This window comes from Castellaniella defragrans (assembly GCF_014203015.1).
In the GTDB taxonomy this organism is placed as follows: domain Bacteria; phylum Pseudomonadota; class Gammaproteobacteria; order Burkholderiales; family Burkholderiaceae_B; genus Castellaniella; species Castellaniella defragrans.
The window spans coordinates 1-55155 of record NZ_JACHIB010000017.1; the positions used below are offsets into that span (position 1 = coordinate 1).

Sequence of the window (55155 nt, forward strand, 5' to 3'; positions counted from 1 at the left end):
TGATCCGGTGGGCTGCCTGCCCTATCGAAATCCGTGGCCTCGGATCGCCGGAAATTCGGCCTGAAACAGGACAAATGAATTTTTCAGGGACGACTTATTAGTCAATGGATTACGGAACATTCAAGCGACTGAGTTTTATTTGTACGCACGCTGGACTTGCGGCGCCAACCGGCGCACACTTCCAAGTAGACGCGTTCAGCGCCGCGGAGGGACGCCATGTCGTTCATGCTGATCTGGGTCGTCATCGGATCGTTGGTCATGCTGGCCTACATCCTCTTCTTCGTCGACATCGACGACCGGTGGGCCGATGGATTCATCGGCTATCCCCTGGTCTACCTGTTCACGATCTTCCTGTGGCCGATCACGGTGCTTGCCGTGCTCTGGACCCGGCTCGCTGCACTCCGCGATGCGCGGCATCGATGACGCGCCCTTGACCGCTACCGGAGGCCGACGCCATGACAGAGAAAGACACCCGTCCGGATGCCGCACGCAAGACTCCCGAACGTCTTCGGGAATCGCAGCCGCTGTGCCCGCAGTGCGGCGAGCCGATCGAGGCCTGCGATTGCGCGCAGCGCTGGGAGAACGAAGGCGGAGCGCCGTACCCGCGGAAAAACGGGAAACCCGGCTGACTTTTCGCCGTTCGCGCCGGCAATTCAAGCGGTCTCGATCCGCACGGCGATCAGGCAGGCGTCGCGGGATTTCGGCGTCAGCCTCAGGATCGGGCGGTCGCCCGCCGCCACGCAAAGATGCAGCGTGTCGCCGGCTTCCAGCACGCCGCGGCTCAGGCGGCCGGGCATGTCCACCTCGTAGGCTCCGCGCCAGCCGTGCCACAGCCAATGTCCCGGGGCGAGGCGCCGGGCGAGCGCGCCGTGGAACGCCTGCGCGTGGCCCTGCGCCTTCGTGCGCCGCAGCATCAGGTTGAAATCCCGCACGGGACCGGCGAGCAGTTCGCAGCGGTAAGGCTCCTCGCCGGCGAAGCGGAAGCCCTGGCCGGCCGGCAGGATGATGGCGCGTTCCGTGCGCTCCTGGATCAGGCGGATCGGGCCGCCCCGGGTGACGAGCAGCACGCGGTCGACACCCTCCCAGTGCGAGAACGGCCCGGGCGCCGCGACGTCGGCGGCGCTGACGCGCCACAGGAAATCGTCCATGCCTGCTCCGGCGGGATGGACCGCGATCTCGCGCGTGACGCCGCCGCCGTTCTTCCAGGGACTCTTGCGCAGCTCGGCGGCGCGGATGAAGCGCAGCCAGGTCGCGGCCGATCCGCCGCGGGACATCGACATGACGGGGATGCCTTCGGAATCCGCTAGGGCCTCAGCAGATGCCAGGCCAGCCGGGCGGCGGCGCGGGCCGTGTGGTGATCGACGTCGTGGTCCGGGTTCATCTCCGCGATGTCGGCCAGGCGCACTTTGCCGCTCTTCTTGACCGCCAGCACGCAGGCCTCCACGACGCTCAGGGGCACGCCCAGGGCGGCGGGCGCCGACACGCCGGGCGCCACGCCGGCGGGCAGCACGTCCAGGTCGATCGTCAGGTAGACCAGATCGGCCTCGGCCAGCAGGCCGTCGATCTGCCGCAGGCGTTCGGGCAGGTGGCGCTCCTGCATGTCCATGTCTTCGACGTGAAAGACGTCCAGTGCCCGGGCGTGATCGTACAGCCCCCGGGTATTGCCCACGGGCGACACGCCAAGGCACGCGTAGCGGATGGGCAGCCCGTGGTCGCGGCCGTATTCCAGGATCTGGTCGAAAGGAGTCCCCGACGACCCCGGCCGGCTGGTGCGCAGGTCGAAATGCGCGTCCAGGTTGACGACCAGGATGCGCGGCGGCGCCCCGCCCTCTCCTTCCAGATGGGCGGCCAGCCCCTGGAAGCTGGCCCAGGCGACCTCGTGCCCGCCGCCGAGCGTGACGGGACGCGCGCCCGCGTCCAGCACGGCGGCGACCTTGCGCGCCAGCGCCCGCTGGGCTTCTTCCAGCGCGTCGCCCTCGCAGACCACGTCGCCCGCGTCCCAGAAACGTTCCAGGTCGTGCGCGGGCAGGTTCGCCAGCATGCGCCGGATCGCCCCGGGCCCTTTCGCGGCGCCCGGACGGCCGTGGTTGCGCCGCACGCCCGCGTCGCTGGCGAAGCCCAGCAGGACGGCGTCCCCCGCCCCGCAGCCGTCCAGCCCGGTGCGCACGATCTGGTGCAGCCGGCGGGTGTCCCCGCTTTCGGACGCGTCGTCGCGCCCCGTCCAGAGTGTGTCGCTCATGATGCGCCCGCCTCCATGGGACCCTTGCTGAGTACCGCCTGCAGGAACGAGCGGGTGCGCTCGTGCCTGGGCTGCTGGAAGATGACGTCCGGGCGGTCCGCCTCGATGACCCGGCCGTAGTCCATGACGACCACGGTGTCGGCCATTTCCCGGGCGAAGCCCATTTCATGGGTGACGACCATCATCGTCATGCCTTCCTTGGCCAGCAGCTTCATCACCTGCAGGACCTCGCCGACCAGTTCCGGATCCAGCGCCGAGGTGGGCTCGTCGAACAGCATGACCTCCGGCTCCATGGCCAGCGCCCGGGCGATGGCCACCCGCTGCTTCTGCCCGCCCGACAGGCTGTTGGGCATGGCCCGGGCCTTGGATGCGAGCCCGACCTTGGTCAGCAGCGCCAGCCCTTTTTCGTCGGCCTGCGCGGCCGAAGCGCCCCGCAGGGTGCGCGGGCCGATGGTGACGTTCTCCAGCACGGTCAGGTGCGGGAACAGGTTGAAGGACTGGAACACCATGCCCACGCGGGTGCGCAGGTGGTTCAGGGCCTTTTCGGGCATCAGCGCGCCCTCGTCGAGCAGGCGCTCGCCGCAGAGTTCGATGGTGCCCCGCTCGGCGACCTCCAGGCCGTTGCAGCAGCGCAGCAAGGTGCTCTTGCCCGAGCCGCTGGGGCCGATGACGACCACGACCTGGGACCGGTCGACCTCCAGGTCGACTCCTTTCAGGACCGCATTGTCGCCATACGACTTGTGGAGATCGCGGATCCTGATCATGACGTCGGACGTACTCATTGCACCATGCCTCCGGCCTGCAGACGCAGCTCGACGCGGCGCAGGATTTTCGATGTGGCGCTGGTGAGGATCCAGTAGATCAGCGCGATCACGAGATAGACCTCCAGCGAGCGGTAGGACACGCTGATGATCTTCTGGCCCTCGTGCATGACGTCGTGGATGGTGACCAGGGAAACCAGCGCCGAATTCTTGATCAGGGCGATGAACTCGTTGCCCAGCGGCGGGATCATGCGCACGACCGCCTGCGGCAGGATGATCTTGGCCATGGCCTGGGCCGAGGACATCCCCAGGGACCGGGCCGCCTCCATCTGCCCCTTGTCCACGGACTGGATCGCGCCGCGCACGACCTCAGAGACGTAGGAGGCCGAATACATGCCCATGCCCAGCACCCCGCAGACGAAGGCCGGCAGCAGGATGCCGAAGCGGGGCAGCCCGAAGAACCAGATGAAGAGCTGCACCAGCAGCGGCGTGCCGCGGAAGCAGGACAGGTAGACGCTGCATGCCTTGTAGACGATCCTGCGCCGGGGGTTCAGGCGGCCGATGCCGATCAGCAGGCCCAGGCAGCAGGAAAGCAGCAGCGCGCACACGGTGACCTCCACCGTCACCCAGGTGCCACGCAGCAGGTCTTCCCAGCCGGCGAGCGCGGGCGTGAAGTCCAGGTTCATTTCTTCCCCTCGAACCACTTGTCGACCAGGCGCTGGTACACGCCGTTGGCCTGGATGGTCTTGAGCGCCTGGTTCAGGTCCTTGGTCAGCCCGGGCTCGTTCTTGCTCACGGCGATGCCGTATTCCTCCGTCGTGATCTGCTCGTCCAACACCGTGAAGCCGGGATTCTGCTGCGCGAACAGCTTGGCGGCCGGCTTGCCGGTCACCGCCGCGTCCGCGCGGCCGATGTCCACCAGGTTGAACATTTCCTGGTTCTTCTCCACCTCGACCCGCTGCACCTTGGGATAGTGCTGCTGCATGTAGTTCACGGACTTGGTGCCGACCTGCACCGTGACGCGCCGGCCGTCCAGGTCCTTCAGCGTCTTGATCGGGCCGCCGCTCTTGGTCAGCACCACGAGCCCGCCGGCATAGTACGGATCCGTGAAGTCCACGGCCTGCTTGCGCGCGTCCGTGATGTAGATCGCCGACATGGCGGCGTCGGCCCGGCCGGACAGCACCGCGGGGATGAGCCCCTTGAAGTCGATGTCGGTCCAGGCGATCTTCTTGCCCATGGCCTGGGCCAGGGCCTCGGTCAGCTCGATGTCGAAGCCCGTCCGCTTGCCGTCCACGGTCATTTCCATGGGCGGGAACGTCGGGTCGGTCACCACGCGGATGGTGTCGGACGCCGCCTGGCTGGCGGCGGACGCGCCGCCCAGCGCCAGGGCCAACAGGGTGATTCGGAAGGTCTGGGAAAATTTCATGGAGAGTCTCCTCGGTGTGTGGGCTTGTCTCGGGTCAAAGGCTCTGCAGCCGCGATGAAATGTGCGCCGCCCCGCGCACGATCATCTCGATGAATCGTTCTTCCTGTCCTTGCGCCCGCAGCGAAGGCGCCATCAGGGTGATGACGGCTACGGCGGCATGGCCGTCATGCTGGAACAGGGGCGCGCTCGCCCCCCAGACGCCGGCGTCGACTTCGCCGTTGGTGACCGCGTATCCCTGGATGCGGATCCGCTCCAGCTGGTGTTCCAGGTCGGCCCGCGCGGCATCGTCGAGCAGTTGGTCGCGCTGCAATTGATCCAGCACGGCGCGCCGCCGCTCGACGTGCATGAACGTCAGCAGCGCCTTGGCCGAGGCGCCCTTGCACAGCGGCAGCATCCGTCCCTTGACGAAGGAGCAGCGCAGCGGATGCCGGCTTTCCACCATGTCGAGACAGACGATCTGGTGCTTGACGGCCATGAGCAGCCCGATCGATTCCCCGCTGAGGTTCGACAGGGCTTCCATTCTTTCGTGGGATTCGAGCGTGAGGAACGAGGACTGGTCGAATCCCCAGGCCAGGGGCACGCACATCGGTCCGGGCGAGAATTCGTTGTCCCGTCCGATCACGAAGCCCCAGCGCCGCAGCAGGGACAGCTGGCGGTACAGCGTGCTTTGCGCCAGGCCCGTCAGGTCCATCAATTCGGCGATCGTGGCGCCGCGTCCGAGCCGGGCCAGCGTCGCCAGGACGTGCAGGACCCGCTCTGCGCTGCCTTTGGCCACGGCGTGATCTTCTTGCATGCGGATGGGCCCTCGCGGAGGAAATGGCTGGCGGCGAAACCGTGGCGGCACGAGGCGGATCCTTGGCCGGCCCCCCCTGTCCCGCACGGAATGAAGCCCATCATAAATATTTTTTGATAATTTCTTGTCTTGTATTCTTATCCAGTGAGAATATAAGGGAAATCACTGAACCGCGCCAGGCTCGCGCAGCACGTGGCGGATGCAGTCCAGCGCCAGTTCCACCGCTTTCGGGCGGTATTCGTCCCGCCGCCAGTACATCGACACCGAGCCGAAGACCTGCAGCTTCAGCGGCAGGATGCGCAGCAGGTTCATGTCCGCCAGCGCGCTGGCCGAACGGTGCGAGGCGACGCCGATCGCGTCGCTGTTGCTCAGCAGCGCGATGTTGGCGATGACGGAGTTGGATTCGATGTAATTGGGCGGCAGACTCAGGCCCGCCGCGGCCAGCGCGGTCTCCAGCGCCTTGCGGATCGGCGATCCGCGCGGCCAGACGACCCAGCGGTACTGCCGGACGTCGTCCCAGCCGATCTCGGCGCGGCCGATCAGGGGGTGGTCGCGGCGCACCGCCAGATCGACCGGCTCGGTGTACAGGAGTTCGGCATCGAAGCCGGCCAGGCTCGCATCGTCTTCCATCGTGCGGCCGATGACGATGTCCAGGTCGCCCTGGCTCAGCAGATTGAGCAGCAGGTCCATGGTGCCTTCGACCAGGTCGATGCGCAGGGTGGGCATGCGCGCGGCCATTTCCAGCACGGCGAGCGGCCCGGCCTCGGTCGCCGCCACGCCGGAGGCCCCCAGGGCCACGCGCCCCGCCCCGCCCTCTCGCAGGATGTTCATGTCGGCCGCCGCCCGGTCGAGCTGGGCCTCGATGCGGCGCGCGTGCGCGATCAGCGCCTGGCCGTGCACCGTGGGTGTCAGCCCGCGGGCGTGGCGCTCGAACAGCGTCAGGCCGACGTCGCTTTCCAGGTCCTTGAGCCATTTCGACAGGCCGGGCTGCGTGGTGTGCAGCGCGGCCGCCGAGTGGCTGAGATTGCGCGTCTGGGCCAGGCTGAGCAGGAACCTGAGGTTGCGCAGGCGGATGCGGTCGGTCCAATCGCTACCCATGACGGGCTCCTGGAAGGCGGCGCGCCGCCGGCGCGGGGCACGCCGGCGGCACGGGACGGTCTCACGGCTACTTCTGCTTGCCCGGATCCTTCACGGCCTCGAAGGTGGCGAATTCGACGTTGCGCAGTTCGCCATCGACCCGCTCCAGCCTGCGGATGTATTCGTTCTGGATGATGTCGCGGGTGTCGGGATCGATCTGCACGGGGCCGCGCGGGCTTTCCCACTTCAGGCCCCGGGCGGCCGCGATGAAGGCGTCGCCGCTCGCGTCGCCGCCGGTCTTCTCCAGGACCTTGTAGATGAGCTGCATGCCGTCATAGCCGCCCACCGACATGAAGTTCGCACTGTCCCGATGGGCCTTGGCGTAGGCGGCGACGAAGGCCTTGTTCGCCGGCGAATCGTGCGCGGTCGAATAATGGAAGGCGGTGATCATGCCCAGCGCGTTGTCCCCCAGGGCCGGCAGGGAATTTTCGTCGGTCATGTCGCCGGGGCCCATTTCCTTGATGCCGAGCTTGTCCAGGCCCATCTCGCGGAAGTTCTTCGCCAGGGCCACCATCGAGCTGCCCGGCGGCACGAAGAAGAACAGCGCATCCGGCCGGCTGTCCTTCACGCGCTGCAGGAAGGGCGCGTAATCCGGCGTGTTGACCGGCGTGCGGACCTCGCCCACCACCTTGCCGCCCAGCCCGGTGAAAGTCTTCTTGAACTGCTCCTGGGCGTCGTGCCCGGGGCCGTAGTCCGCCACCAGGATGTAGGCCGAACGGATGTCGTTCTTGACGGCCCACTGGGCGATGGCCCAGGAGCTCTGCGGCAGCGTCATCGAAACGCGCACGATGTAGGGCGACTTCTCGGTGATCGAGGAGGTGGCGGCGTTCATCACGATCATGGGCACCTTGGCCTCGGTGGCCAGAGGGGCGACCGAGAAGGCGTTGGGCGTCAGGTCGAATCCGGCGAGGATGTCGACCTTGTCCTTGATGAGCAGTTCCTGGGCCTGGCGCTTGGCCACCGCCGGCGCGATGCCGGTGTCGTCCTTGACGATCAGCGTGACCTTGCGGCCGGCCACCGTGTCGCCATGCTGGGCGATGAAGGTCTCGATGCCGTTCTGGATCTGCTTGCCGTAGTCCGCATACGGCCCCGACACTGACAGGACCAGGCCGATCTTCAGATCCCTGGCCTGGACCGGCAGCGCGAGCGCCACCCCGCCGATGGACAGGGCCGCGACGCCCAGGATTGTGCGCAGTTTCATTGTCTCTCTCCTTGGTTGACGAAATTCGTTGCCGCCGTCATCGCTGCCGGATGGCGAAGGTCCGCAGGAAGCCCGCCAGTGCGTCGGTGTCCGTCAGTGCCAGCACGCCGGCGACGTACTGGTCGGGGCGCACGATCACGATAGCACCTTGCCGGTCGATGCCGCGCAGCTGGAAGATGTCCTGGTCGGGCAGCGCCGCGTAGACGTTTTCCAGATCGGTCAGCTGGTAGGGGCCGACGCGCGGCAGGAACGCCCGGGGGACTGCGCCGATGTCCACCGCGGTGTGGTCCTGCTGGTAGACGACCTTGACGTCGAACCAGGCGTTCTCGTCCAGGCCGGCCGGCGTGTAGCCCCGGATGGGCGAATCGGGGGACTCGTCCAGCCAGCGCCCCAGGGTCGCCAGCGGCGAGTCCTCGCCGGCGCGCGCCGCGTCGGCGAACACGTAGATCCGCCAGCGGCCGTCGGCGCGGGCCTCGTGCCCCAGGTGCAGGCGGTTGGCGTCGGCCACCCGCATCACCTCGGCGGAGCGGAAGCGCTTGCCGACCGGATAGCCCGTGGCCAGCGCCTGGCGGCTGTCCGCCAGCGTGATCATCGAAGGCTCGTACTGGGTCATGAAGCCCTGGGCGAATTCGGTGATGCGCAGGTAGGCCTGCTCGAACTCGGCATGCGAGGCGAAGGCTTCCGCGGACTTGGCCATCTGCGTCGCCCAGCGCAGGTCCTGGTCGATGAGCGACTGGCCGACCTTCTGGCGCTCGGCGGAATAGGTGTCGAGCAGGCCGGCGGGGCTGCGGCCCTCGAGGACGTGGCCGAGCTTCCAGCCCAGGTTGAAGCCGTCCTGCATCGAGGCGTTCGTGCCCTGCCCCGCCTTGGCGCTGTGGGTATGGCTCGCATCCCCGGCGATGAAGACGCGCGGCATGCGGCGGCCCACCTGCTCCGGCGGCACGTCGTCGAAGTGGTCGCACAGGCGGTGGCCCACTTCGTACACGCTGTGCCAGGCCACGTGGCGCACGTCCAGCCGGTAGGGATGGAAGATGCGCTGCGCCCGGGCGATGATCTGCTCGACCGGCGTGCGGCGGATGGCGCCGCCGTCGTCCGGCGCCACGTCGCCCAGATCGACGTAGACGCGGAACAGGAAGCCGCCCTCGCGCGGGATCAGCAGGATGTTGCCGTCGGATTCGGACTGGATCGCGCACTTGGTGCGGATGTCCGGGAAATCGGTGTCGGCCAGCAGGTCCATGACGCCCCAGGCGTGGTTCGACGACACGCCGCGCAGCGTCTGGCCGATGGCCTTGCGCACGCCGCTGTGGGCGCCGTCCGACCCGAGGACGTAGCGGGCGCGCACGACGCGCTCCTCGCCGGCCTGGTCGCCCGTGCTGCGCTTCAAGGTGACCGTCACGGGATGGTCGCCTTCATCGGCGACCGTCAGGCCCACGAACTCGTAGCCATAATCCGGCTTCATGCGCGTGGGGGCGTTTTCCATGAATTCGGCGAAGTAGTCCAGTACCCGGGCGTGATTGACCGTCAGGTGGGGATATTCGCTGACGTTCTGCGGGTCCTCGTCGACGCGGGACACGCGCACGATGTTTTCGGGCTGCGCGGGATCGGGCTTCCAGAATGCGGTTTCGGTGACCTGGCAGGCCTCGGCGATCAATTGCTGCGCGAAGCCGAACGCCTCGAAGGTCTCGATGCTGCGCTTCTGCATGCCGTCGGCCAGGCCGATTTCCAGGCGTCCCGCCCTGCGTTCGACGATGCGGGTGACGATGCCGGGAAACTGGGACAGCTGGGCCGCCGCGATCATGCCGGCCGGCCCCGCGCCGACGATGAGGACGTCCACCTGGTCGGGCAGATCCTCGGGGCGGTCGATGCCGACGCCGGCCGGCGGCTGGATGCGCGGGTCGGACGAAACGTAGCCGTGGTGATGGTATTTCAAAGCAGTCTCCTGAGGGATTTTGTGGAGATCTTTTCGCGAGAAGAACTGCTGAATATTCTAGGGTTGAATCACGTCTATGTCATATTTTTATGAATGAAATATTCCTATCATCCATATGGAAAAATATATACCTCGGGGCGGAATGGAGGAGCCCGGTGCGATGCCTCGCGGGGGGCATCCCGTCGGGACATTGCGTCATGTCAACGTCGAACGGCCGCCGCAGGCGTAGATTGGATTTCGAGATCCGATTGCTTCGCCGACAGGAGGCCGCCATGCTCGAACGTATTGCCCTCGACCTGACCAAGGACGCCAACCAGGCGCGCCGCGTGCAGCTGGCCATCCAGCTGGCGGCGCGCCACAAGGCCGAGCTGATCGGCATCTGCACCGATCCGCCCCTCCCGCGGTACATCTACGACGAGGGCGGCATTTCGCAGCAGATCCTGGCCAAGCTGCAGGAGCAATCCACGCAGGAAAAAATCGAGACCAAGACCCATTTCCTGCAGCAGGCCGCGCTGGCGGGCATCCAGGCCCAATGCCGGATGCCCCAGAGCCCCATCGAGGAAGCCCTGGCGGCGCATGCCCGTTCATGCGATCTGCTGATCATGAGCCAGACGGACACGGCGCAGGCGAACTGGGCCATACCGCCCAGCGTGGTCGATTCCGTGATCACGGCGGCCGGGCGGCCCGTGCTGGTCGCCCCCTACATCGGAGACGCACATCGGCCCATCGGCCGGAAGGTGCTTTTCTGCTGGGATTACGGCCGCCGGGCCGCGCGGGCGCTGGCCGATGCCGCTCCGCTGCTGCGCGAGGCATCCGAGCTCACCGTCCTGACGGTCGATCCGCAGCCGGACATGCTGCGGGCGCTGGACATCCAGCCGGGAGACCTGGCGGCCTACTGCGCCGCGCATGGCTATCCCGCGCCACGGACCGTGCACACGATGAGCGAAGGCGTCGGAGTCGGCAATGCCATCCTGAACGCGGCCACGGATTACGATTGCGACATGATCGTCATGGGCCTCTACAACCGCAGCCGCGTGCGCGAATGGATCCTGGGCGGCACGTCCAAGACCCTGCTGCAATCGATGACCGTTCCGATCCTGTTTTCGCACTAGCGCCCCGCCGCCCCGGGAATCCGCATTTTCCGGGCGCCGGCGGGCTTCAATGAGGAGCGGCAGCCATGACAGCGGAACGGCATCGCATGCAGGCGATGGTCCTGCATCGGACGGGGCGGGACCTGCGCTTCGAGGAACGGGACATTCCCTCTCCCGGGCCTGGAGAGGTGCGCGTGCGCGTCGAAGCCTGCGCCGTGTGCCGCACGGACCTGCACGTCGTGGATGGAGAACTGCCGGACCAGCGGGTGCCCATCGTGCCGGGGCACGAGATCGTCGGGATCGTCGAGGCAGCCGGGTCCGGCGTCGCCGGCATCGCGCCGGGCACGCAGGTCGGAGTGGCGTGGCTGGCGGGCACGTGCGGCGTCTGCGCGTACTGCCGGGAAGACCGCGAGAACCTCTGCGAATCGGCCGCGTTCACCGGCCATACGCGCGATGGCGGATTCGCGAGCCACGTGATCGCGGACGCCGCCTATGTGTTTCCCTTGCCTCCGGATGCCGACCCCGTCAAGCTGGCTCCCCTGATGTGCGCCGGCCTGATCGGCTGGCGCTGCCTGCGCGCGCTGGGCGCGGCGCGGAACGTCGGCCTGTACGGCTTCGGCGCGGCCGCGCATCTCGTCGCGCAGGTGCTCCGCTGGGAAGGCAGGGCGTTCCACGCCTTCACGCGTCCCGGGGACGAGCAGAGCCAGGCGCTGGCGCGATCCCTGGGCGCGGCCTGGGCCGGCGGCTCGGATGCCCTGCCGCCGGTGCCGCTGGACGGCGCCATCATTTTCGCGCCCGTCGGGTCGCTCGTGCCGGCGGCGCTGGGCGCCGTCCGCAAGGGCGGCCGGGTGGTGTGCGGCGGCATCCACATGTCGGACATCCCCTCGATGCCCTACCGCCTGCTCTGGGGGGAAAGGGAACTCGTCTCCGTGGCGAACCTCACCCGGCGCGATGGCCGGGAATTCCTCGAACTGGCCGGGCGGATCGGCATCGCGCCCAAGACGACCCCCTACGCCCTGCGGGACGCCAACCGCGCGCTGGACGATCTGCGGCAGGGACGGATCGACGGCGCGGCCGTCCTCGTTCCCTGACGGTCTTTTTCGCGCCGGCGGGCCGGCGTAGAATTGCAGCATGTCCGACCTGTGGCTCGCGGCGATGAATCCGCCTGCCCGATCCCTCGGGATCCAGCAGGATCGGGCGGTTCATGGGGGATGGTGCAATGGAGAATTTCGACGCAAGCCCTCCGGTTCCGCCGATGGCGCGCATGCCTCGTCCATCCGGACCCGGCCCCGCTTCTCCCGCTCCATGCAAACTGGCCGCCACGGGCGCCTGCCTGGTCCCCGGGCTATGCCGCAACCCGAAGACGGCGGTCGCCAGCCGTGCGAATGGCGGCCGGCCGCCCTCCCCGGCCGGCGGCGTCACGCGCCGCATCGTCCATCGGGGGCAGTCCCTGTACCGTGCCGGCGACGCCTTCGCCAATCTGTACCAGCTGTATGCGGGCTCGATGAAGCTGCGCATCACCAACAGCGCCGGCATGGAGCAGATCGCGTCGTTTCCCATCGCCGGCGCACTGCTGGGCCTCGATGGCATAGACACCGGACACTACGCGTGCGACGCCATTGCCCTGGAAGACTCCCTGACGTGCATCCTGCCGTTTGCCGACCTGGTGGCCCGCTCCAGGGCCGATGCGCCGTCGGCGCTGCAGCTCAGCAGAGCGATCGCGCAGGAGACGAACCATTACCGGCGCCTGATCATGGTGCTGGCCGGCATGAACAGCGAAGAGCGCGTCGCCCATTTCCTCCAGGACATCTCGGAGCGGATGGCCGCCGGCGGCTATTCCTCGCGGGAGTTCGTCCTGAAGATGACGCGCGCGGACATCGCCCGCTACCTGGGCATGAAGATCGAGACGGTCAGCCGCGCGTTCACCCGCCTGCACCTGGCGCGCATCCTGGACGTGCGCGGCCGGCACCTCCGCATACGCGACCCGGACGCCCTGCGCCGGCTGGGCGCCGGCCGCTGAGGGCGGCCCTCCGCTGGAGCGCTCCCCGCTCCGATGCGTCCTCGCGGCGCCAGGTCCGCCCCCCCGGCCGCCCGGCGCGGGAAGGGTGCCGGGCGCCGCCGCGCCCGCTCAGCCGATCCGCCAGGCCAGCGCCGCCAGCGCGGCGGCCAGCACCGGCAGCGTCAGCGCCAGCCCCATGCGGCAGTACTGCCCCCAGCCGATGCGGATGTCCCGGCCGCGCAGCACGTGCAGCCACAGCAGCGTGGCCAGGCTGCCGATGGGCGTGAGCTTGGGCCCCAGGTCGCAGCCGATCACGTGCGCGTAGACCATGGCCTCGCGCACCACGCCCTGCGCCTGGGACGCCTCGATCGAGAGGGCGCCGATCAGCACCGTGGGCAGGTTGTTCATCAGGGACGACAGGACCGCGCTCAGCAGGCCCGTGCCCAGGGTGGCCGTCCAGACGCCCTGCCCGGCCAGCCAGTCCAGCGCCTGCGTCAGGAATCCCGTCAGGCCCGCGTGGCGCAGGCCGTAGACCACCAGGTACATCCCCAGGGCGAACACGATGATCTGCCAGGGGGCGCCGCGCACCCGGCGCAGCACCGGGATGCGCCCGCCCCGGGCGGCGACCAGGGCCAGGGCCAGGGCGCCGGCCGCCGCCGTCGCGCTGACCGGGATGCCCAGGGGCTCCAGCACGAAAAAGCCCAGCAGCAGCCACGCCAGCACGCCCCACCCCGCCCGGAACGTCGGTCGGTCGCGCACGGCGGTCGCCGGCGCCGGCAGCCGCTGCACGTCGTAGCGCGCCGGGATGGCGCGGCGGAACACCCCGCCCAGGACCGCCAGCGAGGCGAGGATGGCGGCGAGATCGACCGGCGCCATGATGGCCGCGTAGCGGGCGAAGCCGATGCCGAAATAATCCGCCGTGACGATGTTGACCAGATTGGACACCACCAGCGGCAGGCTGGCCGTGTCGGCGATGAAGCCGGCCGCCATGACGAAGGCCAGCGTCGCGCGGGGCGAGAAGCGCAGCGCCGCCAGCATGGCGACGACGATCGGCGTCAGGATCAGCGCCGCGCCGTCGTTGTTGAACAGCGCGCTGACGCCGGCGCCCAGCAGCACCATCAGGACGAACAGGCGCCCGCCCCGGCCCCCGCCCCAGCGCGCCATGTGCAGGGCGGCCCACTCGAAGAAGCCGGCGGCCTCCAGCAGCAGGCTGATGATCACGACCGCGACGAAGGTGCCGGTGGCGTTCCAGACGATGCCCCAGACCACCGGGATGTCCGCCGGCCGGATGACGCCGGTGAGCAGCGCCAGCCCGGCGCCCAGACAGGCGCTCCAGCCGATGCCCAGGCCGCGCGGCTGCCAGACGACCAGCGCCAGCGTCAGGACGAACAGAGCCAGGGCGAGCATCAGGCCCCCAGCCCGCCGGCGGCGTGCAGCAGCGTCAGGCCGCCCAGGCCCGCGAACAGCACGGCGGCGATGCTGTGCACCAGGCGGACGGGCAGGCGGTCGGCGGCGCGGGCGCCGAAATACACGGCCGGGACGTTGGCCAGCATCATGCCCAGGGTGCTGCCGCCGACGACCGCGACGAGGCTGTCGTAGCGCGCCGCCAGGGCCACCGTGGCGATCTGGGTCTTGTCCCCCATTTCCGCCAGGAAAAACAGCACGAGGGTGGCCGTCAACACGCCCAGGCCGCGCATCGGCCTGGGCGCCTCGTCGAGCTTGTCGGGGATCAGCAGCCAGCCGGCCATGAGCAGAAAGGAGATCCCCAGCACCCACTGCAGGACGACGGGATCGAGCAGCTGGGCCACGAGCTGGCCGGCCAGGCCCGCCAGGGCGTGGTTGGCCAGGGTGGCGATCAGCACGCCCAGACAGATCAGGACGGGCCGGTGGTAGCGGGCGGCCAGCACCATGGCGAGCAGCTGGGTCTTGTCGCCGATTTCACCCAGGGCGACCACGCCGGTGGAAACGAGGAAGGCATCCATGAAGAGGAACATCCGGGGGCTGACGCGACTACGCCCCCGCCGGCCCCATGCGGCGGGAAACGCAGTCAGCGGTCTTGCCAGGCCCGGGTATGCGGATGCGGATACCGGCGGGCCGCGCGCGCCATGGCCGGACGGCCAAGCGTGTTGACGCATGCACCCGCGCATGGCGCGCCGTCCTGGACGGGCCTGTGCGCGAGTCGGCTACTCCCCGATGACGGGTGGCGCGAATTATACCGGGGATTTCCTTCTTCCCGATTCCCGCTTCGCGCGCAAGGGCGCGCCGGACGATGCGGGCGGCTTTGTCGTATGATGGTCTTCTACCCGTTTCTCCCCCTTCATACCATCATGCCCTCAGGTACCCGAATCGTCGAATTCGACCGCCCGGACATGGCCGTCGGCACCCATACGGTGGCCGAGGCCTGGGCCCGGGTGAATCCGCCGCTGTCCCCCCAGGAACGCGAATTCCAGAAGGACCGCGTCCGGCGCCTGCTGAAATCCCGCAACGCCGTCCTGGTCGCGCACTACTACGTGGACGCCGACATCCAGGACCTGGCCGAGGAAACCGGCGGCTGCGTCTCCGATTCCCTGGAAATGGCGCGCTTCGGGCGCGATCACGCGGCCGACACGCTGGTGGTCTCGGGCGTGCGCTTCATGGGCGAGACGGCCAAGATCCTCTCCCCCGAAAAACGCATCCTGATGCCCGACCTGGACGCCACCTGTTCCCTGGATCTGGGCTGCGACCCGGTGGCCTTCGCCGCGTTCCGGGCGCAGCACCCCGACCGCACCGTGGTGGTGTACGCCAACACCAGCGCCGCCGTGAAGGCCCAGGCCGACTGGATGGTGACCTCCTCCATCGGCCTGGACATCGTCGCCGAGCTGCACCGCCAGGGCAAAAAGATCCTCTGGGCGCCCGACCGCCACCTGGGCTCCTACATCCAGCGCGAGACCGGCGCGGACATGGTGCTGTGGCAGGGATCCTGCACCGTGCACGACGAATTCAAGGGCATCGAGCTGGACCTGATGCGCAAGGAGCACCCGGACGCCCTGGTGCTGGTGCACCCCGAATCGCCCGCCCCCGTCGTGGCCCAGGCCGACGTCGTGGGCTCGACCTCGCGGCTGCTGGCGGCCGTGACCGAATCGCCGGCCACGACCTTCATCGTCGCCACCGACCAGGGCCTGCTGCACAAGATGCGCCTGGCCGCGCCGGACAAGACTTTCATCGCCGCGCCCACGGCCGGCGAATCCGCCACGTGCAAGAGCTGTGCCCACTGCCCCTGGATGGCCATGAATTCCCTCAAGGGCGTGGCCGACGCGCTGGAATTCGGCAGCAACGAAGTCCACCTGGACCCGGCCCTGGGCCGCCGGGCCAAGGTCTGCATCGACCGCATGCTGGATTTCGCCGCCGCGCGCCGCCGCGACACGCGCCCCGGGCCCGACCTCGCCCAGGAGCAGGCCCTGTTTTCGGGGATCGGTCCGGCATGAGCACGCACAGCCGCTTTCCCTTCGGCCGCAACCCGGCGCGCCATGCCAGGGGGGCCGCATGAGCCCCGCGCCCTCCACGCTGCGCAATCCCTACGCCCCCTTCCCGCCCGCCCTGCAGACGTCCTTCGAGGCCAACATCGAGCGCGCCCTGGCCGAGGACGTCGGCACGGGCGACGTCACCGGCCTGCTGATCCCGGAAGACCAGGTCGAGGCCGCCCGCGTCATCGTGCGCGAACCCGCCGTGCTGTGCGGCGCGCCCTGGTTCGAGGCCGTGATGCACCGGGTGGACGAGCGCATCCTGCTCGACTGGGCCTACGCCGAGGGCGACCGGATGGAGGCCGACTCGGTGGTCTGCCGCCTGCACGGCCCGGCGCGCGCGCTGCTCACCGCCGAGCGCACCGCCCTGAATTTCCTGCAGCTGCTCTCCGGTGTGGCCACGGCCACCCGCCGCTACGTGGACCTGATCGCCGGCACGCGCGCGGCCATCCTGGACACGCGCAAGACGCTGCCCGGCCTGCGCCTGGCGGAAAAATACGCCGTGCGCGTGGGCGGCGGCCGCAACCAGCGCCTGGCCCTGTACGACGGCATCCTGATCAAGGAAAACCACATCATGGCGGCCGGCGGCATCGCCGCCGCCCTGCGGGCCGCGCGGCAGGTCTCGGGCGGCGTCCCGATCCAGATCGAGGTGGAATCCCTGGACGAACTGCGCCAGGCGCTGGACGCCGGGGCCGAGTCCGTCCTGCTGGACAACTTCAGCCTGGACGACCTGTCCGAGGCGGTCGCGCTCAATGCCGGCCGCGCCCTGCTGGAGGCATCCGGCGGCATCCGCCACGACACCGTGCGCGCGATCGCCCGCACGGGCGTGGACCGGATTTCCATCGGCAGCCTGACCAAGGACATCCGCGCCGTCGATTATTCCCTGCGGATCGTGTAGCCGGGGCCACCGCGGCCCCAGCCCGCGCGCCGGACGCGCCTGGCCACCGAAGCCGGCCGGATGCGCCGCAGCCGCGTCTCAGCGGAAGCCGTCTTCCGGCGTCATCACCGTGGGCAGCGCCCGCGGCAGCGTCCAGGGGAAGTCCTGGCAGTAGTGCAGGCCGCGGCTTTCCTTGCGCGACAGCGCGGCGGCCACCACCAGGGCGGCGACCTGGATCAGGTTGCGGCATTCCAGCAGATCGCTGGTGACCCGGTGCTCCTGGTAATACGCCTCGATTTCCTGGTCCAGCAGGCTGATGCGCTGGCGCGCGCGGCCCAGGCGCTTCTGCGTGCGCACGATGCCGACGTAGTTGGACATGAGGCGCCGGACCTCGTCCCAGGCGTGCGTGACCAGCACGGCCTCGGAACTGTCGCGCGCCCGGCTGTCGTCCCAGTCCGGCACCCGGCCGGCGAGGGGCTCCGCCGCGGGCTGGGCGTCGATGTCGTGCGCGGCGTTGCGGCCGATCACCAGGCATTCCAGCAGCGAATTGCTGGCCAGGCGGTTGGCGCCGTGCAGGCCGGTGTAGGCCGTTTCCCCCACCGCGTACAGGCCGGGGATGTCGGTGCGGCCGTTCATGTCGACCACCACCCCGCCGCAGGTGAAGTGCATCGCCGGCACCACCGGGATCGGCTCGCGGGTCATGTCGATGCCGAATTCCAGGCAGCGGGCGTGGATGGTGGGGAAGTGCTCGCGGATGAATTCGGCCGGCCGGTGGCTGATGTCCAGGTCCACGTGGGTCAGGCCGCGCTTCTTGATCTCGAAGTCGATGGCGCGGGCCACCACGTCGCGCGGCGCCAGTTCCAGCCGCTCGTCGTGCCACTGCATGAAGCGCTCGCCCGCCTGGGGGCCGGCCGAGGCCGGCAGGCGCAGCACCCCGCCCTCCCCGCGCACGGCCTCGGAGATCAGGAAGGACTTGGCCTGCGGGTGGTACATGCAGGTCGGGTGGAACTGCATGAATTCCATGTTGGCCACGCGGCAGCCCGCCCGCCAGGCCATGGCGATGCCGTCGCCGGTGGAGGTGTCGGGATTGCTGGTGTGCAGGTAGACCTTGCCCGCGCCACCCGTGGCCAGCACGACGCGGGGCGCCAGGATGGTGTGCACGCGGTCGGCGCGCTCGTCGTAGACGTAGGCGCCGAGGCAGCGGGCCGGCTGGTGGGCGGCACCCGGCGCCTCGCCGTCCAGGATGCGGCTGGTGATGAGCTCGACCCCGGAATGGTATTCCAGCAGGGTGATGTTGCGGTGGGCCCGCACCTGCTGCTCCAGGGTGAGCTGGACCAGGTGGCCGGTGGCGTCGGCGGCGTGGATGATGCGCCGCTGGCTGTGGCCGCCCTCGCGGGTCAGGTGGAAGCCCAGTTCGGCGCCCTGGTCGGGGGTGAAGGGCACGCCCAGTTCGATCAGCCAGTCGATGGCCGAGCGGCCCTGCTCGACGATGTGGCGCGTGGCGTCGGTGTCGCACAGCCCGGCGCCCGCGACCAGCGTGTCGGCGATGTGCTCGTCATGGCTGTCCTGGGAGTCCAGCACGGCGGCGATGCCGCCCTGGGCCCAGTTGCTGGATCCGTCCAGCAGGGCCTTTTTCGACAGCACGGCGACCTTCTTGTCGGCCGCCAGGTGCAATGCCACCGTCAGGCCGGACAGGCCGCTGCCGATGATCAGGACGTCGTATTGGTGATTCATGACACTTCTTGGTTGACGGGTTGCGAGCCCGGGCTTCCCGGGCCGGGGACCATTCTATATCCGTTTTTTACCCACATGCCCCTGTGTACCCGCAGTGGGTGCAGAACTGGCAGCCGTCCTTCTTGATGACGCTGTGCAGGTGGCATTCGGGGCACTCGGCGCCGTTGATGACGGGCGCCGGACCGGCCGGACGGGCGGGCGCGGCGGCGTCGGACTCGGCCTGCACCACCCCCATCTGCTCGACCGGCTCGCCGTGCTCGTCCAGGATGCCGAGCATCGCGTAGCGATGGATCAGCAGGCGGGCGATGTAGGCTTCGGTGGAGGGGAAGGAGCTGGACTTGTCGGCGCCGGGCACGCGGGCCAGGAAGTCGCCCTGGGGTTCGGCGTAGTTCATCAGCTTGCGCAGCTTCATGGCGATCCAGGCCGGATCGACGATGCGCATGTCCAGGCTCAGCAGCTTGAACAGGCCCTCGAAGGCGCGCGGGAACTTGCCGGCGCCCCAGACGGAATACGGCCGGGTGGAGCCGTCGGGCATGCGCAGTTCCTTGACCATCAGCACGAAATCGTCGCCCGTGACCGGATTGAGGACGTCGCAGATCCAGCCCATCGTCCCGTCCGGGCCGGTCTTGGGCTCGCGCGGCGCGATCAGGGCTTCCATCATGGCGGACTTGGCCTGGGCCGAGGCGTCGATGCCCAGGGTGCGGTGGCGGAACGCCACCAGGCGCGCCAGGGCGGCCACGGTGGAGGGCACCCAGATCGGCTCGCCGGTTTCCGGATCGAGGATCTGGAAGGCCGTGCCCCCGTTGGTGCCGGCCAGGACTTCCAGCTTGCGGTTGAGCCAGGGGAAGTCGTCGGTGTACATGTCCAGGCTGAGCATCTTGGCCACGGAACCCAGGCCGCGCGGCGGACGGGCGCCGTTGACCCAGACCTCGAAGGGCCGGTTCTGCAGGTCGGACACGAAGACCACGAAGCTGCCTTCCGGGGATTCGATGGCGTCCGACGCCCAGCAGGACGCGCCGCGCGGCAACCGCGGGCGGTTGGGCCAGCGCAGGCTGTTGAGCACCGGCTCGATGACGCGCTTGAGCACCAGCCGGCGGTCGGCCTCGGACAGGGAGATGGCCTCGGGCTGGGCGGGCGCGTCGGCCGCCGGGGCGACCGACAGCACGGCGGCGCGCTTGCCGCTGGGCCGGTAGGTGGTGATGCCCTTCAGGCCGAGCTTCCAGGCCTGCATGTACAGGTCCTTGAAGTCCTCGTAGGGATAGTCCGCGGCCACGTTCACGGTCTTGGAGATCGCGGCGTCGACGTAGTCCTTGACGGCGGCGACCATCAGCGCGTGGTCGCGCGCGGAGATCTCCAGCGCGGTGCGGAAATACGGCGGCAGCGCGCCGGACACGTCGCCCCCCATCAGGCGGTAGAGGCGGTAGGCGTGGTCCTCGACCACGTAATCCTGCTTGCCGCCGTCGGCCATGCGCTTGGTGCGCGTGTAGGTCCAGGAGAACGGCGGCTCGATGCCGTTGGAGGCGTTGTCGGCGAAGGCCAGGGAAATCGTGCCCGTCGGGGCGATCGAGGTGAGGTGGCTGTTGCGGATGCCGTGTTCCGCGATGGCGGCGCGGATGTCCTCGGGCAGGCGCCGGGCGAAGCCGCTCGCCAGGTAGGGCCCCGCCTGGAAGCCGGGGAAGGGGCCGCGCTCGCGGGCCAGCTCGACCGAGGCGCGGTAGGCGGCATGGGCCACCTCGCGGGCGAAGCGGGCCGCCATGGCGCGCGCCGGCTCGCTGTCGTAGGCCAGTTTCAGCATGATCAGCGCGTCGCCCAGGCCGGTGACCCCCAGGCCGACGCGGCGCTTGTGGGCGGCTTCCGCCGCCTGCTCCGGCAGCGGCCAGACGGTGGCGTCGAGCACGTTGTCCAGCATGCGCACGGCCAGCGCGACGACCTCGGCCAGGCCGTCCCAGTCCACGGAGGGCTCGCCCTGCAGGCCGAAGGGGCTGCGCACGAAGCGCGTCAGGTCGATGGAGCCCAGGCAGCAGCAGCCGTAGCCCGGCAGCGGCTGCTCGCCGCAGGGGTTGGTGGCGTCCAGCGTTTCCAGGTAGTGCAGGTTGTTCTCGCCGTTGATCCGGTCGTGGAACAGCACGCCGGGCTCGGCGTAGTCGTACGTGGACTGCATGATGCGGTCCCACAGCGCGCGCGCCCGGATCTCGCGGTAGACCCACAGGCCGTCCTCGCGGCGATGGGCGCCGGCGGCCTTGAGGTCGTCCGAGGGCTCGGCCGCATGGGTCAGGGGAAACAGCGCGTCGTCCTCGACGGCGCGCATGAACGCATCGGTGACGTTGACCGACACGTTGAAATTGGTCAGCTCGCCGGCCGTCTGCTTGGCCTCGATGAAGGCCTCGATGTCGGGATGGCCGACGTCGAGCACGCCCATCTGCGCGCCGCGCCGCGAGCCGGCCGATTCCACGGTTTCGCAGGAGCGGTCGAACACGCGCATGTAGGACACCGGCCCGGAGGCCTTCGAGGCCGTGCCCTTGACGATGGCGCCCGCCGGGCGGATGTGGCTGAAGTTGTACCCCACCCCGCCGCCGCGGCGCATCGTCTCGGCGGCCTTCTGCAGGGCGTCGTAGATGCCCGGCCGGCCGTCCACGGGATCGGACACGGAGTCCCCCACCGGCTGGACGAAGCAGTTGATGAGCGTGGCGGCCAGCTCCGTGCCGGCGGCCGAATTGATGCGCCCGGCGGGGATGAACCCGCGCTGCTGCGCATCCAGGAACGCGGCCCGGTAGCGCGCGCGCTGCTTGGGCTTTTCGACCGCGGCCAGCGCGCGCGCCACGCGCTGCTGGATCTCGACGATCGAGGTTTCCGCGCCCTTGGCGTATTTTTCCCGCAGGACTTCGACGGAAATGGATTGGGTTTCCAGGCCCGAGAAAACATCGACTCGGTTCATGCCGGCTCCTGTGATGAAAGACGATGATTGAAAAAACCCTGCGGCGGCCGACGGCCGCGCGCAGGGTCTCCGGACGCGCCCGGGGCCGTCCGGCCCGGCGATGGCCGCCAGGCCGGGGCCCCGCGAGGACCGGACGATCAGTGCGGGGCGCCCGCCACCAGCCAGTCGACCACCGTCTTGATGTCGGCATCGGAAATGCCGACATTGGGCGGCATCGGGATCGGACCGTAGACACCCGAGCTGCCGCCCTTGATGTGCTTGGTCAGGACTTCGGCGGCGTCCGCCTGGCCCTTGTGCTTGGCAGCGACTTCTTCGTACGCCGGCCCGATGACCTTCTTGTCGACCGCGTGGCAGGCCAGACAGGCGTTCTTGGTCAGGATGTCCTTGACCTGGGCGAAATCCGGCGCGGCGTGGGCGACCTGGCCCACGACCAGCAGGGAAAGGCTCAGGGCGAGAGCGGACAGTTTCATGTGTGAATCTCCGTCAGACAGGGAAGTTTCCGATGGGCGCCCCACGAGCGCCCTGCATCACCCGCCGCCGGCGAAATGGCGGCGGAACCGCCTCATTACACCACGGGCGGCGGGCGGGCGGAAGATTACCACTACGATTTATAGGTTTTCGCGCGCGGCGGCTTTTCGCCGGCGGGCGCCCGTCCTATCATGGAGCCACAGACCTCTGCGCGGAGCCTCATCATGATCAACGGCGCGCTGCCGCCCCCCTGGGACATCGAGACCTGGCTGAACGTCCACGACGCCCCGCCGACGCTGGAGTCGCTGCGCGGGTCGGTGGTGGTGGTGCACGCCTTCCAGATGCTGTGCCCGGGCTGCGTCTCCCACGGCCTGCCGCAGGCCAAGGCGATCCACGAGTCCTTTCCGCCCGGGCGCGTCCAGGTGATCGGACTGCATACGGTCTTCGAGCACCACGCCGCCATGGGCGAAGTCGCGTTGCGGGCCTTCCTGCACGAATACCGCATCCGCTTCCCCGTGGGCATCGACCGCCCCGCCCCGTCCGGCAATCCGATCCCCCTGACCATGCAGGCCTGGGGCCTGCAGGGCACGCCGTCCCTGGTGATCCTGGATGCGCGCGGCGGCGTGCGCCTGCATCATTTCGGCCGGCTGGACGACCTGCGCACGGGCGCCGTCATCGGTCAGCTTCTGGCCGAGGCGGACGCGATGGCCCCATGAACCCGGCCAGCAGGTCGATGGGAATCGGGAACACCAGGGTGGAGGATTTGTCGCCCGCCACCTGGGACAGGGTCTCCAGGTAGCGCAGCTGCATGGCGGAGGGTTCGCGGGCCAGCGTATGGGCCGCGTCGGCCAGCGCCTGGGCCGCCTGGCGCTCGCCTTCGGCGTGGATGACCTTGGCGCGGCGGTCGCGCTCGGCCTCGGCCTGGCGCGCCATGGCCCGCACCATGGTCTCGTTCAGGCCGATGTCCTTGATCTCGACGTTGGTGACCTTGATGCCCCAGCCGTCGGTCTGGGCGTCCAGGATGGTCTGGATGTCCAGGTTCAGTTTTTCGCGCTCGGCCAGCATCTCGTCCAGCTCGTGCTTGCCCAGCACCGCCCGCAGCGTGGTCTGCGCCAGCTGGCTGGTGGCTTCCAGGTAGTGTTCGACCTGGATGATGGCCTTGGCGGGATCCACCACCCGGAAATACAGCACGGCGTTCACCTGCACCGACACGTTGTCGCGGGAAATCACGTCCTGTGGCGGGATGTCCAGCGTCACCACGCGCATGTCCACGCGCACCGCCTGCTGCAGGAAGGGAATCACGATGATCAGCCCCGGCCCCTTGCTGCTGGTGTAGCGGCCCAGCGTGAAGATCACGGCACGCTCGTACTCGCGCAGGATGCGGAACAGCTTGAACAGCACGACCACCAGGAAGACGAGCACCAGCAGGCCGAGGCCCGTATCCAGTTCGAGGAACATCATGAGGGTTCTCCCAGAGAGACGTCCCTCTCGGGGACGGGTTCGACTTCCAGCATCAGGCCGCGCTCGGCCCGGACCCGCACGGTCTGGCCGGGCCGCAGCGGCGCATCCGCATGCACCTGCCAGATCTCGCCGCGCACCAGGGCGCGCGCCCTGCCCCGCAAGTCGGATGCCTGGGTGACTTCGCCAATCATGCCGGGCAGCTCTTCGTTGCCGCCCCGCGCCCGCCCGCGGTGCGCCTGGATGGCGATGACCGCGGCCAGCAGCAGGATCAGCCCCAGCAGCGAAAGGGCCCAGACCGACTGAGAACCGAAATAGACCAGCAGCATGTCCTTTTCCGAGAAAGTTGAGGCGCCCGGCCCGGTCCCGCCGGGCGAACACCGGTCCGGTTCGATCCGATCCGGCCGGGCCCGCCGCGGCGCAGCCGCGCGCCAGGGACACCCGCGCCGGGCGCCGGGGATGCGTTCAGGCGATGCGGTGGCGCCTGGCGTAGTCGTTCATCGCGTCGGCCAGGACCAGCGCGTGGTTGTGTTCGGGATCCTTGGCGCCGAACACCAGGGTGATGCGCCGGCCCCCGGCGGCCTCGAAGACCTCGCCCATGCGGGCCTGCGCCTGCTCGTCCTTCAATTCGGCGGCGTAGTCGCGGCGGAAGCCGTCCCAGTGCTCGGGCTTGTGGCCGAACCAGGTGCGCAGCGCCGGGCTGGGCGCCAGATCCTTGCACCAGAGGTCGTACTGGAACGCGGCCTTGGACAGGCCGCGCGGCCAGAGCCGGTCGATGAACACGCGCAGGCCGTCGGTGTCCGCGGGGTCTTCGTATACGCGCTTGATCTGTACGGGCGATTTCATGCTGCATGCCTTGCACGGGCCCGCGGCCAGGCATCCGTGGCCGCGGGCCGTCTGTTGCGTCGCAGGCGCGGGACGGTCCGCGGGGACCGTCCCGTGTCCCGCCTCACCCCTTGCTCGGATGCGTCATGTCCAGGGGGACGATCCATTCATCGTACTGCGCATCGGTCAGAAAGCCCAGCGCCAGCGCCGCTTCCCGCAGGGTGCTGTGCTCCTTGTGGGCCTTCTTGGCGATCGCGGCGGCCTTGTCGTAGCCGATGTGGCGGTTCAGCGCGGTGACCAGCATCAGGTTCTTGTTCAGGTTTTCCTCGATGCGCGGCAGATTGGGCTCGATGCCCACGGCGCAGTGCTCGTCGAAGGACAGGCAGGCGTCGGCCAGCAGGCCGATGCTTTCCAGGACGTTGTGCACCATGACGGGCTTGTAGACGTTCAGCTGGAAGTTGCCCTGGGACCCGGCGAAGGCCACGGCGGCGTCGTTGCCGTAGACCTGGGCGCAGACCATGGTCATGGCCTCGCACTGGGTGGGGTTGACCTTGCCCGGCATGATGGACGAGCCCGGCTCGTTTTCCGGGATCAGCAGCTCGCCGATGCCGCAGCGCGGGCCGCTGGCGAGCCAGCGCACGTCGTTGGCCATCTTCATCAGCGCGCCGGCCAGGGTGCGCAGCGCCGCCGAAAGATTCACCAGCGCGTCGTGGGCCGACAGGGCGAAGAACTTGTTTTCCGCGCTGCGGAACGGCAGGCCCGTGATGTCGGCGATGCGGGCGGCGGCCAGCTCGCCGAAGCGCGGGTGGGCGTTCAGGCCGGTGCCCACGGCCGTGCCGCCGATCGCCAGGTCGTAGATGCCCGGCAGCGCCGCCTGCACGGCGTCCAGGGCGAAGTCGATCTGCGCCACCCAGGCGCTGATTTCCTGGCCCAGCGTGATCGGCGTGGCGTCCTGCAGGTGGGTGCGGCCGGTCTTGACGATGTCCTGGAAGGCCTTGGCCTTGGCGTCCAGCGTGGTGCGCAGGCGCCCGACGGACGGGAAGAAGTGGCGCGACAGTTCTTCCGCCACCGCGATGTGCATGGCCGTGGGGAAGGTGTCGTTGGAGGACTGGCCGCGGTTGACGTGGTCGTTGGGGTGCACCGGGGCCTTGGAGCCCACCTGCCCGCCGGCCAGTTCGATGGCCCGGTTGGAGATGACCTCGTTGGCGTTCATGTTCGACTGGGTGCCCGAGCCGGTCTGGAACACCACCAGCGGGAATTCGGCGTCGAGCTTGCCCTCGATGACCTCGTCGGCGGCGCGCACGATCAGGTTGCCGATGTCCGCCGGCAGTTCGCCGAGTTCGGCGTTGGCCTGGGCGGCGGCCTTCTTCAGCACGCCCAGGGCGCGGATCACCGGGGGCTGCCAGCGGAACCGGGCCACGCCGATCGGGAAGTTCTGGATGGAGCGCTGCGTCTGCGCGCCCCAGTAATGCGCGGCGGGCACCTCGATGGCGCCCATGGAATCGGTTTCGGTCCGGCTTTCGGCCATGATGTCAAACTCCAGAAGATAGGGATGAGGAAAGGGATGCGGATTCGGGCGCCGGCGCGGCCGCCTGGAAGCGGCCTGCCCAGGCCTGCGCCACGTCGAGCATGCGGTGGGCGAAGCCCCATTCGTTGTCGAACCAGATCAGCAGGTTGGCGAAGCGGCCCTGGTTGACGCGGGTCTGGCCCAGATCGACGATGACCGAGTGCGGATCGTGGTTGAAGTCCACCGAGGCGTGGGGCTGGCCGGTGCAGGCGATCAGGTCCGGACGGGCCCGAGCCGCCTCGGAAAAGATCGCGTTCAGGGCCTCGGGGGAGGTATCCCGGCGCAGGTTCACGGCGAGGTCGATGGCCGAGACGTTGAGGATCGGCACCCGCACGGCCTTGGCCTGGACGCGGCCGGCCAGGCCGGGCAGCATGCGCTCGATGCCCTGGGCCAGGCCCGTGGACACGGGCACGATGGACTGCATGGCCGAACGGGTGCGGCGCAGGTCGGCGTGGTGGTAGCCGTCGATCATGGGCTGGTCGTTCATCACCGAATGCAGCGTGGTGAGGAAGGCGCCGTCCACGCCCAGGCGGCGCTCCAGCAGGTCCAGGACCGGGACGGCGGCGTTGGTGGTGCACGAGGCCGCCGACACGATGCGCTGGCCGGCCCGCAGGTCGGCGTCGTTGAAGCCGTGCACGATGGTGCAGTCCACGTCGGCCGCGCTTCTGCCGGGATGCGAGACCAGCACCCGCGGGCAGCCCGCATCCAGGAAGGCCTGCAGGCTGGCGCGCGTGGCGAAGGCTCCGGAGCATTCCAGCAGCAGGTCGAAGTCCAGCCGGCGCCAGGGGCCGTCGGCCGGCTCCCGCGCGTGGGAAACGGGAATCGCCTGCCCGGCGATCTCCAGCCCGCCGTCGATCTCGCGGACCTCGCCCGGGAAGATCCCGTGGGTGGAATCGAAGCGGGTCAGGTAGGCCATGGAGGCCAGGTCAGCGGGCTCGTTGATCGCCACGACGCTCAGGGCGCGGCGGTGCCGCGGGGATTCCGCCAGGGCGCGCAGCACGCAGCGGCCGATGCGGCCGTAGCCGTTGATGGCGATGCGCAGGGGGCGGGACGCGGCGGATTCGGGGCGGTCGGCGGGCATGGAGGCGTGTCGGGGAAATCAGCGGGCGGCGCGGTAGCCGGCGACCACGTTGCGCGGGTCGTCGCGCAGGAAGGCGTCGATATTGTCGCGCACCTGGCGGATCACCGTGCGGATGGCCGCGGAGCTGCTCCAGGCCACGTGCGGGGTGAGGATGAAATTCGGCAGGTCCAGCAGGCGCATCAGGGGATGATCGGGCGCGGGGGGCTCCTGGGACGAGACGTCGAAGCCCGCGCCGCTGATCTGGCCGGCGCGCAGCGCGTGCTCCAGCGCGTATTCGTCCACCAGCCCGCCGCGCGCGGTGTTGATGAGCAGCGGCTTGCGTTCCATCAGGGCGAATTCGGCCGCGCCGATCATGCCGCGGGTCTGGGCGTTGAGCGGGCAATGCAGGCTGATCACGTCGCTGGTGCGCAGGACGTGGTTGAAATCGGTGTAGTCGTTGGTGGGCTCGCCGGCGTCGCGCCGCGCGGCGAACTGGACCTTCATGCCGAAGGCGCGGGCGATCTCGGCCACGGCCTCGCCCAGGGCGCCCCGGCCGATGATGCCCAGGGTCGAGCCGGCCAGGTCATGGATGGGGAAGTCGAAATAGCAGAACTGCCCGCTCGCCTGCCAGCGGCCGTCGCGCACCGACTGGCGGTAGGCCAGCAGGTTGCGCCGCAGGGCCAGCATCAGGGCGAAGGTGTGCTCCGGCACGGCGTGCACGGCGTATTCGCGCACGTTGGACACGATGATGCCGCGCCGGTCGCAGGCGTCCAGGTCGATGTTGTCGGTGCCGGTGGCGGCGACCGCGATCATGCGCAGGCGCGGCGCCTGGGCGATCGCGTCGCCGGCCAGCACGACCTTGTTGACGATCACGACGTCGGCGTCGCGGATGCGCTCGGCCACCTGCGCCGGCGCCGTGCGCGGATACGTCACCAGTTCATGGAGCGCCTGCGGGCCGGTGAAATTCTCCGTCGCCGGCAGGGAATCCCGGTCGAGAAAAACGATGCGCAGGGGGTCCATGGAAGAAGCCTCATCGAAAGACAGCGTCAACCCTGTAGTCTACCCCATGGACGAGTCCGGACACCGGGCGGTCCCCGCGGACTGCCCGGTGCCTGACGAATCCGAACCGCTCGCAAGCGGTGAGGCGGGGGGATGCTTCAACCCGCGCCGGCGTCCGTGGTGGTATAAAAAGCAAGGCGAACCCGCCCTGCTCCTGAAACATCAAACACCATGAAACTCTACTATTTCCCCGGCGCCTGCCCCCTGGCCACCCACATCGTGCTCGAATGGATCGGCAAGCCCTACGAGACCGTCCGCCTGACCCGCGAGCAGATCAAGGAAGCCGATTACCTGGCGCTCAACCCGACCGGCGCGGTCCCGACCCTGGTGGACGGCGATTTCGTCCTGACGCAGAGCGCCGCCATCCTGAACTACCTGGCCGAGCTCAACCCCGAGGCCCGGCTGCTGGGCGACACCCCGCGCGAACGCGCCGAGACCCACCGCTGGCTGGGCCTGTGCAATTCCGACCTGCACAAGACCTTTTCCCTGGTCTTCGGCCCGGGCTACTACACCGGCGGCGACGAGGCCCTGGGCCAGGTCGTGGCCGGCAAGGCGGCCGAGAAGCTGCAGAGCCTGTTCGCCATCGTCAACGAGCGCCTGCGCGGCCGCGACTGGCTGACCGGCAGGCGCTCGGTGGCCGACGCCTACCTGTTCGTGCTGCTGATGTGGGCGGACGCCAAGCAGATTCCGCTCGCCGGCCTGGACGAGCTGCGCCGCTTCCAGGCCCGCATGCGCGCCGACGCCGGCGTTCAGGCCGCGCTGAAGGATCAGGGATTGGCCTGACTCGGGACAGCCCCCTGCGGGCGATCCTGTGTACAGGCCAATGAAAATCGGCCCAATGAAAATCGGCCCCGCCGGAAGACGGGGCCGATCGCCGTTCGGCGCGGGCGCGGAGGACCGCGACGCGATGCCGCAGCCGGCTCAGGCGCCGAGGTACGCCTTGCGGACCTCGTCGTTGCTGAGCAGGTTGGCGCCGGTGTCGGCCAGCACGACCTTGCCGGTTTCCAGGACGTAGCCCCGGTCGGCCACCTGCAGGGCCTTGTTGGCGTTCTGCTCGACCAGGAACACCGTCACGCCTTCCTCGCGGATGGTGCGGATGATGTCGAAGATCTGCGCGATGATCAGCGGCGCCAGGCCCAGGGTGGGCTCGTCGAGCAGCAGCAGCTTGGGCCGCGTCATCAGCGCCCGGCCGATGGCGAGCATCTGCTGCTCGCCGCCGGACATGGTGCCGGCGCGCTGGTTGGCGCGCTCGCGCAGGCGCGGGAACAGGTCGAAGACGTGTTCCATGCCTTCTTCGGTCTGGGCTCGGTTGAGGAAGAACGCCCCCATGTTGAGGTTTTCCGCCACCGTCAGGTCGGGGAACACCCGCCGGCCTTCCGGCGAGATGGCGATCCCGCGCTGCATGATGATGTGCGTGGACTGCTGGGTGATGTCCTCGCCCAGGAAGGTGATCCTGCCCGAGCGGGCGCGCGGATTGCCGCAGACCGACATGAGCAGCGTGGTCTTGCCGGCGCCGTTGGCGCCGATCAGGGTGACGATTTCCCCCTGGTTGACTTCCACGGACACTTCGTTCAGGGCCTGGATGGCCCCGTAGAACGTGCTGACGTTTTCGAGCTTGAGCACGGTCATTCCCCCAGATAGGCTTTGATGACGCGGGGATCCGCGCGGACTTCGTCGGGCAGGCCGGTGGTGATGGGCTTGCCGTGCTCCATGACGAGGATGCGGTCGGACACGCCCATCACCAGGCTCATGTCGTGCTCGATCAGCAGCACGGCCACGCCGAATTCGCGCCGCAGCTGGTCGATCAGCGATTGCAGGTCGCGCTTTTCCTGGGGATTCAGGCCCGCGGCCGGCTCGTCGAGCATCAGCAGGCGCGGCTGGGTGATCATGCAGCGGGCGATTTCCAGGCGTCGCTGGTGGCCGTAGGCGAGATTGCCGGCCTCGCGGTTGGCGTACTGGCGGATGCCCATGAAATCCAGCCACTGGACCGCGCGCTTCTTGGCCTCGGTCTCGGAATGCCGGTAGGAGGGCAGCTTGAACAGGCCCTGCAGCAGGCCGGTTTCCATCAGGGTGTGCTGCGCCACCATCAGGTTTTCCAGCACGGTGAGGTTCTTGAACAGGCGCACGTTCTGGAACGTGCGCACCAGGCCGTGGCGCGCGACCTTGTGGCTAGGCATGCCGGTGATGGCCTTGCCGTCCATGACGATCTCGCCCGTGGTGGGTTTGTAGAAGCCGCCCACGCAGTTGAACACGGTGGTCTTGCCGGCGCCGTTGGGGCCGATGATGGCGAAGACCTCGTCGCGGCGCACGTCGAATTCGACCTGGTCGACGGCCAGCAGGCCGCCGAACCGCATGGTCAGTCCGCTGACCTTCAGCAATGTTTCACTCATGATTCCAATTCCACTTGCGGACGTTTCACCGGCAGCAGGCCCTGCGGGCGCCAGATCATCATGACGACCATGACCAGGCCGAAGATCAGCATGCGGTATTCGGCGAATTCGCGCGCGATCTCGGGGATGACGGTCAGCAGCACGGCGGCCAGGATGACCCCGAGCTGGGAGCCCATGCCGCCCAGCACGACGATGGCCAGGATCAGCGCCGATTCGATGAAGGTGAAGGATTCCGGATTGACCAGACCCTGGCGCGCGGCGAAGAACGCCCCGCCGAAGCCGGCGAACATGGCGCCCATGGTGAAGGCCGAGAGCTTGATGTTGCGCGGGTTCAGGCCCAGGGAGCGGCAGGCGATCTCGTCCTCGCGCAGAGCTTCCCAGGCGCGCCCGATCGGCATGCGGATCAGGCGGCTGGTGAAGTACAGGGTGAACAGCACCAGCACCAGCGCCATCAGGTACAGGTAGATCACCACGTCCTGGCTGTTGAAGGACCAGCCCATCAGCTCATGGAAGGTGGGCGTGCCGTCCGTCGAGCGGCGCACCATCTGGTAGCCGAAGAAGGACGGCTTGGGGATCCCCGAGATGCCGTCCGGGCCGCCGGTGAACTGGGTCAGGTTGATGAGCAGCAGGCGGATGATCTCGCCGAAGCCCAGCGTCACGATGGCCAGGTAGTCGCCCCGCAGCCGCAGCACCGGGAACCCCAGGATGAAGCCGAAGAAGGCCGACACCAGGCCGGCGAACGGCAGCGCTTCCCAGAAGCCCCAGCCGGCCCAGTGGTACAGCAGGGCGTAGGTGTAGGCGCCGGTGGCGTAGAAGCCGACGAAGCCCAGGTCGAGCAGGCCGGCGAAGCCCACCACGATGTTCAGCCCCAGGCCGAGCATGACGTAGATCAGCACGAGCGTGGCGATGTCCACCTGGGCGCGCCCGGTGAAGAAGGGCCAGGCCAGCGCGAACAGCACCAGCACCAGGATCGCCCGGTGGCGGAACTTGTCGCTGATGGCGGGAATGCGGAACCGCGAGGGCGCCGCGGCCTTGCCCGCCCGGCGCTGGCGCAGCCAGGCGTTCAGGATCTGGACCACGAAGACGGCCAGCATGCCGCCGAGGATCATCTTCCAGTCGGGCTGCAGATAGGTTTCCTGGCCCCGGCGCAGGATCTGCAGGCCATACACGGGGGCAATGATCACCCCCGCCAGCAGCGAGGCGATCGCTGCATTCTTGAGATTCTGATTCATTTAGACTTTTTCCACCTCGGGTTTGCCCAACAGCCCCGTGGGACGGAACAGCAGGATGAAGACCAGCAGCAGGAAGGCGACGATGTCCTTGTACTGCGAGGAGATGAAGGCGGCGGCGAAGGTCTCGGCCAGGCCCAGCAGCACACCGCCCAGCATGGCGCCGGGAATGCTGCCGATGCCGCCCAGCACCGCGGCGGTGAAGGCCTTGATGCCGGCGATGAAGCCGATGAACGGGTTCAGCTTGCCGATGGCCAGGGCGATCAGCACCCCGCCGACGGCGGCCAGCATGGCGCCGATGACGAAGGTGATGGAAATGATCCGGCCGGTGTCGATGCCCAGCAGGTTGGCCATGCGCAGATCCTGCGAGCAGGCCCGCGAGGCCTGGCCGGTGCGCGAATACTTGATGAACAGCGTCAGGCCGATCATCATCAGCACGGTGACCACGATGATCAGGATGCGGGAATACGGCGCGGTCACGCTGAAGTCGCCATCCCCCACCGTGAAGTTGAACGACCCGGTGATCAGCGCCGGCACGGCCATGTCGCGGGCGCCCTGCCCGGTGGCCACCCAGTTCTGCAGGAAGATCGACATGCCGATGGCGGAGATCAGCGGCACCAGGCGGGGACTGTCGCGCAGCGGCGCGTAGGCGATCTTTTCGACGGCGAAGCCGTAGACCGCGGTCACCAGCACGGCCATGATCAGCATGATCAGCACCATCAGGGGCAGCGGCAGGCCGCTGCCCACGCCGATGGCCGAGAGCGTGACCAGACCGACGTAGGCGCCGATCATGTAGATCTCGCCGTGGGCGAAGTTGATCATGCCGATGATGCCGTACACCATGGTGTAGCCGATGGCGATCAGGGCATAGATGGCGCCCAGCGACAAGCCGTTGAACAGCTGTTGCGTCAATAGAGGAAGCAGGTCGGACATAATGTCGGGGGAGTGAGACGAGAAGACGGCCGGGCGGCGGGCGCCCGGAAGAACCGCAGCGGCCCCGGCGCGCGCCGGGGCCGGCCGAGCCCGTCAGGGCTGGATCTGGGTCAGGTTGCCGTTGGCATCCCAGCGGAAGACCGCGAATTCAAAGTGCTTGAGGTCGCCCTTCGCATCGTAGTCGACCTTGCCGATGGCGGTGTCGAAGCTGTGGCCGTGCATGTAGTCGGCGACCTTGGCCGGGTCGGCGCCGACGGCGTTGATGCTGTCGGCCAGCACCTGGACCGCCGCGTAGGCCGTCATGGTGAAGGCGCCGTCGGGGCTGCGCTGGTATTTCTTGAACTGCTCCAGGATCTGCTCGTTGCCCTTGCGCTTGGTGAAGTCGGCGGGCAGGGTCACCAGCAGCTTGTCCACGGCCGGGCCGGCGATGGCGGCGAGGTCCTTGTTGGCCACGCCTTCGGGGCCCATGAACTGGGTTTCCAGACCCTGTTCGCGCGCCTGGCGCAGCAGCAGGCCCAGTTCGGGGTGGTAGCCGCCGAAATAGATCAGGTCGGGGCCCAGGGCCTTGAGCTTGGAGATCACGGCGGAGTAGTCGCTGTCGCCGACGTTGATGCCCTCGAACATGGCGATGTTCACGCCGTCCTTTTCCAGGGCCTTCTGCACCTGGGTGGCCACGCCGTTGCCGTAGGTCTGCTTGTCGTGCAGGATGGCGACCTTTTTCGGCTTGAGCTGCTTGGCGATGTATTCGGCGGCGAAGGGACCCTGCTGGTCGTCGCGGCCGATGGTGCGGAAGAAGAAGTGCGGCTTGATGGTGTCGGTGACCAGCGGGGACGTGGCGCCCGGGGTGATGGCGACGATGCCTTCCTGCTCGTAGACGTTGACCGCGGGCACCGTGGTGCCGGAGCAGGCGTGGGCCACGGCGAACTTGGCGCCGGCGTTGACCACGCGGTTGGCGGCCGGCACGGCCTGCTTGGGCTCGCAGCCGTCGTCGATCAGCAGCGGCTCGATCTTCATGCCCTTGATGCCGCCGGTTTCGTTCAGCGCATCGATGGCCGTCAGCGCGCCCGCCTGGATCTGGTCGCCGTACTGGGTGTTGGGGCCCGTCATCGGCTGCGGAATGCCGATCTTGAGCGTGTCGGCATGGGCGCCGGCAGCCAGAGCCAGAGCTCCGAATGCGAGGATGCAGGGGGTGATGCGCAGTGTGAACTTCATTCGATAGTCTCCGGTAGAGGCGCCGTTGGCAATTTCAGCAACCCGGTCGGGGTCGAAGCCAGGAGCGCCAAGCCTTGGTTGTGCTTCCGCCCTGAGCGGCACGCGTATTCTGACGGCTCGCCCCGGGGGTGTCACTACGGTTAATCCCTTATGACGGAACGTGACGATGCGCTTTCCCGGATTATTCGGGGACGGATCAACCCGAGAATTCGCGCGCCAGTTCGCCCGCCCGGCGGGCGGCGGCCGCGACCGCCTCGCGCATGATGCCGGACAGGCCGCGCTCCTGGAACACCGCCAGGGCCGCCGCCGTGGTGCCGCCCCTGGAGGTCACCCGCTCGCGCAGCACCGCGGGCGAGTCCGGCGACAGCGTTGCGAGCTGGGTGGCGCCGTGGAAGGTGCCCAGCGCCAGCTGGCGCGCCTGCTCCGGCGTCAGGCCCTGCTCGACCCCGGCCGCGATCAGGGCTTCGAGGAACAGGAAGACGTAGGCCGGCCCGCTGCCGGAGACGGCCGTGACGGCGTCGATGGCGGCGTCGTCGCGCACCCAGATCACCTGGCCGACGGCGCGCAGCAGCTCCTCGGCCAGGGCGCGGTCGGCTTCGTCCACGCCGTCCAGGGCCGCCATGCCCGTCATGCCGCTGGCGATCAGCGCGGGCGTGTTGGGCATGCAGCGCACGACCCGGGCGTAGGGCTCGGCAGCGGAACCCAGCCAGCGGGCGATCGCCTCGCCGGGGATGCCGGCGGCGATGCTGATGACGAGGGTGCCGGGGCGCAGCCAGGGGCGGCACTGGCGCACGACCTCGGCCATGATCTGGGGCTTGACGGCGAAGAACCAGACGCGGCATTCGGACAGGCGCCCATCGGGCGCCGCCGCCGTGGTGGTGCCCAGCGCGTCCCAGCGCGCGCGGACGGCCTCGCCGGGGTCGATGACGTGGACGCTGGAGGCGGCGCAGCGCCGGCCGATCAGGCCGCTGGCCAGGGCGTTGGCCATGTTGCCGCCGCCGATGAGGGCGAGAGAAAGTTCGGTTTTCATGACCCGGCATTGTACGGACAAGCGCCATCACATAGAAAGCCCTGCGCGGGGCATCAGAAAGAAAACGCGCGAGAAACGAAAAGAAAAGCAAGGAAATCAGGGATTGCCAAAGCCGTCATAAGCTGATCACAATGGCTTCCTATAATCCCCTCCCGCCGCCACCCGGGCTGGATCGGGGGCACAACCACAGGAGACCACCATGTCTTTTTCCTTGTTTCGCGCGACCGCGCTGGCCGCCCTGCTGACCGGCGCGGGCACGGCCCAGGCCGCCACCGACGTCACCTTCTGGCACTCGATGGAAGGTCCGCTGGGCGAACGCGTGGCCAAGCTCGCCCAGGACTTCAACGCCAGCCAGTCCGACTACGTCGTGCACGCCGTCTACAAGGGCAACTACGGCGAATCCATGAACGCCGGGATCGCCGCCTTCCGCGCCGGCAACGCGCCCGACATCCTGCAGGTCTTCGAGGTCGGCACCGCCACCATGATGTACGCCAAGGGCGCCATCAAGCCCGTCCAGGCGCTGTCCGAGGCCGTCGGCGACCCCATCGATCCGTCCACCTTCCTGGGCGCCGTGGCCGGCTACTATTCGTCGCCGGACGGCAAGCTGGTGTCCATGCCCTTCAACAGCTCCACGCCGGTGCTGTACTACAACAAGGACGCCTTCCAGAAGGCCGGCCTGGACCCGGAAAAACCGCCCAGGACCTGGCCCGAGGTGGCCGACGCCGCGAAAAAGCTGCGCGCCGCCGGCATGGAATGCGGCTATTCCTCGGCCTGGCCGTCCTGGGTCCTGCTGGAAAACTTCGCCGCCTGGCACAACGTGCCCTACGCCAGCCAGGACAACGGCTTCGGCGGCCTGGACGCGCGCCTGCAGCTCGACAGCCCGCTGTTCCGCAAGCATCTGGGCTTCCTGGCCGACATGGCCAAGGCCGGCACCTTCACCTACGGCGGGCGCGGCGACGCGGGCAACGCCCTGTTCACCTCGGGCAAGTGCGGCATGTACACAGGCTCCAGCGGCATGCGCGCCTCCATCATCAAGACCGGCGGCTTCGCCTTCGGCACCAGCACCCTGCCCTACTACCCCGACGTCCAGGGCGCGCCGCAGAACTCCATCATCGGCGGCGCCTCGCTGTGGGTGTTCTCCGGCAAGTCCGACGCCGCCTACAAGGGCGTGATCAAGTTCTTCAAGTTCCTGTCCAGCCCCGCGCAGGCCGCCGCCTGGCACCAGGGCACCGGCTACGTGCCCGTCACCAAGGCGGGCTACCAGGCCACCAAGGAATCCGGCTTCTATGACAAGAATCCCGGCACGGAAATTGCGGTCAAACAGCTCGATGCCGCCACCACCGCCAACTCGCGCGGCATCCGGCTGGGCTACCTGCCGCAGATCCGCGACATCGAGGACAGCACCATGGAGCAGATCTTCGCCGGCAAGACCAGCCCCGGGGACGGCCTGAAGAAGATGACCGCCGAGGGCAACGCCCTGCTCGAACGCTTCGAGAAAAGCGTCAAGTAGGCCCGGGGCCGGCCGCGCTCATGGAGAAACGGGTCGTCTTCCGCCACCGCAGCCTGCCCTGGCTGCTGCTGGCGCCGCAGCTCGCCATCACGCTGGTGTTCTTCTTCTGGCCGGCGGGCCAGGCGCTGTGGCAGTCCTTCCGCCTGGAAGACCCCTTCGGCCTGTCCTCGCAGTTCGCCGGCCTGGACAACTTCGCCGAGCTGTTCGCCAGCGCCGACTATCTGGACTCGTTTCGCACCACGCTCTGGTTCTCGGCGCTGGTGGCCTTCGGCGGGCTGGCGATCTCGCTCGTGCTGGCCGTGATGGCCGACCGCGTGGCGCGCGGCGCGGGGATCTACAAGACCCTGCTGATCTGGCCCTACGCGGTCGCGGCGGCGGTCGCCGGGGTGCTGTGGCTGTTTCTGTTCTCGCCCTCGGTCGGCATCCTGGCGGTCTACCTGGCGCAGCTCGGCTTCGACTGGAACCCGCGCCTGGACGGCACCGACGCCCTGGCGCTGGTCGTCTTCGCCTCGGTCTGGAAGCAGGTGTCCTACAACTTCCTGTTCTTCCTGGCCGGCCTGCAGTCCATCCCCCGCTCGCTGATCGAGGCCGCCGCCATCGACGGCGCGGGCCCCGTCCGGCGCTTTCTCACCATCGTCTTTCCGCTGCTCTCGCCCACCACCTTCTTCCTGCTGGTGATCAACTTCATCTACGCCTTCTTCGACACCTTCGCGGTGATCGACGTGGTGACGCAGGGCGGGCCGGGACACGCCACCGACATCCTGGTCTACAAGGTCTACAACGCCGGCTTCAAGGGCCTGGACCTGGGCGCCTCCGCCGCCCAGTCCGTGATCCTGATGCTGATCGTCATCGGCCTGACGGCGCTGCAGTTCCGCTACGTCGACCGCAAGGTGAACTACTGATGCGAGGTCAACCGCCGATGCGAAGCGCATTGCTCATGCGGGGTGCGCCGCCGATGCAAGGCCCACCCTCGACGGCGGCCGGTCCCGCCCTTTCCGGAGGCGCCCATGGTTGAACGCCGCCCGCTGCTGGACATCGTCTCGCACCTCACGCTGATCCTGGGCGTGGCGGTGATCGCCTTCCCGCTGTACGTGGCCTTCACGGCCTCCACCCAGACCGCCCAGGAGGTCGCCCGGGCGCCGATGTCCCTGATCCCCGGCCCGCATCTCCTGGAAAACTACTGGGCCGTGCTCAAGGGCGGCGCGATCAACACCCCGCCCGTGGGCCGGATGCTGTGGATCAGCACCTTCATGGCCCTGGCGATCGCCATCGGCAAGATCGCCATCTCCATGCTGTCGGCCTTCGCCGTGGTGTATTTCCGCTTTCCCCTGCGCATGCTGTGCTTCTGGATGATCTTCGTCACCCTGATGCTGCCGGTGGAAGTGCGCATCGCCCCCACCTACGCGGTGGTCGCCGGCCTGGGCATGCTCAACAGCTACGCCGGCCTGACGCTGCCGCTGATCGCCTCGGCCACGGCCACCTTCCTGTTCCGGCAGTTCTTCCTGACCGTGCCCGACGAGCTGGTCGAGGCCGCGCGCATCGACGGCGCCGGCCCCATGCGCTTCTTCAAGGACATCCTGCTGCCGCTGTCGCGCACCAGCATCGCCGCCCTGTTCGTGATCCAGTTCATCTACGGCTGGAACCAGTACCTGTGGCCGCTGATCATCACCACGCACGAGGACATGTACCCCGTGGTGGTGGGCATCCGCCGGATGATCGCCGGGGGCGACAGCGTGACGGAATGGAACCTGGTCATGGCCACGGCCATGCTGGCCATGCTGCCGCCCGCCGCCATCGTCATCCTGATGCAGAAATGGTTCGTCAAGGGCCTGGTCGATTCGGAAAAATAGCTTCGGAAAAAAGGACGGCGCATTCCCCATGGCAACCCTCAGCTTCCGCGACGTGCGCAAGACCTACCCGGGCGGCGTGGCCGTCATCCACGGCATCGACATGGAGGTGCGGGACGGCGAGTTCGTCGTGATCGTCGGGCCGTCGGGCTGCGGCAAGTCCACCCTGATGCGCATGGTGGCGGGCCTGGAATCCGTCACCGGCGGCGAGATCGCCATCGGCGGCCGGGTCGTCAACGCGCTGGAGCCCGCCGAGCGCGACATCGCCATGGTCTTCCAGAACTACGCGCTCTATCCCCACATGAGCGTGTTCGACAACATGGCCTACGGCCTGAAGATCCGCCGCCTCGCACGCGACGAGATCCGCCGCCGCGTCGAGGACGCCGCCCGCATCCTCGAACTGGACCAGTTGCTGGACCGGCGTCCGCGCCAGCTGTCCGGCGGCCAGCGCCAGCGCGTGGCCATGGGCCGGGCCATCGTGCGCGAGCCGGCCGTGTTCCTATTCGACGAGCCCCTGTCCAACCTGGACGCCAAGCTGCGCGTGCAGATGCGCCTGGAAATCCAGAAGCTGCACCGCCGGCTGGGCACCACCAGCCTGTACGTCACCCACGACCAGGTCGAGGCCATGACGCTGGCCCACCGCATGGTCGTCATGAACAAGGGCGTGCCCGAGCAGATCGGCACGCCCGCCGAGGTCTTCGAGCGCCCCGCCACCGTCTTCGTGGCCGGCTTCATCGGCTCGCCGCCCATGAACCTGCTGCGGGTGGAGGTGGATGCGCAGGGCCGCGTGGCCGGCCCGGACGGCGCCGCCCTGCCCCTGGCCGCGCCCGCGGCGGCCGCGCGCGCCCTGGTCCTGGGGCTGCGCCCGGAGCACCTGGTGCTCGGCGCGCCGGGCCTGCGGGCGCGGGTCGAGATGGTCGAGATCCTGGGCTCGGAGCAGCTGATCCACGCACGCTGGGGCGAGCAGCCGCTGGTGCTGCGCTGCGCCGTGTCCGAAACCCGGCAGCGGCCTCCGGCCGCCGGCGACGAGATCACGGCCGGCCCGGACGGCGAGCACCCGGCGCACTGGTTCGACGCCGAAACCGGGAAGCGCGTCGGGGACTGAACCCGGCCGGCGCCGCGTGGACGGCCGGGGATGGCCGCGCGGACGGCCATGAAAAAACGGCGCGGCCCGGTTGGGCTGCGCCGTTTTCCCGCGTCCGGGGCGCCGCGCGGCGCCCCGGACATGGACCGGCTTTTACTTGAAGACGGACTTGGAGCCGTCGGCGTGCCAGGTGAAGACGTCGAACTTGAAGGACTTGAGATCGCCCTGCTTGTTCCAGGCGATGTCGCCGATCGGGGTCTTGACCGAGTTGCCGTGCAGCCAGGCGGCGACCTTGGCCGGGTCGTCCTTGCCCGCGCCCTTGATGCCGGCGGCGATGGCTTCGACGGCGGAATAGGCGGTGAGCTGGAAGGCGCCGCCCGGGTTGCGGTTCTTGTCCTTGAAGGCCTTGACCACGGACGCGTTGGCCGGGTCGGTGGTGAAGTCGGCGGGCAGGGTCACCAGCATGCCTTCGACGGCCGGGCCGGCGATGGCGTTGATGTCCGGGTTGCCCACGCCTTCGGGACCCATGAACTTGGCCTGCAGGCCCTGCTCGGCGCCCTGGCGCAGCAGCAGGCCCATTTCGGGGTGGTAGCCGCCGTAGTAGACGAAGTCGGCGCCCGCGGACTTGAGCTTGGTGATCACGGCGGAGTAGTCGCTGTCGCCGGCGTTGATGCCTTCAAACAGGACGACCTTGATGCCGGCCTTTTCGAGGTCGGCCTTGACGGCCGTGGCGATGCCCTGGCCGTACGACTGCTTGTCGTGCAGCACGGCGACGGCCTTGGGCTTGACCTTCTGGGCGATGAATTCCGCGGCGGCGGGACCTTGCTGGTCGTCGCGGCCGATGGTGCGGAAGATCATGTCGTAGTTCTTGCCGTCGGTCACCAGGGGCGAGGTGGCGGACGGGGAGATCATGACCACGCCTTCGTTGTTGTAGACGGGCGTGGCGGCGATGGTGGCGCCGGAGCACACGTGGCCGACGACGTAGTGGATCTTTTCATTGACGACGCGGTTGGCCACGACCGGACCCTGCTTGGGCTCGCAGCCATCGTCGATCACGACGGCTTCCAGCTTGTTGCCCAGCACGCCGCCACCGGCGTTGATGGTTTCGATCGCCGTGTCCACGCCTTCCTTGACCATGTCGCCATACTGCGTCAACGCCCCGGTGAAGGGCCCCGCGATGGCGATGCGGATGGTATCGGCATGCGCCACGGAAGAAAGCATCATGCCGGCGGCCAGGCCCAGTGCGGCTGCCATCGGCGTAAAGCGTACGTTCATAAGACCTCCTGTGAAAGACCTGGAAAAGAATACACGAAACCCCCGTACAGCGGTCATTGCGCCGTACGGGGGTTTTCCCGATATCGCGTTGCGCACCGCGGCAAAACGGCGCGCGGATATGAGGTCAGGCCAGCAGGCTGCGCAACATCCAGGCGTTCTTTTCGTGCACGTCCAGGCGCTGCGTGAGCAGATCGGCCGTGGGCTGGTCGTTGACGGCGTCGGCGCACTGGAAGGCCCGGCGCGCGGTGCGCGCGACCGCCTCGTTGCCTTCGACCAGCATGCGCAGCATGTCTTCGGCCGACGGCACGGCGGCGGGCTCGGCGATGGAGCTGAGGCGCGCGTACTCGGCGTAGGTGCCGGGCGCGTAATGGCCGAGGGCGCGGATGCGCTCGGCGATGGCGTCCAGCGCCTGCCAGGTTTCCGTGTACTGGGTCATGAACAGCTGGTGCAGGGTGCTGAACATGGGGCCGGTCACGTTCCAGTGGAAATTGTGCGTCATCAGGTACAGCGTGTACGTGTCGGCCAGCGTCCTGGAGAGTTCCGCCACGACGGCAGCGCGATCCTGGGCCGAGATGCCGATGTCGATCGGCAGGCCGCTGGAGGGCGCGACGGCGGATTTCTTCGAGCTGGTTTTCTTGGCGGCTTTGGCCATGGGACACTCCTTTGAAAGGTCAGTCATACGGGTCCAGAATAGCATGCGCGGCGCGCGCCCGGCATCGCCGCGCCGCCCGGCGCGCCGCGGCCTCAGCCCGCCTCGACGGCCAGCGGGGCCGGGTCTTCGAGCATGGTCGCGCCCGGCATGCCGCAGTGGCGCACGGCCTGGATCAGGGCCTCGATGGCCGCCTGGCGCGGGAAGCTCTTGCGCCAGACCAGCACCACGCGGCGGTCGGGCGCCGGCGGCTTGAACGGCACGAAGCGCAGCAGCCGGCTTTCGGCCCCCCGCACGCCCAGCGCGCTGGCCGGCAGGACCGTGATGCCGATGCCCGCGGCCACCATGTGGCGGATGGTTTCGAGCGATGACCCCTCGAAGGTGCGCTGGATGCCTTCGCTGGAGGCCGAGAAGCGCGAGAGTTCCGGGCACACTTCCAGCACCTGGTCGCGGAAGCAGTGGCCGGCCCCCAGCAGCAGCATGGTCTCGTCCTTCAGGCGGCTGGAATCGATCTGCTTTTCCTTCGCCCAGGGGTGGCCGTGCGGCAGGGCGACGTAGAACGGCTCGTCGTACAGCGGGCACTGCGACAATCCGGTGTCGGGCAGCGGCAGGGCGACGATGGCGCAGTCGATCTCGCCCTGGCGCAGCAGTTCCAGCAGCCGCGTGGTGTAGTTTTCCTGGAGCCGCAGCGGCATCTGCGGGGTGCGGCGGATCTGCTCGGGCACCAGGTAGGGCAGCAGGTACGGCCCCACGGTGTAGATCACCCCGACGCGCAGCGGGCCTTCGAGCGGATCGTGCCCCTGGCGGGCGATCTCGCGCAGGTTGGCGCCCTCCTCCAGGACCTTCTGCGCCTGGGCGACGACACGCAGGCCGATGGGGGTGATGCCGACCTCGGCGCCGCCGCGCTCGAACAGCACCACGCCCAGTTCTTCCTCCAGCTTGCGGATGGCCACCGACAGCGTGGGCTGGCTGACGAAGCAGGCTTCCGCGGCGCGGCCGAAATGGCGCTCCCGCGCCACGGCGACGATGTATTTCAGTTCGGTCAGAGTCATGGTGAAAGCCCCCAGGTCGGGTCAACTGCGCAGATACTGGTCGGCGCCCGCCATCCAGCGTTGCCGGTGGGCGCGGGCGTGCTCGGGAAAATCGGCCGACAGCCAGGCGGCCGCTTCGCGGGCCTGCTCCAGCAGGTCCTCGTCGGATTCCAGGTCGGCGAAACGCAGCAGGGCCTGGCCCGACTGGCGCAGGCCCAGGAGCTCCCCGGGGCCGCGCTGGGCCAGGTCGCGGCGCGCGATCTCGAAGCCGTCGGTGGTCTCGTACATGGCGCGCAGGCGTTCGCGGGCGATGGCCGACAGCGGCGGCTGGTAGAGCAGGACGCAGGTGGCCTCGCCGCCGCCGCGCCCCACCCGGCCGCGCAGCTGGTGCAGCTGCGCCAGGCCGAAGCGCTCGGCATGCTCGATCACCATCAGGCCGGCGTTGGGCACGTCCACGCCGACCTCGATGACGGTGGTGGACACCAGCAGGTCGATGTCGCCGGCGCGGAAGGCGTCCATGACCTCCGACTTTTCCCGCGCCGGCAGGCGGCCGTGCATCAGGCCGACGCGCAGGTCCGGCAGGGCCGCGCGCAGCAGTTCGTGGGTATCGACGGCGGTCTGCAGCTGCAGGGCCTCGCTTTCCTCGACCAGCGGACAGACCCAGTAGGCCTGGCGCCCGGCGCGCACGACCTCGCCCACGCGGGCCAGGACTTCGTCGCGCCGCCGGTCGTCGAACAGGCGCGTGCGCACCGGCACGCGCCCCGGCGGCAGCTCGTCCAGCACCGAGACGTCCATGTCGGCGAAAAAGGCCATCGCCAGGGTGCGCGGGATCGGCGTGGCGCTCATGCTGAGCTGGTGGGGGCGGTAGCGGGCCTGGTCGCCCTTGCGGTTCAGCGCCAGGCGCTGCCCCACCCCGAAGCGATGCTGCTCGTCGCTGATCACCAGCCCCAGCGACTCGAATTCCACCTTGTCCTGGATCAGCGCCTGGGTGCCGACCGCCAGCCGCGCCTCGCCGCGGGCCATGGCCTGCAGGGCCCGGCGGCGCTCGGCGGCCGGCAGGCTGCCGGTGAGCCAGACCGCCGCCACGCCCAGCGGCGCCAGCCATTCGGACAGCTTGCGCCAGAGCTGCTCGGCGAGGATTTCCGTCGGCGCCATCACGGCGACCTGGGCGCCGGACTCGATGGCCTGGGCGGCCGCGAAGGCGGCGACCAGGGTCTTGCCGCTGCCCACGTCGCCCTGCAGCAGGCGGTGCATGGGGTGCGTGCGCGCCAGGTCGGCGCCGATCTGCGCCACGGCGCGCGTCTGGGCGCCGGTGGGCTCGAACGGCAGGCCGGCGAGCAGGCGGCCCGTCAGGCTGCCGTCCCCCTTCAGGCTGCGGGCGGCCTGGGCGCGGCGCGCCGCCCGGGCGTCGGCCAGGGCGAGCTGCTGCGCCAGCAGCTCGTCGAACTTGATGCGCCGCCAGGCGGGATGGTTGTGTTCGGCCAGCGATTCCAGGGAGATGTCCGGCCCCGGATGGTGCAGCAGGCGCAGGGACGGCTCGAAATCGGCCAGCCGGTAGGCCTCGCGCACGGCGGCCGGCAGGGTGTCGCCCAGGTCGGCCTCGTCCAGGGCGCGCGCGATGGCCTTGCGCAGGGCGGCCTGCGGCAGGCCCTGGGTCGTGGGATAGACCGGCGTCAGGGTGTCGGGCAGCGGGGTGCCCGGCTCGGTGATCAGGGGATGCACGATCTCCAGGCCGTGGTAGCCGGCGCGCACCTCGCCACGCGCGCGCACCCGTCGTCCGGCGTGCAGGCGCGCCTGCTGGCCCGGATAGACGTGCAGCCAGCGCAGGCCCAGGCGGCCGGACTCGTCGGCCAGCGTGGCCTGCAGCTCGCGCCGGGGGCCGAAGCGGATTTCGCTGTCCACGATCTCGCCTTCAAACAGGGCATGGGCGCCGGGGCGCGCCGCGCCGATCGGCGTGATGCGGGTCTCGTCCTCGTAGCGCAGCGGCAGGTGCGTGGCGAAGTCGGCCGGGGTGCGCAGGCCCAGCCGCTCGAACAGGCGGGCCTGCGGGACGCCCGCCGTCTTGCGGGCGCCGGGCGCGGCCCGGCGCGGCTTGCCAGCCGAGGTCACGGCGTACGGTCCGGCGGGCGGCGGGGCGTCAGAGCGCCAGGACGGCCTCGACCTCGAACTGCGCGCCCTTGGGCAGGCTGGCGACCCCGAGGGTCGAGCGCGCCGGATAGGGCTGGGGAATGATTTCCGCCATGATGGCGTTGGCGCTGGCGAACTTGCTGAGATCCGTCAGGAACAGGGTGAGCTTGACGATGTCGTTCAGCGTGCCGCCGGCCGCCTCGATGACGGCCTGCATGTTGGCGAAGGACTGGCGGACCTGGCCCTCGAAGTTTTCCGATACCAGCTCGCCCGTGCCGGGCTCCAGCCCGATCTGGCCCGAGAGGAAGACCAGCTTGCCCGCCGGTGCGCTGACCGCCTGGGAATACGGGCCGACGGCGGCCGGGGCGGCATCGGTGTGGATGATTGCCTTGCTCATGGTGGGAGACTCGGTGATGGTTGAAAGACTATCAGAGTGTACCGACCAATAGCAAAAAATAAAAGCCGGCGCGAGCCCGCATCACCCGCTGTTCGAGGTGATGCGGACCCGCGCCGCGCCTGAACCGAGCGGTGAGTGCCGCGCCCTACTTTTCGGCGAAGGCGCGCTCGAAGACGTAGTCGCCGGGCTCGCCGACGCCCGGCGAGGCGACGAAGCCGCGCGCGTCCAGCATGGCGCGGATGTCGGTCAGCATGGCCGGGCTGCCGCAGATCATGGCGCGATCGACGGCGGGATCCAGCGGCGGCAGGCCGATGTCGGTGAACAGCTGGCCGGTTTCCACCAGCGTCGTCAGCCGGCCCTGGTGCTCGTAGGGCTCGCGCGTCACGGTGGGGTAGTAGATCAGCTTCTCGCGCACCATTTCGCCCAGGTATTCGTCCTGGGGCAGCTCTTGGCGGATGTAGTCGGAGTAGGCCAGCTCGCTGACGAAGCGTACGCCGTGCATCAGGATGACTTTCTCGAAGCGGTCGTAGACCTCCGGGTCCTTGATGATGCTGAGGAACGGCGCCAGCCCCGTGCCGGTGGCGAACAGGTACAGGTGGCGGCCCGGACGCAGGTCGTCGACCACCAGCGTGCCCACCGGCTTGCGGCTGACCAGGACGATGTCGCCCGGCTTGAGGTGCTGCAGGCGCGAGGTGAGCGGACCGTTGGGGACCTTGATGCTGAAGAACTCCAGATTGTCCTCGTGGTTGGCGCTGGCGATGCTGTAGGCGCGCATCAGCGGCTTGCCCTCGACTTCCAGCCCCAGCATCACGAAATGGCCGTTGTGGAAGCGCAGGCCGGGATCGCGGGTGGTCTTGAAGGAGAACAGCGTGTCGTTCCAGTGACGCACGCTGAGGACTTGCTCGGAATTGAAAGCGGCCATGACGAAGGTCGGACTCCAGGATTCGGGGTATGGACGGGGATGAACCGGTATGAATAGATGGTACGGCGATGGCCGGGAAACGCAAGGCCGGACCTTGCGAGGCGCAGGGGTTTTCTTGATTTCGCGCAAGATGGCGTGCGAAAGCGGGCCGCCGGGCCAGGATCGGGGCGCATTTTAATACGTTCAGCTTGCTTTAAGCTGAACGCGATGCTAAATTTCGGGCCTATTTGAGAATTGTTCTCATTTTAACTCTTCGAGCGAGCCGCCGCCATGCCCATCCGTCTCCGCGCCCCTTCCGTCGTCCGACGCCTGTCCCTGCTGGCCGCCGCCCTGCCGCTGATGGCGGGCACCGCCCTGGCGGCGGAGGTCAATCTGTACACCACCCGCGAGCCCAAGCTCGTCGAGCCGCTGCTGTCCGCCTTCACCCAGGACACCGGCGTCAAGGTCAATACGGTCTTCGTCAAGGACGGCCTGCTGGAACGGGTGCGCGCCGAAGGCGCGCAATCGCCGGCCGACGTGCTGATGACGGTGGACATCGGCAATCTGCTGGACCTGGTGGACGGCGGGGTGACCCAGCCGGTCGACTCCGCCACGCTGAAGGCCTCGATCCCCGCGTACCTGCGCGGGGCCGACGACCAGTGGTTCACCCTGTCGCTGCGCGACCGGGTCGCCTACGTCGCCAAGGACCTGGACATCAAGTCCTTCCACTACGAGGACCTGGCCGACCCGCGCTGGAAGGGCAAGGTCTGCATCCGCTCCGGCCAGCATCCCTACAACACCGCGCTCATCGCCGCGATGATCGCCCATGACGGCCCCGAGGCCGCGGAACAATGGCTGCGCGGCGTGAAGGCCAATCTGGCCCGCCCCGCCGCCGGCGGCGACCGCGACGTGGCGCGCGACATCCTGGGCGGGATCTGCGACGTCGGCATCGCCAACGCCTACTACGCCGGCCACATGAAGAACGCGGCCGAAGGCAGCGACGCCCGCCGCTGGGGCGACGCCATCCGCGTCATCCGGCCCACCTTCAGGAATGCGCCGGGCACCCACGTCAACATCTCCGGCGCCGCCGTGGCGCGCCATGCGCCGAACCGCGCCGAGGCCGTCCGGTTGCTGGAATACCTGATCTCGGACAAGGCGCAGACCCTCTACGCCCAGGCCAACTACGAATACCCCGTCAAGGCGGGCGTGATGCTGGACCCGACCGTGGCGAGCTTCGGCCTCCTGCGCATCGACACCCTGCCCCTGACCGAGATCGCGCGCCACCGCAAGCAGGCCAGCGAGCTGGTCGATCGCGTCGGCCTGAACCGATAGGCGGGAAGTCTTGGCAAGGCGGGACGCCAGGGCGGCGGGCGGCCGGTTCCAGGCCTGGCCCTGGCACGCCGGAACGGCCCTGGCGGCGCTGGGCGTGCTGGCGCCGGTCCTGGCCCTGGTGGGCCAGGCGGGCGCGGGCTCGGGCGGCCACTGGAGCCACCTGCTGCGCTTCGTGCTGCCGGACGCGCTGGCCCAGACCCTGGGCCTGCTCGCCGGGGTCGGCCTGCTGGCCGCCGCCCTGGGCGTGGGCGCCGCCTGGCTGGTGACGGCCTACGAGTTCCCCGGCCGCAGGATCCTGTCCTGGGCGCTGCTGCTGCCGCTGGCCGTGCCCACCTACGTCGTGGCCTACGCCTACCTGGACATCCTGCATCCCATCGGCCCCGTCCAGGAAGCCCTGCGCGCCCTGCTGGGCCATGCCAGCCCGCGCGACTTCCGCCTGCCCGACCTGCGCAGCCTGCCGGGCGCCATCGTGCTGCTGGCCTTCGTGCTCTATCCCTACGTCTACCTGACCACCCGCAGCATGTTCGCCAGCCAGGCGGCCCACCTGATGGAAGCCGCCCGGCTGCTCGGCCACGGCCCGTGGAGCGCCTTCCGCCACGTGGCCCTGCCACTGGCCCGTCCGGCCATCGCCGTGGGCCTGTGCCTGGTGCTGCTGGAAACCCTGAACGACATCGGCGCCTCCGAATTCCTCGGGGTCCAGACCCTGACCGTGGCCCTCTACACCACCTGGGTGACGCGCTCCGACCTGGCGGGCGCCGCGCAGATCGCGCTGGTGGCCCTGGCGCTGGTGACCGTCCTGATCGCGGTCGAGCGCCACGGCCGGCGGCGCCTGCGCTACACCGGCGCCCGCCGCGCGGCGCCGATCCGCCCGCGCCGGCTGCGCGGCGCGGCGGGCTGGCTGGCGGCGCTGCTGGGCCTGGCGCCGGTCGTGGCGGGCTTCGCCGCGCCGGCCGCCTACCTGCTGGCCCTCGCCCTCGAACGGCTGGGCGGCGGCCAGGGCCCCTCGCCCGCCCTGCTGCGGGCCGCGGAGCAGACGCTGACGGTCTCGGCCCTGGCCACGGCTGCCACCGTGGCCATCGGCCTGGTCGTCGCCTGGAGCCGCCGCATCCTGCCGCGGGCGGCCGCCTGGCGGCGCGCCCTGCCCCGGCTGGCGACGCTGGGCTATGCCCTGCCCGGCACCGTCCTGGCGATCGGCCTGCTGTTTCCCCTGATGGCGGTCGAGCGGGGCCTGGCGGCGCTGCGCGCGGGCGCGGGGCTGGACCCGGCGGGCCTGGTGCTGCTGGGCACCCCGACCGCCCTGGCGCTGGCCTACGTGATCCGCTTCCTCGCCATTCCCGTGGGGACGCTGGAAGCGGGCCTGGACCGGATCCCGCCGTCCCTGGACCAGGCCGCGCGGCTGCTGGGCGAGAACGTCCACGGCACGCTGCGGCGCGTGCACCTGCCGCTGCTGCGCCCGGCTCTGGCCGCCTCGGCGCTGCTGGTGTTCGTGGACGCGATGAAGGAACTGCCCGCCACCCTGCTGCTGCGGCCGCTGAACTTCGACACCCTGGCGACCTGGCTGTACGCCGAGGCCGCGCGCGGCACCTACGAGGAAGGCGCCATCGCCGCCCTGGGCATCGTCGCCGCCGGCCTGCTGCCCGTGATCCTGCTGGCCCGTTTGATGGACCGGCCCGCCGCCTGAGAGCCCGACATGCTGGAACTGAACCGGATTTCCCTGAGCTACGCCGCCGACGGCGGCCGGCGCCCCGTGCTGCGCGCCCTGAGCCTGACCCTGGAGCGCGGCCAGATCGCCTGCCTGCTGGGCGCCTCGGGCTGCGGCAAGACCAGCGTGCTGCGCGCCATCGCCGGCTTCGAGCCGCTGGACGGCGGTTCGATCCGGCTGGACGGGCGCCTGCTGTCGGGCGAAGGCGCCCGCGTCGAGCCCGAGCACCGGCGCGTGGGCATGATGTTCCAGGACTACGCGCTGTTCCCCCACCTGGACGTGGCGGCCAACGTCGGTTTCGGCCTGCGCCGCCTGGACGCCGCCGAGCGCGGCCGGCGCGTGCGCGCCCTGCTGGAGCTGGTGGGCCTGGCGGGCCAGGAGGCGCGCCGCCCCCATGAGCTGTCCGGCGGCCAGCAGCAGCGCGTGGCGCTGGCCCGGGCGCTGGCGCCCGAACCCGAGCTGCTGCTGCTCGACGAGCCCTTCTCCAACCTGGACGTGGACGCCCGCGAACGGCTGGCGTTTGAATTGCGCGACCTGCTGAAGGCGGCGGGGCGCACGGCGCTGGTGGTCACTCACAACCAGGCGGAGGCCTTCGCCGTGGCGGACCGGATCGGCATCCTGCAGGCCGGCCGGCTGGCCCAGTGGGACACGCCCTACGGCATGCACCACCACCCCGCCACGCCGGAGATCGCGGCCTTCATCCAGCGCGAGGCCCTGATGGCCCGGCGCGCCCAGGCCGCCCTGCGCGGCGCGCCCCCGGCCGCCGCCTGAGCGGTTCGAGACGCCGGCGCCCGACTTCAGTCCTCGTCGGGCCGATCCGTGTCCGGTTCGTCGAGCCCCAGTTCGCGGCATTTGCGGGTCAGGGTGTTGCGGCCGATCCCCAGGCGCAGCGCGGCCTCGCCTCGGCGGCCGCCGGCCTGGCGCAGCCCGGCCCGCAGCAGCGTGCGCTCGAAGTCCCGCTGCAGCGTGTCCATCACGCAGGGTTCGCGGCGGGCCAGCCGGCCGCGCGCCTCGGCCTCCAGGGCGGCGCGCCAGTCGGGCCGCGCCGCGCCGCCCTGCCCCGGCGCATGCGCGGGATCGAGGCCGGCGCCAGGGGCGGAACCGGCTCCAGCGGGACCGCTGCCCGGTCCGCTTGCGGAATCGGCCGCGCCGGCGGCATCGGCGCCCAGGATTTCCGGCGGCAGGTCCTCCAGCCCGACCTCGGCGCTGGGCGCCATCACCGTCAGCCACTGGCAGACGTTCTCCAGCTGGCGGATGTTGCCGGGATAGTCGAAGCGGCGCAGCGCCGCCAGCGCGGCGGGATCGGGCCGGCGCACCGGCACGCCGAGTTCCGCGGCGCTGCGCGCCAGGAAATGCCGCGCCAGGGATTCGATGTCCTCGCGGCGCTCCCGCAGGGGCGGCAGGCGCAGGCGGATGACGTTCAGGCGGTGGAACAGGTCGGCGCGGAACAGGCCCGCGCGCACGCGCTCTTCGAGCGGCTGGTGGGTCGCGGCCACGATGCGCACGTCGGCCTGGACGGGCCGCGCGCCGCCCACCCGGTAGAAGGCGCCTTCGGCCAGCACCCGCAGCAGGCGGGTCTGCAGCTCGGCCGGCATGTCGCCGATCTCGTCCAGGAACAGCGTGCCGCCATCGGCTTCCTCGAAGCGTCCCCGGCGCGACTGCACCGCCCCGGTGAAGGCGCCGCGCTCGTGGCCGAACAGCTCGGCCTCCAGCAGGTCGCGCGGGATCGCGGCGGCGTTCACCGCCACGAAGGGGCCGGCGGCGCGGCGGCTGTGCCGATGCAGGGCGCGGGCCACGAGCTCCTTGCCGGTTCCCGATTCCCCGGTGATGAGCACCGTGGCGCCGGACTGGGACAGGCGGCCGATGGCGCGAAACACGTCCTGCATGGCGGGCGACTGCGAGGGCGCCATTTCCGCCTCGCCCAGCACGAATCCGGCATCGCCGGCGGAGTCTTCCCCCGCGGCGCCGGCCCGGGTGCGCGACGGCGCCGACTGGGCGGCGCGGCCGATCAGCTCGACGGCGGCCTGGATGTCGAAGGGCTTGGCCAGGTAGTCGAAGGCGCCCTGCTCGAAGGCCGCCACGGTCGTGTCCAGGTCGGTATAGGCCGTCATCATGATGACGGGCAGGCCGGGCAGGCGCGCGCGCACCGCCGCCAGCACGGTCAGGCCGTCGGGGCCCGGCATGCGGATGTCGGACACCAGCACGGCCGGCGCGCACGGGTCCTCCGCGCCCTCCAGCGCGTCGAGCGCTTCCTTCAGCGCCGCGCCGTCGGCGAAGCTGCGCACCGGCCAGCCGGCCCTGTCCAGGGCCTTTTCCAGCACCCAGCGCATGCCGGGCTCGTCGTCCAGGATCCAGATCGGGTTCATGCGGCTCCCTGTCTTTCGATGCCCCGCCTTCCGGCTGCCCGCCCCCTGGCTCCCCGCATCCCGCTCATGCGACCTCCAGCGGCAGCAGCAGGCGGAATTCGGTGCGGCCGGGGGCGGAATCGAATTCCAGCAGGCCGCCCTGGCGCTGCAGGCATTCCTGGGCCAGGCTCAGGCCCAGGCCGGTGCCCTGCGCCCGCCCGGTCACCAGGGGATGGAAGAGCTTGTCGCGCAGGGCCTCGGGCACGCCGGGACCGTTGTCGGCGACCGCGATCCGCAGCCCCATGCGGTGCTGGCCGTCGGCCAGCACCGGCTGATGCAGGATGCGGGTGCTGATCCGCAGCACCGGAGCGGCCACGTCCGCCGTCTCGGCCAGCGCCTGGGCGCCGTTGCGCGCCACGTTCAGCAGCGCCTGCAGCAGGGGGTCGCGGTCGGCGCGCATGTCCGGCACCGAGGCGTCGTAGTCGCGCTCCAGGCGGATCCGCTCGCCGAACTCCAGGCGGATCAGGGCCAGGACCCGCTCGCACACCTCATGGACGTTGAAGACGCTGGGCGCGGCGGCCGGCTGGCTGGGCGAGGCCAGGCGGGTCACCAGGTCGGCCAGGCGGTCGGCCTCGGCCACGATCACGCGGGTGTATTCGCGCAGGTCGTCGCGCGGCAGCTCCATTTCCAGCAGCTGGGCGGCGGCGCGCAGGCCCGCCAGGGGATTGCGCACCTCGTGGGCGAGGTTGCGCAGGGTCTCGCGCTGCGCGGCCTGGCGGCCGCGGGCCTGGCGCAGGTCGTCCAGGTGGCTGCCCTGATGGACCGGAATCTCGATCACCCAGGCCCAGGGCTGGCCGCGCAGCGGCGTCTTCAGGACGCTGTCGAAGCCCTCCAGCCAGGGCTGCGCGGGCTGCCCCGCCAGCTGGCGCAGGGACTGGCCCAGCAGTTCCTCCGCCGCGCCGTTGGCATGGCGGATGTGGTGGGACTCGTCCAGCAGCAGGACCGCGGTGCGCAGCAGGTCGAGGCCGGACGTGTCCACCCCGGGCCCCGCTAGAGCGTGTAGTACAGGTCGAATTCGACCGGGTGCGGGGTCACGCGCAGGCGGTCGAGCTCATTGGCCTTCAGGTCCAGGTAGGCGTCCAGCAGGTCGTTGCTGAAGACCCCGCCGCGCGTCAGGAACTCGCGGTCGCGGTCCAGGGCTTCCAGGGCCTGTTCCAGCGAGGAGCACACCGTCGGGATCTTGGCGTCTTCCTCCGGCGGCAGGTCGTAGAGGTTCTTGTCGGCCGGGTCGCCCGGGTGGATCTTGTTCTGGACGCCGTCCAGGCCCGCCATCATCAGGGCGGAGAAGGCCAGGTACGGATTGGCCAGGGGATCCGGGAAGCGCGCCTCGACGCGGCGCGCCTTGGGGTTGCTGACGTAGGGGATGCGGATCGAGGCCGAGCGGTTGCGCGCGGAATACGCGAGCTTGACCGGCGCCTCGTAGTGCGGCACCAGGCGCTTGTAGGAATTCGTGCCCGGGTTGGTGAGGGCGTTCAGGGCGCGGGCGTGATGGATGATGCCGCCGATGTAGTACAGGGCGAATTCCGACAGCCCGCCGTAGCCGTTGCCGGCGAACAGGTTCTGGCCGTCCTTCCAGATGGACTGGTGCACGTGCATGCCCGAGCCGTTGTCGCCCACCACGGGCTTGGGCATGAAGGTGGCGGTCTTGCCGTAGACGTGGGCCACGTTGCGGATCACGTACTTCATGATCTGGGTCCAGTCGGCGCGCTGCACCAGGGTGGAAAAGCGCGTGCCGATCTCCAGCTGGCCGCAGTTGGCGACCTCGTGGTGGTGGACCTCGACGGGCACGCCCATCTGCTCCATCAGCAGGCACATTTCCGAGCGCATGTCGGCGAAGGAATCGATCGGCGGCACGGGCACGTAGCCGCCCTTGACGGCGGGACGGTAGCCCAGGTTGTTGCCGTTGGACTCGCTGGCGTTGGACCAGGCGGCCTCGTCCGACGAAATCTTGACGAAGCTGCCGCTCATGTCCGCGTTCCAGCTCACGCCGTCGAAGACGAAGAATTCGGGTTCCGGGCCGAAGTAGGCGGTGTCGCCCAGGCCGCTGGACTTGAGGTAGGCCTCGGCGCGGCGGGCCAGGGAGCGCGGATCGCGGTCGTAGCCCTTCAGGTCGGACGGCTCGACCACGTCGCAGGTCAGGATCAGCGTGGTTTCCTCGCGGAAGGGATCCAGGCGGGCCGTGCCGGCGTCCGGGATCAGGATCATGTCGGAGGCCTCGATGCCCTTCCAGCCGGGCAGCGACGAGCCGTCGAAGGCGACGCCCGATTCCATCCGGTCCTCGTCCACCAGTCCCGCGGGGACGGTCAGGTGATGTTCCCGACCCAGGGTGTCGGTAAAGCGGAAATCCACGAACGCCACTTCGCGTTCGGCGATCATCTGCACAACGTTTTCAGGGGTGGACATAAAAGCTCCTGCGCCAAGTCATGTCGTCAAAGGGGAAAGCCCGAGGCTTCGTCGGTTTCATTAGCAATGACCGTGCCAACTTTCAGGGCCGCGATTCCAGGGGGCGTGAGCCCTTTGCCGGTGCCGGGGCGGTCATTTCGGCGCATGGACGCACCATTCAGGTGCACATTCTAGTGCAGATCCGGGTGTATGCACCAGAACGGTGCGAATCCGCGTGCATGGATGCGGGAGGCCGGAGGCGGGCGTCCCGGCGCGCCTCCGCCGCGGGGACCGGCCCTTTTCGGCATTCGACGTCCGGCGGCGGCCCGGTGTCCGGTGCTCGACGTCCGGCGTCCGGCGGCCCAAGGGCTCAGGACAGGAACTCCATCTGCAAATCGTTCAGGAAGCGCCAGCCCTGGGGCGTGGCGCAGATCCGGTCCAGGCCGGGTTCGAGCAGGCCGCGCTCCACCGCGCGGCGCATGGCCGGCAGGAGGGCCATCAGCGACAGGCCGGTGCGCTCGATGAACAGCCCGCCCTCGACGCCTTCGCGCAGGCGCAGGGCGTTGAGCATGAACTCGAAGCCCAGGTCGCCGTGGCTCAGCTCGCGGCGTTCGACCACGTGCCGGCCGGCCCCCTCGGTCGCCAGCCGCATCCAGGCGTCCGGCATGCGCGCCCGCGCCTGGCGCGTGATGCGGTCCTGGAAGGAGATCTTGGAATGCGCTCCCGGGCCGATCCCCAGGTAGTCGCCGAAGCGCCAGTAGTTCAGATTGTGCTGGCAGGCCTGGTGGGGCCGCGCGTAGGCCGAGACCTCGTAGCGGTCGAAGCCCGCCGCCTGCACCAGTTCCGCCACCCGATCCTGCATGGCCGCGCTCAGTTCGTCGTCCGGCACCCGGGGCGGGTATTTGGCGAAGACCGTGTTGGGCTCCAGCGTCAGGTGGTAGAGCGACAGGTGCCCCGTACCGAAGGCCAGGGCCTCGCGCACGTCCCGTTCGCACTCGGCCAGGGTCTGCTCCGGCAGCGCGAACATCAGGTCCAGGTTGACCCGGTCCACGGCGCGCTGGGCCATTTCGATGGCCGCGCGCGCCTGGGCGGCGTCGTGGATGCGCCCCAGGCGGCGCAGCTTGTCGTCGTCGAAGCTCTGGATGCCGAGCGAAATCCGGTTCACCCCGGCCTGGGCGTAGCCCTGGAAGCGGGCGGCCTCGGCGGTGCCCGGATTGGCTTCCAGGGTGATCTCCACGCCAGGGGGCAGGTTCAGGTAGGCGCGGAACAGGCCGATGATCCGGTCGATCGCCTCGGCCGACAGCAGGCTGGGCGTGCCGCCGCCGAAGAACACCGTCGAGACCGGCCGGCCCCAGACGTCCGGCACGGCCTGCTCCAGGTCGGCCTGCAGCGCCTGCAGGTAGGCTTCTTCCGGCAGCTCGCCGCTGCGCTCGTGCGAATTGAAGTCGCAATACGGGCATTTGTGCACGCACCAGGGCACGTGCACGTACAGCGACAGCGGCGGCAGCGCCACCAGGCCGGGCTTGCCGCGCACGCCGGGGCGGCCATCGCCTTCGCGTTCGGGCGTGGGAACGGGCACCAGGCGCTTCATCGCGGCGCTCCGCCCGCCGGGCCGCCGTCCTGGTCCGGGAACGAGCCGAATTCGCCGCGCAGCGCCCA

At 69.4% G+C, this 55155-nt stretch carries 53 protein-coding genes and 1 riboswitch (1 of these 54 only partly in view); of the genes, 16 read left to right on the forward strand and 37 right to left on the reverse strand.

Annotated elements, in window-relative coordinates; all coding sequences use genetic code 11:
• The first annotated feature begins 216 nt into the window (after positions 1-216).
• Together HNR28_RS13885 and HNR28_RS13890 are read left to right on the forward strand one after the other, a co-directional pair.
• Positions 217-423, forward strand: a complete 207-nt coding sequence (locus tag HNR28_RS13885; RefSeq protein ID WP_151024235.1) for a hypothetical protein — start codon at positions 217-219, stop codon at positions 421-423.
• A 32-nt stretch (positions 424-455) separates the two neighbouring features.
• The gene (locus HNR28_RS13890; RefSeq protein WP_158386271.1) at positions 456-629 is read left to right on the forward strand and encodes a hypothetical protein; all 174 of its coding nucleotides are present in this window, start codon (positions 456-458) and stop codon (positions 627-629) included.
• Positions 630-653: 24 nt separating this feature from the next.
• Here HNR28_RS13890 and HNR28_RS13895 read toward each other — a convergent pair whose 3' ends face one another.
• The 9 genes from HNR28_RS13895 to HNR28_RS13935 form a co-directional block, all read right to left on the reverse strand.
• The gene (locus tag HNR28_RS13895) at positions 654-1280 is read right to left on the reverse strand and encodes a HutD/Ves family protein (RefSeq protein WP_052355768.1); all 627 of its coding nucleotides are present in this window, start codon (positions 1278-1280) and stop codon (positions 654-656) included.
• Between the two features lie 23 nt (positions 1281-1303).
• The gene (hutG, locus tag HNR28_RS13900; protein WP_151024234.1) at positions 1304-2239 is read right to left on the reverse strand and encodes a formimidoylglutamase; all 936 of its coding nucleotides are present in this window, start codon (positions 2237-2239) and stop codon (positions 1304-1306) included.
• A complete protein-coding gene (locus HNR28_RS13905) occupies positions 2236-3021 on the reverse strand; it encodes an amino acid ABC transporter ATP-binding protein (protein WP_043682590.1) in 786 nt (261 codons plus the stop codon). Before HNR28_RS13905 ends, hutG begins: the two co-directional genes overlap by 4 nt.
• Positions 3018-3686 (reverse strand): amino acid ABC transporter permease, encoded by a 669-nt coding sequence (locus HNR28_RS13910; protein ID WP_043682593.1) that lies wholly within the window; start codon positions 3684-3686, stop codon positions 3018-3020. The genes HNR28_RS13905 and HNR28_RS13910 overlap by 4 nt, the downstream gene beginning before the upstream one ends.
• Positions 3683-4426, reverse strand: coding sequence for a transporter substrate-binding domain-containing protein (locus HNR28_RS13915; protein ID WP_043682595.1), 744 nt, complete (start codon positions 4424-4426; stop codon positions 3683-3685). The genes HNR28_RS13910 and HNR28_RS13915 overlap by 4 nt, the downstream gene beginning before the upstream one ends.
• Positions 4427-4460: 34 nt before the next feature.
• Entirely contained in the window at positions 4461-5219 is a 759-nt protein-coding gene (locus HNR28_RS13920) for an IclR family transcriptional regulator (RefSeq protein WP_151024233.1), read from the reverse strand.
• A gap of 162 nt (positions 5220-5381) precedes the next feature.
• Positions 5382-6317: a LysR substrate-binding domain-containing protein gene (locus HNR28_RS13925; RefSeq protein ID WP_043682600.1), complete on the reverse strand. Its 936-nt coding sequence runs from the start codon at positions 6315-6317 to the stop codon at positions 5382-5384.
• A gap of 67 nt (positions 6318-6384) precedes the next feature.
• Positions 6385-7557, reverse strand: coding sequence for an ABC transporter substrate-binding protein (locus HNR28_RS13930; RefSeq protein ID WP_151024232.1), 1173 nt, complete (start codon positions 7555-7557; stop codon positions 6385-6387).
• Between the two features lie 37 nt (positions 7558-7594).
• Positions 7595-9487: an FAD-dependent monooxygenase gene (locus HNR28_RS13935; protein WP_151024231.1), complete on the reverse strand. Its 1893-nt coding sequence runs from the start codon at positions 9485-9487 to the stop codon at positions 7595-7597.
• A 272-nt stretch (positions 9488-9759) separates the two neighbouring features.
• Here HNR28_RS13935 and HNR28_RS13940 point away from each other — a divergent pair, with 272 nt between their 5' ends.
• The 3 genes from HNR28_RS13940 (at position 9760) to HNR28_RS13950 (ending at position 12598) form a co-directional block, all read left to right on the forward strand.
• On the forward strand, positions 9760-10599 hold the full coding sequence (locus HNR28_RS13940; protein WP_052355769.1) for a universal stress protein: 840 nt from the start codon (positions 9760-9762) through the stop codon (positions 10597-10599).
• A 65-nt stretch (positions 10600-10664) separates the two neighbouring features.
• Entirely contained in the window at positions 10665-11669 is a 1005-nt protein-coding gene (locus HNR28_RS13945) for a zinc-dependent alcohol dehydrogenase family protein (RefSeq protein ID WP_409360338.1), read from the forward strand.
• Between the two features lie 173 nt (positions 11670-11842).
• Entirely contained in the window at positions 11843-12598 is a 756-nt protein-coding gene (locus tag HNR28_RS13950; RefSeq protein ID WP_084330841.1) for a helix-turn-helix domain-containing protein, read from the forward strand.
• A gap of 108 nt (positions 12599-12706) precedes the next feature.
• Here the strand turns inward: HNR28_RS13950 and HNR28_RS13955 are convergent, their stop codons facing one another.
• Entirely contained in the window at positions 12707-13984 is a 1278-nt protein-coding gene (locus HNR28_RS13955; RefSeq protein ID WP_409360337.1) for an arsenic transporter, read from the reverse strand.
• Complete coding sequence (locus HNR28_RS13960; RefSeq protein ID WP_043686760.1) at positions 13984-14559, reverse strand: TMEM165/GDT1 family protein; 576 nt, start codon at positions 14557-14559, stop codon at positions 13984-13986. The genes HNR28_RS13955 and HNR28_RS13960 overlap by 1 nt, the downstream gene beginning before the upstream one ends.
• 79 nt (positions 14560-14638) lie before the next feature.
• Positions 14639-14781: riboswitch (yybP-ykoY riboswitch) on the reverse strand.
• A gap of 123 nt (positions 14782-14904) precedes the next feature.
• Here HNR28_RS13960 and nadA point away from each other — a divergent pair.
• Together nadA and nadC are read left to right on the forward strand one after the other, a co-directional pair.
• On the forward strand, positions 14905-16041 hold the full coding sequence (gene nadA, locus HNR28_RS13965) for a quinolinate synthase NadA (RefSeq protein WP_043686762.1): 1137 nt from the start codon (positions 14905-14907) through the stop codon (positions 16039-16041).
• A 58-nt stretch (positions 16042-16099) separates the two neighbouring features.
• Positions 16100-16975 carry a carboxylating nicotinate-nucleotide diphosphorylase gene (gene nadC, locus HNR28_RS13970; RefSeq protein ID WP_151024229.1) on the forward strand — a complete coding sequence of 292 codons (876 nt, stop codon included), beginning with the start codon at positions 16100-16102 and terminating at the stop codon, positions 16973-16975.
• 78 nt (positions 16976-17053) lie between these two features.
• Here nadC and nadB read toward each other — a convergent pair whose 3' ends face one another.
• The 3 genes from nadB to HNR28_RS13985 form a co-directional block, all read right to left on the reverse strand.
• On the reverse strand, positions 17054-18688 hold the full coding sequence (gene nadB / locus HNR28_RS13975; RefSeq protein WP_151024228.1) for an L-aspartate oxidase: 1635 nt from the start codon (positions 18686-18688) through the stop codon (positions 17054-17056).
• A 67-nt stretch (positions 18689-18755) separates the two neighbouring features.
• On the reverse strand, positions 18756-21623 hold the full coding sequence (locus HNR28_RS13980; RefSeq protein ID WP_151024227.1) for an adenosylcobalamin-dependent ribonucleoside-diphosphate reductase: 2868 nt from the start codon (positions 21621-21623) through the stop codon (positions 18756-18758).
• A 137-nt stretch (positions 21624-21760) separates the two neighbouring features.
• Complete coding sequence (locus HNR28_RS13985; protein ID WP_151024226.1) at positions 21761-22093, reverse strand: c-type cytochrome; 333 nt, start codon at positions 22091-22093, stop codon at positions 21761-21763.
• 222 nt (positions 22094-22315) lie between these two features.
• On the opposite strand from HNR28_RS13985, the gene HNR28_RS13990 reads away from it, so the two are divergent.
• On the forward strand, positions 22316-22807 hold the full coding sequence (locus HNR28_RS13990; protein ID WP_043682622.1) for a thioredoxin domain-containing protein: 492 nt from the start codon (positions 22316-22318) through the stop codon (positions 22805-22807).
• Here the strand turns inward: HNR28_RS13990 and HNR28_RS13995 are convergent.
• The 6 genes from HNR28_RS13995 to HNR28_RS14020 form a co-directional block, all read right to left on the reverse strand.
• Complete coding sequence (locus tag HNR28_RS13995) at positions 22764-23552, reverse strand: slipin family protein (protein ID WP_409360336.1); 789 nt, start codon at positions 23550-23552, stop codon at positions 22764-22766. The genes HNR28_RS13990 and HNR28_RS13995 overlap by 44 nt on opposite strands.
• Positions 23549-23878, reverse strand: coding sequence for an NfeD family protein (locus HNR28_RS14000; protein ID WP_052355770.1), 330 nt, complete (start codon positions 23876-23878; stop codon positions 23549-23551). The genes HNR28_RS13995 and HNR28_RS14000 overlap by 4 nt, the downstream gene beginning before the upstream one ends.
• A 136-nt stretch (positions 23879-24014) precedes the next feature.
• Positions 24015-24395, reverse strand: coding sequence for a DUF488 domain-containing protein (locus HNR28_RS14005; protein ID WP_043682624.1), 381 nt, complete (start codon positions 24393-24395; stop codon positions 24015-24017).
• Positions 24396-24498: 103 nt separating this feature from the next.
• Positions 24499-25902 (reverse strand): class II fumarate hydratase, encoded by a 1404-nt coding sequence (gene fumC, locus HNR28_RS14010; protein WP_151024225.1) that lies wholly within the window; start codon positions 25900-25902, stop codon positions 24499-24501.
• A 4-nt stretch (positions 25903-25906) separates the two neighbouring features.
• Positions 25907-27022: a type I glyceraldehyde-3-phosphate dehydrogenase gene (locus tag HNR28_RS14015; protein ID WP_043682627.1), complete on the reverse strand. Its 1116-nt coding sequence runs from the start codon at positions 27020-27022 to the stop codon at positions 25907-25909.
• Positions 27023-27040: 18 nt separating this feature from the next.
• Entirely contained in the window at positions 27041-28021 is a 981-nt protein-coding gene (locus HNR28_RS14020; protein WP_043682630.1) for a D-2-hydroxyacid dehydrogenase, read from the reverse strand.
• Between the two features lie 210 nt (positions 28022-28231).
• On the opposite strand from HNR28_RS14020, the gene HNR28_RS14025 reads away from it, so the two are divergent.
• The gene (locus tag HNR28_RS14025) at positions 28232-28843 is read left to right on the forward strand and encodes a glutathione S-transferase family protein (protein WP_043682633.1); all 612 of its coding nucleotides are present in this window, start codon (positions 28232-28234) and stop codon (positions 28841-28843) included.
• 138 nt (positions 28844-28981) lie between these two features.
• Here HNR28_RS14025 and HNR28_RS14030 read toward each other — a convergent pair whose 3' ends face one another.
• The 6 genes from HNR28_RS14030 to proC all read right to left on the reverse strand — a co-directional run bounded on the left by HNR28_RS14030 (position 28982) and on the right by proC (position 34854).
• Positions 28982-29683: an ABC transporter ATP-binding protein gene (locus tag HNR28_RS14030; RefSeq protein WP_043686770.1), complete on the reverse strand. Its 702-nt coding sequence runs from the start codon at positions 29681-29683 to the stop codon at positions 28982-28984.
• 2 nt (positions 29684-29685) lie between these two features.
• A complete protein-coding gene (gene livG / locus HNR28_RS14035) occupies positions 29686-30450 on the reverse strand; it encodes a high-affinity branched-chain amino acid ABC transporter ATP-binding protein LivG (RefSeq protein ID WP_043682637.1) in 765 nt (254 codons plus the stop codon).
• Complete coding sequence (locus HNR28_RS14040; protein WP_043682640.1) at positions 30447-31682, reverse strand: high-affinity branched-chain amino acid ABC transporter permease LivM; 1236 nt, start codon at positions 31680-31682, stop codon at positions 30447-30449. The genes livG and HNR28_RS14040 overlap by 4 nt, the downstream gene beginning before the upstream one ends.
• Positions 31683-32612, reverse strand: coding sequence for a high-affinity branched-chain amino acid ABC transporter permease LivH (gene livH / locus HNR28_RS14045; protein ID WP_043682642.1), 930 nt, complete (start codon positions 32610-32612; stop codon positions 31683-31685).
• Between the two features lie 93 nt (positions 32613-32705).
• The gene (locus tag HNR28_RS14050) at positions 32706-33824 is read right to left on the reverse strand and encodes a high-affinity branched-chain amino acid ABC transporter substrate-binding protein (RefSeq protein WP_043682644.1); all 1119 of its coding nucleotides are present in this window, start codon (positions 33822-33824) and stop codon (positions 32706-32708) included.
• Between the two features lie 196 nt (positions 33825-34020).
• On the reverse strand, positions 34021-34854 hold the full coding sequence (gene proC / locus HNR28_RS14055) for a pyrroline-5-carboxylate reductase (RefSeq protein ID WP_151024224.1): 834 nt from the start codon (positions 34852-34854) through the stop codon (positions 34021-34023).
• Between the two features lie 199 nt (positions 34855-35053).
• Between proC and ugpB the strand changes: the two genes are divergently transcribed.
• From ugpB to HNR28_RS14075, 4 genes are all read left to right on the forward strand, one after another.
• Positions 35054-36364: a sn-glycerol-3-phosphate ABC transporter substrate-binding protein UgpB gene (ugpB, locus tag HNR28_RS14060; protein ID WP_043682649.1), complete on the forward strand. Its 1311-nt coding sequence runs from the start codon at positions 35054-35056 to the stop codon at positions 36362-36364.
• Between the two features lie 20 nt (positions 36365-36384).
• Positions 36385-37266 (forward strand): sn-glycerol-3-phosphate ABC transporter permease UgpA, encoded by an 882-nt coding sequence (gene ugpA / locus HNR28_RS14065; RefSeq protein WP_043682652.1) that lies wholly within the window; start codon positions 36385-36387, stop codon positions 37264-37266.
• Between the two features lie 105 nt (positions 37267-37371).
• Positions 37372-38214: a sn-glycerol-3-phosphate ABC transporter permease UgpE gene (gene ugpE / locus HNR28_RS14070; protein WP_151024223.1), complete on the forward strand. Its 843-nt coding sequence runs from the start codon at positions 37372-37374 to the stop codon at positions 38212-38214.
• Between the two features lie 28 nt (positions 38215-38242).
• Positions 38243-39316: a sn-glycerol-3-phosphate import ATP-binding protein UgpC gene (locus HNR28_RS14075; protein WP_184142974.1), complete on the forward strand. Its 1074-nt coding sequence runs from the start codon at positions 38243-38245 to the stop codon at positions 39314-39316.
• A gap of 132 nt (positions 39317-39448) precedes the next feature.
• Here HNR28_RS14075 and HNR28_RS14080 read toward each other — a convergent pair whose 3' ends face one another.
• The 6 genes from HNR28_RS14080 to HNR28_RS14105 all read right to left on the reverse strand — a co-directional run bounded on the left by HNR28_RS14080 (position 39449) and on the right by HNR28_RS14105 (position 45696).
• Positions 39449-40570, reverse strand: a complete 1122-nt coding sequence (locus HNR28_RS14080) for a branched-chain amino acid ABC transporter substrate-binding protein (protein WP_043682660.1) — start codon at positions 40568-40570, stop codon at positions 39449-39451.
• Between the two features lie 124 nt (positions 40571-40694).
• A complete protein-coding gene (locus HNR28_RS14085) occupies positions 40695-41222 on the reverse strand; it encodes a Dps family protein (RefSeq protein WP_043682663.1) in 528 nt (175 codons plus the stop codon).
• A gap of 92 nt (positions 41223-41314) precedes the next feature.
• The gene (locus HNR28_RS14090; RefSeq protein WP_151025387.1) at positions 41315-42271 is read right to left on the reverse strand and encodes a LysR substrate-binding domain-containing protein; all 957 of its coding nucleotides are present in this window, start codon (positions 42269-42271) and stop codon (positions 41315-41317) included.
• A 21-nt stretch (positions 42272-42292) separates the two neighbouring features.
• Complete coding sequence (gene recG, locus HNR28_RS14095) at positions 42293-44359, reverse strand: ATP-dependent DNA helicase RecG (RefSeq protein WP_151025386.1); 2067 nt, start codon at positions 44357-44359, stop codon at positions 42293-42295.
• 28 nt (positions 44360-44387) lie between these two features.
• Positions 44388-44774 carry a Rid family detoxifying hydrolase gene (locus tag HNR28_RS14100; RefSeq protein ID WP_043682667.1) on the reverse strand — a complete coding sequence of 129 codons (387 nt, stop codon included), beginning with the start codon at positions 44772-44774 and terminating at the stop codon, positions 44388-44390.
• Positions 44775-44919: 145 nt separating this feature from the next.
• Positions 44920-45696 carry a ferredoxin--NADP reductase gene (locus tag HNR28_RS14105; RefSeq protein WP_151025385.1) on the reverse strand — a complete coding sequence of 259 codons (777 nt, stop codon included), beginning with the start codon at positions 45694-45696 and terminating at the stop codon, positions 44920-44922.
• Positions 45697-45966: 270 nt separating this feature from the next.
• On the opposite strand from HNR28_RS14105, the gene HNR28_RS14110 reads away from it, so the two are divergent.
• Genes HNR28_RS14110 through HNR28_RS14120 form a run of 3 tightly spaced genes read left to right on the forward strand, consistent with a single transcriptional unit; the run spans position 45967 to position 49480 of the window.
• Positions 45967-47007, forward strand: coding sequence for a Fe(3+) ABC transporter substrate-binding protein (locus HNR28_RS14110; protein WP_151025384.1), 1041 nt, complete (start codon positions 45967-45969; stop codon positions 47005-47007).
• Between the two features lie 10 nt (positions 47008-47017).
• On the forward strand, positions 47018-48688 hold the full coding sequence (locus tag HNR28_RS14115; protein WP_184142977.1) for an ABC transporter permease: 1671 nt from the start codon (positions 47018-47020) through the stop codon (positions 48686-48688).
• A gap of 9 nt (positions 48689-48697) precedes the next feature.
• Positions 48698-49480, forward strand: coding sequence for an ABC transporter ATP-binding protein (locus HNR28_RS14120; protein ID WP_151025664.1), 783 nt, complete (start codon positions 48698-48700; stop codon positions 49478-49480).
• Positions 49481-49506: 26 nt separating this feature from the next.
• Here HNR28_RS14120 and ntrC read toward each other — a convergent pair whose 3' ends face one another.
• From ntrC to rdgB, 5 genes are all read right to left on the reverse strand, one after another.
• Complete coding sequence (gene ntrC, locus HNR28_RS14125) at positions 49507-51075, reverse strand: nitrogen regulation protein NR(I) (RefSeq protein ID WP_043682675.1); 1569 nt, start codon at positions 51073-51075, stop codon at positions 49507-49509.
• Between the two features lie 64 nt (positions 51076-51139).
• Complete coding sequence (gene glnL, locus HNR28_RS14130) at positions 51140-52093, reverse strand: nitrogen regulation protein NR(II) (RefSeq protein ID WP_151025358.1); 954 nt, start codon at positions 52091-52093, stop codon at positions 51140-51142.
• An 11-nt stretch (positions 52094-52104) separates the two neighbouring features.
• Complete coding sequence (gene glnA, locus HNR28_RS14135; RefSeq protein ID WP_043682679.1) at positions 52105-53517, reverse strand: type I glutamate--ammonia ligase; 1413 nt, start codon at positions 53515-53517, stop codon at positions 52105-52107.
• Between the two features lie 349 nt (positions 53518-53866).
• Complete coding sequence (gene hemW / locus HNR28_RS14140) at positions 53867-55087, reverse strand: radical SAM family heme chaperone HemW (protein WP_151025359.1); 1221 nt, start codon at positions 55085-55087, stop codon at positions 53867-53869.
• Positions 55084-55155 carry the final stretch of an RdgB/HAM1 family non-canonical purine NTP pyrophosphatase gene (rdgB, locus tag HNR28_RS14145; RefSeq protein ID WP_052355771.1) on the reverse strand. 576 nt of this gene lie beyond the right edge of the window, so only the last 72 of its 648 coding nucleotides appear in the window; its start codon lies beyond the right edge, outside the window; its stop codon occupies positions 55084-55086. The genes hemW and rdgB overlap by 4 nt, the downstream gene beginning before the upstream one ends.

Excerpts from the sequence above, each read along its gene's own strand:
- HNR28_RS13885 (WP_151024235.1), top strand. The coding sequence starts at position 217 with ATGTCGTTCATGCTGATCTGGGTCGTCATCGGATCGTTGGTCATGCTG.
- HNR28_RS13890 (WP_158386271.1), top strand. The coding sequence starts at position 456 with ATGACAGAGAAAGACACCCGTCCGGATGCCGCACGCAAGACTCCCGAA.
- HNR28_RS13895 (WP_052355768.1), bottom strand. The coding sequence starts at position 1,280 with ATGTCGATGTCCCGCGGCGGATCGGCCGCGACCTGGCTGCGCTTCATC.
- hutG (WP_151024234.1), bottom strand. The coding sequence starts at position 2,239 with ATGAGCGACACACTCTGGACGGGGCGCGACGACGCGTCCGAAAGCGGG.
- HNR28_RS13905 (WP_043682590.1), bottom strand. The coding sequence starts at position 3,021 with ATGAGTACGTCCGACGTCATGATCAGGATCCGCGATCTCCACAAGTCG.
- HNR28_RS13910 (WP_043682593.1), bottom strand. The coding sequence starts at position 3,686 with ATGAACCTGGACTTCACGCCCGCGCTCGCCGGCTGGGAAGACCTGCTG.
- HNR28_RS13915 (WP_043682595.1), bottom strand. The coding sequence starts at position 4,426 with ATGAAATTTTCCCAGACCTTCCGAATCACCCTGTTGGCCCTGGCGCTG.
- HNR28_RS13920 (WP_151024233.1), bottom strand. The coding sequence starts at position 5,219 with ATGCAAGAAGATCACGCCGTGGCCAAAGGCAGCGCAGAGCGGGTCCTG.
- HNR28_RS13925 (WP_043682600.1), bottom strand. The coding sequence starts at position 6,317 with ATGGGTAGCGATTGGACCGACCGCATCCGCCTGCGCAACCTCAGGTTC.
- HNR28_RS13930 (WP_151024232.1), bottom strand. The coding sequence starts at position 7,557 with ATGAAACTGCGCACAATCCTGGGCGTCGCGGCCCTGTCCATCGGCGGG.
- HNR28_RS13940 (WP_052355769.1), top strand. The coding sequence starts at position 9,760 with ATGCTCGAACGTATTGCCCTCGACCTGACCAAGGACGCCAACCAGGCG.
- HNR28_RS13945 (WP_409360338.1), top strand. The coding sequence starts at position 10,665 with ATGACAGCGGAACGGCATCGCATGCAGGCGATGGTCCTGCATCGGACG.
- HNR28_RS13950 (WP_084330841.1), top strand. The coding sequence starts at position 11,843 with ATGCCTCGTCCATCCGGACCCGGCCCCGCTTCTCCCGCTCCATGCAAA.
- HNR28_RS13955 (WP_409360337.1), bottom strand. The coding sequence starts at position 13,984 with ATGCTCGCCCTGGCTCTGTTCGTCCTGACGCTGGCGCTGGTCGTCTGG.
- HNR28_RS13960 (WP_043686760.1), bottom strand. The coding sequence starts at position 14,559 with ATGGATGCCTTCCTCGTTTCCACCGGCGTGGTCGCCCTGGGTGAAATC.
- nadA (WP_043686762.1), top strand. The coding sequence starts at position 14,905 with ATGCCCTCAGGTACCCGAATCGTCGAATTCGACCGCCCGGACATGGCC.
- nadC (WP_151024229.1), top strand. The coding sequence starts at position 16,100 with ATGAGCCCCGCGCCCTCCACGCTGCGCAATCCCTACGCCCCCTTCCCG.
- nadB (WP_151024228.1), bottom strand. The coding sequence starts at position 18,688 with ATGAATCACCAATACGACGTCCTGATCATCGGCAGCGGCCTGTCCGGC.
- HNR28_RS13980 (WP_151024227.1), bottom strand. The coding sequence starts at position 21,623 with ATGAACCGAGTCGATGTTTTCTCGGGCCTGGAAACCCAATCCATTTCC.
- HNR28_RS13985 (WP_151024226.1), bottom strand. The coding sequence starts at position 22,093 with ATGAAACTGTCCGCTCTCGCCCTGAGCCTTTCCCTGCTGGTCGTGGGC.
- HNR28_RS13990 (WP_043682622.1), top strand. The coding sequence starts at position 22,316 with ATGATCAACGGCGCGCTGCCGCCCCCCTGGGACATCGAGACCTGGCTG.
- HNR28_RS13995 (WP_409360336.1), bottom strand. The coding sequence starts at position 23,552 with ATGATGTTCCTCGAACTGGATACGGGCCTCGGCCTGCTGGTGCTCGTC.
- HNR28_RS14000 (WP_052355770.1), bottom strand. The coding sequence starts at position 23,878 with ATGCTGCTGGTCTATTTCGGTTCTCAGTCGGTCTGGGCCCTTTCGCTG.
- HNR28_RS14005 (WP_043682624.1), bottom strand. The coding sequence starts at position 24,395 with ATGAAATCGCCCGTACAGATCAAGCGCGTATACGAAGACCCCGCGGAC.
- fumC (WP_151024225.1), bottom strand. The coding sequence starts at position 25,902 with ATGGCCGAAAGCCGGACCGAAACCGATTCCATGGGCGCCATCGAGGTG.
- HNR28_RS14015 (WP_043682627.1), bottom strand. The coding sequence starts at position 27,022 with ATGCCCGCCGACCGCCCCGAATCCGCCGCGTCCCGCCCCCTGCGCATC.
- HNR28_RS14020 (WP_043682630.1), bottom strand. The coding sequence starts at position 28,021 with ATGGACCCCCTGCGCATCGTTTTTCTCGACCGGGATTCCCTGCCGGCG.
- HNR28_RS14025 (WP_043682633.1), top strand. The coding sequence starts at position 28,232 with ATGAAACTCTACTATTTCCCCGGCGCCTGCCCCCTGGCCACCCACATC.
- livG (WP_043682637.1), bottom strand. The coding sequence starts at position 30,450 with ATGAGTGAAACATTGCTGAAGGTCAGCGGACTGACCATGCGGTTCGGC.
- HNR28_RS14040 (WP_043682640.1), bottom strand. The coding sequence starts at position 31,682 with ATGAATCAGAATCTCAAGAATGCAGCGATCGCCTCGCTGCTGGCGGGG.
- livH (WP_043682642.1), bottom strand. The coding sequence starts at position 32,612 with ATGTCCGACCTGCTTCCTCTATTGACGCAACAGCTGTTCAACGGCTTG.
- HNR28_RS14050 (WP_043682644.1), bottom strand. The coding sequence starts at position 33,824 with ATGAAGTTCACACTGCGCATCACCCCCTGCATCCTCGCATTCGGAGCT.
- proC (WP_151024224.1), bottom strand. The coding sequence starts at position 34,854 with ATGAAAACCGAACTTTCTCTCGCCCTCATCGGCGGCGGCAACATGGCC.
- ugpB (WP_043682649.1), top strand. The coding sequence starts at position 35,054 with ATGTCTTTTTCCTTGTTTCGCGCGACCGCGCTGGCCGCCCTGCTGACC.
- ugpA (WP_043682652.1), top strand. The coding sequence starts at position 36,385 with ATGGAGAAACGGGTCGTCTTCCGCCACCGCAGCCTGCCCTGGCTGCTG.
- ugpE (WP_151024223.1), top strand. The coding sequence starts at position 37,372 with ATGGTTGAACGCCGCCCGCTGCTGGACATCGTCTCGCACCTCACGCTG.
- HNR28_RS14075 (WP_184142974.1), top strand. The coding sequence starts at position 38,243 with ATGGCAACCCTCAGCTTCCGCGACGTGCGCAAGACCTACCCGGGCGGC.
- HNR28_RS14080 (WP_043682660.1), bottom strand. The coding sequence starts at position 40,570 with ATGAACGTACGCTTTACGCCGATGGCAGCCGCACTGGGCCTGGCCGCC.
- HNR28_RS14085 (WP_043682663.1), bottom strand. The coding sequence starts at position 41,222 with ATGGCCAAAGCCGCCAAGAAAACCAGCTCGAAGAAATCCGCCGTCGCG.
- HNR28_RS14090 (WP_151025387.1), bottom strand. The coding sequence starts at position 42,271 with ATGACTCTGACCGAACTGAAATACATCGTCGCCGTGGCGCGGGAGCGC.
- HNR28_RS14100 (WP_043682667.1), bottom strand. The coding sequence starts at position 44,774 with ATGAGCAAGGCAATCATCCACACCGATGCCGCCCCGGCCGCCGTCGGC.
- HNR28_RS14105 (WP_151025385.1), bottom strand. The coding sequence starts at position 45,696 with ATGGCCGCTTTCAATTCCGAGCAAGTCCTCAGCGTGCGTCACTGGAAC.
- HNR28_RS14110 (WP_151025384.1), top strand. The coding sequence starts at position 45,967 with ATGCCCATCCGTCTCCGCGCCCCTTCCGTCGTCCGACGCCTGTCCCTG.
- HNR28_RS14120 (WP_151025664.1), top strand. The coding sequence starts at position 48,698 with ATGCTGGAACTGAACCGGATTTCCCTGAGCTACGCCGCCGACGGCGGC.
- ntrC (WP_043682675.1), bottom strand. The coding sequence starts at position 51,075 with ATGAACCCGATCTGGATCCTGGACGACGAGCCCGGCATGCGCTGGGTG.
- glnA (WP_043682679.1), bottom strand. The coding sequence starts at position 53,517 with ATGTCCACCCCTGAAAACGTTGTGCAGATGATCGCCGAACGCGAAGTG.
- hemW (WP_151025359.1), bottom strand. The coding sequence starts at position 55,087 with ATGAAGCGCCTGGTGCCCGTTCCCACGCCCGAACGCGAAGGCGATGGC.